The organism is Tautonia marina, assembly GCF_009177065.1.
In the GTDB taxonomy this organism is placed as follows: Bacteria; Planctomycetota; Planctomycetia; order Isosphaerales; family Isosphaeraceae; genus Tautonia; species Tautonia marina.
The window spans coordinates 1-57,671 of the sequence record NZ_WEZF01000023.1 but is presented as its reverse complement, the minus strand read 5'-3'; the positions used below and the strand labels follow the sequence as shown (position 1 = coordinate 57,671).

Sequence of the window (57,671 nt, the reverse complement as noted above, 5' to 3'; positions counted from 1 at the left end):
TCGGAATCACATAGTCGTGGCAGAGCGCGGCCTCGAAGTCGTAGACGTTGTCGAAGTCGCTGCGCTGGTCTTCGTCTGAGCGTTCGAGGTCGCCCGAAGCGATCAGGATGTAGACGATCTCGCCGAGGTCCGAGGTTGATCGGAGGCCCCAGCTCGACAGGATCGTCAGGGCAAGGCGACCGTAGAGGTCGAGCGCCAGGTCGCGGGCGGCCTCACTCAGCTCTCGGCCCGAGACGTGCCGCGACTCACTTTTCCCCCGAGGCTTCCGGCCGCGGCTACGGGCTCGGCGAGCCTTGCGCTTGCGGACCTTGGCCAGGTCGAGGGCGGCGAAGACGAACTCGTAGGCGTCGATGCTGTAGCGAGGGTCACGGGCGACCGCGCCAGCCAGCACTTCGCGAAGACTCATGATCGCCCCCTTGGGTTGTGATCCGATCACGCTGGTGTCCGTTCCCCGAGGGACCGAGACGCGGTAGTCTAGCAGATTGTTCGAAATTCGTGCAGGCGAGGGGACCGGCTCGTGTGCGGTCTGCTCGTGGTTTATTGCGTTGGCCCAGGTCAAGACCATGCCCGATCGTCCTCGGAAGCGAGATCGAGCGGAGAAGCCGGGCGAGTCGAAGGTCTGTCCCGTCTGCCAGCGGCCCTTCTCGAATCGTCGCAAGTGGCGCGATTGCTGGGAACAGGTGGTGTATTGCAGCGAGCGTTGCCGACGATCGGGTCGGGCGGAGCAGGGGAGCCGGGTTCAGGATTCGTCTCCTTGACGGATGATCAAAACCGAGTTTTTTGATCCGAATCCCATGCAATTGCAAAGGGCGATCCGGGCGCCGTTGGCGGGGCGCGACTGGTGGGGGATGTAGTCGAGATCGCACTCGGGGTCGGCCTCCTCGCAGTTGATCGTCGGTGGAAGGAATCCGGCATCGAGGCCGAGCAAGGTGGCGACCAGACCGGCGGCTCCGCAGGCTCCTTGTGGGTGGCCGATCATACTCTTGGTGCTGGACATCGGGATCGCCGAGGCATGCGAGCCGAGCGCCCGCTTCAGAGCGGCGGTTTCGACCCGGTCGTTCAGGGGGGTGGCGGTGCCGTGGAGGTTGGCATAGTCGATGTCGGCCGGCGAGAGCTCAGCGTCTTGCAAGGCGAGCTGGACGGCCCGGACGGGCTCATCGAGGTCGCTCGACATCGAGACGCGGTGCCAGGCGTCGCAGGTGCTCGCGTAGCCGAGCAGTTCGCCGTAGATCCGGGCGCCCCGGGCCAGGGCGTGTTCACGCTCCTCCAGCACGAGCATCCACGAACCTTCGCCCAGCACGAAGCCGTCGCGGTCGCGGCTGAAGGGGCGGGAGGCACGCTCGGGCTGGTCGTTCCAGTTGCGCGAGATGATCCCCATGACATCGAAGCCGAGCATGATGGCCGGCGCGATCGGGGCATCGGCGCCTCCGGTGAGCATGAGTGGGGTTTCGCCGTACTGGATGCGACGGAAGGCGTAGCCGATGGCGTCGGTGCTGGAGGTGCAGCCGGTCGAGATGACGTGAGACGGCCCCCGGACGCCGAGCTGGATGGACAGCTCCGACGAGATGTTGCCGGGCGTTCCCGCCGGAACGGCCAGGGCGGTGGCCTTTTCGAGCTGCCCGTTGTAGTAGTAGCCGTACAGCTCTTCGACGAAGGCGATTCCACCGCCGCCGGTGCCGAGCAAGACTCCAATTTGGCGACGGGTCTCGAGTTCGAGGTCGCTCGGGGGGAATCCGGCATCGGTCATGGCCTCTCGGGCGGCGAGGATCCCGAGGGGGACGGCTCGACTGACGACCTTGAGTTGTTTCGGGTCCATGGCGTCGCGGAGGTCGATGCCTCGGATCGCGCCGGCAATCCGGCTGCCAAGACCGGAGGTGTCGAACTCCTGGACGGTCGTCACTCCGCTGCGGCCCGCTCGCAGGGCGCTTCGGAAGGCGTCGATTCCGACGCCGTTGGGGCTGAGGGCACCCAATCCTGTGACGACCACTCGCCGAATCGGCACGTTGCGCATCGCTGCTCGCTTGATGACGGACCTGGGCGATTGGGACGGGAGGCCGAACGTGTTCAGCCTGCTCACCAGCCAGATTCGACTTCCGTCTCCTGGCCTCGTCTTCCATAATGACGGCCAGACGCCATCGACGGGAAGCGACGACCGCCCGAAGGGGAGTCGCCAGCCAAAGAGGAACGAGGCTCCGATGATCAGCGAGGAATTGCTGTCTCTGCTTGTTTGCCCGATGGGCAAAGCTCCGTTGCGGCTGGAAGATCAGACGCTGGTCTGCTCCCGGTGCGGAGTTCGGTTCGCCGTCAAAGATGATATTCCGAACATGCTGATCGAGGAGGCCGAATTACCCGAAGGGTGTCATTCGCTCTCGGATCTTGCCTGCGTGAAGGCGGGCGATGCCAAGGTCGATCCGTCCTAACCCACGCTGCCATTTCAGGACGCGAGGGCGGGAGACTCGTCCTTCGTTCCCTCCCGCGGGTCGAACCCGCCCGCCGACGCCCGTTGTGGGTCGATTGGCGACCGATGCCGCTACGACCCTCGCGGCTCAAGGAAGAACGGGAGGGTCGGTCACATCGGTCATGCGCTGTTCGACCCATTGCAGGAGCTCGGTGGCATGGTTGGTCACGTCAACATGATGCCCCTCGCCAAATTCGAGGCGGACGAGCGGTTGGGGGTCGTCGGGATCGGGGGTCAGGTTCCGGATCATTGCCACGCGATCAAAATTCACATAGATCGAACCGATTCGGACCAGATTCATGAGAATCCTCCCAGTGGTGAGCCACGGCCCGGGGACGTCGCAGACGGATCGAAGAAGGCCTGATCCGTCGTGAGGTCACGGTCGGGGTCGGCTCGAAGGCGGGTTGAAGATCGGGTTACTCGGTTGTGATTGAAGAGGCGAATGAGGAGGGAACCAGGACGGAAAAGCTCCCTTTGAGTTCGCAGATGGCTTCTCCGCTGCCCGAAGAGAGGCGCGACTCGCCGCGATGAATGGAAGACAGGCGAGTGACACACCCTTCCCCAACGTTTGCCCCGTTCAATCGGGCGATGACTTCCCGGGTGAGGCGGTCGGCTTCGAGCAATCGGGCTCGGGGATGATTGGCTCGGACCCGAATTGTGACCCGGTAATGGACGAGACGAACCGCTCGCGAGGGATCGTCGGTCATCGATTCCGTCCATGAACCGGGCGAGACGATGGCAAGGGGGTTGGCGTGTGGCTCTCCGAGGGAGCGGTCGACGTCGTCGAGCAGAACGGTGCCGAAGAGACGAGTTGCCGCCAGACACGAAACGATCGTGTCGTAAGCATTACAGTCGGATACGCTCATGAGTCAACCTGTGAACTGCGACGCTCCCGAGGCGGCGAGCCTCGGGTACGTCAGAAAACGATGGTTCGGAACAGGGAGGGGGGGCAACGCGGAACGGAGTCATGGCCACGGCTCGGGTCATCGTGTCAGGCGAGTACCCAGTCGAGGGATCCGGTCGGGATGGATAAGGTTTTCACTGATGAATAACCGAGTCATCAATCGTTCGAAGCTGGCTTCGAAAAGCCTGGCCCGGATTGCGAAGGCCGTGTCGCCGTCTCGCATGATGGCCGCATAGCGACGGGCCAGGACCAATCGGACGACGGCATCGCGCAGAGAGATCCCGTCGAGACCAGGCAGGGAGGGAGTGGTGGTCCGGATGCCAAGCAACCCGTCGACCTCTCGGCTGGCCTGACTGATCTGCGGGTCGAGTGTCATGATTACGAACGAAACGTCGGCCAATCCCTCAGGGGGGGCGACGGGTTCACCTAACCCTGGAGCCATGCCGAGACGGCGAAGTTTCACAAAGTGTTCCCCCACCTCGGCCACCCCAAAAAGGGCTCCAGGGTGAGGGAATCGGTCGACGGGGGCGAGTAACCGAACCACATGACCCGGGTGGAGTCCCGAGTCGGTAAAGGTGACGGAACTGCAGTGGAGGGTCCAGCGATCCGAGGGATCGAAGCTGCCATCGACGCCAGACGCGATGCGCTGATCGTCAGGGAACAGAGGACCCACGTCGGAGGGGGAAAGCAAGGCGACTTCTTCGTCGCTTGCATAGTTGGTGTACGTGGTGTTCATGGTGCCTCGTGGGGGGTCGAATCGGGTGACGGTTTTCGGCGTCGAGATCGTTTCCCGGACGATTGCCTGGACGGATCCTGCGGGGTTGCGATGATGCTGTCGGCGCCACAGGCGGTTGCCACGGCACGAAGCATGGCGTCCGCGGCGTCGAACGAGATTTTGAGCTGGTGGCGGAACTCGGCCGCCTGCTGGAGGATGGCCGTGGCTCGGTCGCGGTCGGCCTCGACCGCCTGGGAGCAAAGAACCGCAAGAGCGGCCAGTGCTTCGACCCGTCCGGCAGGACCAGCGAGGTCGGGGCGGCCGGCGTGTTCGGCGGCGGCGGCGAGGAATTCCGGGTAGCCACGGAAATGGAATCGGGGTGGAGTCATGACTGCGTCCTTTGCGTGATCGCACGTCGCGATGCGAGCGAATGCTGGGGACCCGGAAATCGGGTCCCCAGCGAAAGCGTTTACCTGGCGGATTGGCGTGGCGTTAGCTTGCCGAGAAGGCGGTGATGCCTTCGAGCCAGGCGTGATGAGCCTCGTTCTCGACCTCGATGGCCCCTTCGGCGATCCAGTCGCCTTCGAGGGCGTCGCCCCGGCTCCCGCGAGGATTCCAGTACTCGTTGCGCTTCATGCGGAGCCGGACCTCGGAGCTGGTCAGGGCGATGGCCGTGAAGGGGCGGAGCAAGGGGGCTTCGATGAGCGAGATGCCGCCGAGGAAGGGAGCCTCGAAGACGTCGATCGGCAACCCGAAGACGTTGACACCGGCGTCGATTCGCTGGGCCGCGTGCCCCCAGATGGCCAGGCCGGTCATGAAGTTGGTCGAGACCATCAGAACGTCGGGCGAGCCGCCGTTGGCCCGGCAGCGTTCCAGCGTGTCTCGGACCAGGTCGCTCGGCTTGTAGCCGCTGCCGCTGGTCGGCGCGGTGATCCGGTTGGTCGTGAGCAAGGCTCGCAGGCCGCGCTGCTTCGGCCGACCGGAGACGGTGGGAGACTCGCCGAGGCCGTAGTAGCAGGAGACTTCCATGTCATCGAGCAGGTTCTGCAGGGCGTCCATTCGGTGCTGGTCGAACGGGGTCTGGATGCCGGGCGAGGTCTGATAGCCGAGGCTCGACTGGAGCGAGCCACCGACCTGAACCGGGTGCTGCCAGGTCTGGCAGTACTGGGCGATGCCGGTCGGCTGCAAGGCAACGGCGCTCTGGTTGATCTCGGAGCCGGATCGGCTGTTGCCGATGAGTCGGACCTCGTCGTCGATGGCCGCAGTGGCCGCGGTCGTTCCCTCCACGGCGCGGCGGACCTTGACGATGACGGTCGAGCCTTCCGGGAATTCGAGGACCTCGACGCGTTCGCCCGACGGCAGTTCCAGCACGTCGCCGATCATGAACGAGCTGGCATCATCGAACGCGATCTGTTCGTCGCCAACCGCCACGGCGGCGGTCAGGGTTGCGAGCCGTTTCCGGAACGCCCGGTTGACCATCGAGAACGTGGTGGAACCGACCGGCAGACGTGGCAAGCGGGTGACCAGGGGGCATCGGTTGACGAACCAGTTGGTGGCGACGACGTGAACGTCGTTGCGGATCTGGGCCTGGTGGTCGGACGCGCGCTGAATGCCTTGCAGGAACGTGGTGGACATTGGTCTGTCTTTCTCAAGTGAAGTTCAAGGAAACCATGGAATCGAAGGAACAAACGGTCGGTGGGATCATCCTTCAGAAGCGACGGCGGCCAAGCCCGATGGGGGCATCGGGGTCCTGGCGATTGCCCTGGAGTGCCTCTCGCCATCGCATCAAGACCGCTTCCCCCAGGTTCTTCGGTGGGGGGGCGGCCGGCGCGGTCGCGGTGGATCGGGAATCGCCGGGTGGCGTGGTCCCTCCCCGAGAACTCGGCCGGGAGAAGTGGGCATACTCGGAACTGGCCAGCCAGGCGTTGACGGCGTCGGAGACGGAACGCCCGTCTCGGGTTGCGACACGAATCTGGCCGGCGTCGTCGATGACCTCCAGCTCATCTCGCCAAAGCTTGATGAGCTGAGAGGCGGCCCCCTGAACCAGGGGACGGCTGGCCAGGACGGTGGCCAGTTCTTTTTCCTTGGTGGCGGTCTTGAAGGCTCGTTCCCAGTCCTCGGCCTTCTTCGACCAACGGGCGATCTCCTCCTCTCGCAGGCGATCATTGGCGAGGGATCGCTCGGCGGCTCGATCATTCGCCTCGGAGATCTTCTTCGCACTTGCGGCGGCCGCCCGAAGGGCTTCCAGATCCGACGCAGAGATGCTGACCATCTCGTCGGCGACCGGCGTCCCTTCGTCAGTGGTGTCTGGATTCAACAGGATGCGATACATCGTCATGATCCATACTCGGAGGTCGAGAAATCAGGGGCGGCGGTCGAAGAGTCCAAACGCCATGGGGATGACCACGGTGGTCAGGGCCGACAGCAGGAACAGACTGACGACCATGGCGGCGAGCAATTGCGGAATCATTTCGTGAGCCATGACAGTCCCCTCGTTTTGAGGTTCCGGAATGGCTCCGGCTCTGGCCCGAGTCGGGTCATCCGGACGTGTTTTGATGGTTGATTTCACGGTGAAGAACAGATTCGAGCGTGATGTCACCGTCCGGGCCGGTGACTCAAGGGTGATCAGAGAACATTGATGTCCTGGAAAACGTCGCGAGGGTCGATCTGGTCGGAAGGGAGGCCCGTATCTTGCCTCTGAGCTTTGCAGGCAAGGTAGTTGGCAATCTCCTGTTCGCACTCGGCATATTGAGGGTCGCTCAGACCCGGGAGGCAGAGGCGAAGCAGGCGGGCCAGCATCAGGCCTTCGCAGGTGGGCAGGGTACCAGCCCGGGTGGCAAGGGCCTGGAAGTCGGCCGTAGCCCGTGCCACCGCATCGGCGGTGTAGAGGTCGAACTCGGCGGGATACACGATTTCAATCGCGGCCACCGTCGAGACAGGGGGGGGACCATCGCTCAGGACCGTCAGCGCGAACTCGGCCACCACGCGTTCGGCCTGAGCGAGGACCCGGGCAATCTTGGCCAGGCGGTTGTTGCCGTCGGCCTGATCGAGCATCTTGGCCAGCCCCGACTGGGCACCGGCCTCTCGAACGGGAGTACGGATTAATGAGGCATCCCGATCGACGTCGTCGCGCAGGTCGGCCTTGTTCCGTCGGATCGACTCGGCGCTATCCTTTGGAAATTCAACGATGTCGAATCCTTCGTAAGTCGTCTGACCGCCCTGGGAGTTTTTCTTCTTCGGCAGGAGCCAGCCCGGCCCAATCGGCACCGAACCGTCCGGCTGGACGTAGTCTTCGGGCCCCTGGAGCAAGGGGTGAGCCTGGGTCGTGTCGGAGAGGATCAGCTCGGAGTCGCGGTTGTAATATTCGCGCTGACGTTCGGCGATCCCTTCATATCGAGACTGTCCGATGTTGCGGCAGCGGGGTTTGCGTCGATCAAAGAGCCGGATGATGGGCACCTGACCGAATGGGTGGGGCGTTTTGGCAAGAACCTCTCCATCCTCGGCATAGAGTGTGGAACCTTCACTCGTCCAGTGACGATAGCAGGTGTTGATCGTTTCGCCGGAGTCGTGACGTTCGAGGACGAGGCATTCGAGGTAGCGTTTCCCCTGGTCATCGAGCCGCCACCAGAGCATGTTCTCCGGCAAGATGCAGGAGGCAACGCAGGTGTCGAGCCCGAGTCGAACGACATCGGCTCCGGTTTCGATCGACTCGCCGGCAGGGGCGGGGGGATGATCGAAGCAGATGTCGAGCTGCCCCAGGGTCAGCAAGAGCGGCGCGACGGTTTCGGCCATCCACTGATCAATGGTGGTGCCGCATCCATCCACATCTTGCCACCAGTCCATCAAGGCGTCTGGTCCGGATCGCTTGACCTCCCGGGCAAACAGGCGGGCCAGATGGGTTTCAATGGCCTCGGCCAGGAAGGTCGGGACGGGAGTCCGGGCGCGCCGGAGTTCGTAATCGTCATCGGTGGCCAGGGTGGCGGGATCGGTTCCGAATCCGGAGAGCGGCGTGAACGGGTCGGTTCCCGGGAGGGGAGCGAAGCTATCGGCCTCTCTCGGATCGGGGTATTCACGTTTGTGACGAATCAGGTTGCGGACGGGCAACCCGCGTCGGTCGTAGCCATAGACGGCGTGGCGGTAACGCTCACCCCCTTCGAGTGAGTCGAGCAGCCAGCGCCAGCGCTGGTGGTGCTCTTGCCATTCCACGTGTCTGCGGCTGATCAGTTCGAGTGATTCACGATGGTGCATCATGGGAGTCTTTGGGCTAGCGAACGCGATGGTGGTGAGTCCTCTGGGGTTCCGGCTCCGTCCGATCGGCATCGCCTCGCATCAGAACACATTGCGGGCGGGAACGCGGTTCATCGTCGGTGGTGGGCAGCGGCCCTGCGGGTATCGAATTCGGAGCCCTCCTCGCAAGGCGTCGAGAAGGTCCTCGTGAGGATGCTGGGGGTCTTCGGGCTGATCGGTCCATTGGCCGGCCCGCTTGGCTCGACGATAGTGCTGGAAGGCTCGAATGGTGTCCTCGCAACGCGGGTGAACGAGCAACCGGGTTCCGCCGTCGGCCGGTCTCAGGAAAGATTCGACCAGGGCCAGACCGTCGGTGACGGACGCGCCGCTTGGCCAGAACTGAAGGTTTTTTAACCCCCCTCGTTCGTATTCACCCAGGACCGTGGGCCCGACGGCGGTTCTGGAATTGCCTGCCGGATCCGTGGAGGCGATGGCGATTCGGCCGTTGCAATGCTGTCGGGCGACTTCGAGGATGGCCCTCGCGTCGTGCTCGGCAGGGGTGTTGTCTTGAAGGTATTCGGCGAAGACGTGCACCTCGTCGACCATGCCGGTGGGAGTCGGTTTCGGCACGACCTGGAAGAAGACTGCGCCGGTGTAGACACCCGAATCGACGGCCAGATGCACCGGCCAGTTCGGGTCGTATTCCGCTGACGTGCAGACGTTGACCACGGGGTCGAACTCGGCGAACCAGAGGCCATCGGCCTTGGGGCCGCGGCAAAGGTAGTCGGCTTCGAAGGTCCGTCGGCTGACCACGCGAGCCTTCTGGATCAGGGAGTCGATTCCGTAGTGCCCGGTCGCTCGCTTGGCTTTCGGTCGGTTGAGCGGGTCGTCGTCGCGGTCTTCGTGGCACCAGGAGACGAGCGGACATTCGTGGCATTTTTCCAGGTTGGGGCCGCTTCGTTCCTCGGGGCAGCGTTGCAAGACCTCGAAGATGCAGAAGGAATACAACGGGAATTCGCCGGCTCGGGCTCGCTCGATGAGTTTCGACATCGGGCCATCGACACGGTGCCAGGTCGAGGTCATCAGAACCGAGGCAGAGGTTGATCCTCGATTCATGCACATGCCTAGCGCGGCGTCTCGGCAATCAGGGTCGATCTCATCGACCTCGTCGAGCTTCAGGCTCGGCACATGAGGCCCTCTGACGCTGGTGGGTGAAGCGGCCAGCACGCGAACCTCAGAGCCGTTTGCATAAATCGCCTTGGATTCAGTGAGTTTCTCCAGAGCCGGGTCGTCTTGGGCCAGGTGGGCGAGCGCTTCGTGGGCCTGTTGCGACTGAGCGAGACTGCCGCCCAGGAGTCGCGTTCCATGCTCGGGATCGAACCGGCTCGTCAGGTGGGTTTCAAGGGCTGACAGGTACGACTTCCCTCCTCCTCTGGGACCCAGAACCAACGCGACCGGAGGGCGATTGAGGAAGACGTCGGCGAAAAAACGCCAGGGTGACTGATGCCCGCGACAAACCGCTCGGTGCGGAATCCAGAGGCCGGCATAGGTTCGGACCCATCGCCGCAAGCTCCGCTCAGAGTCGGGGCGCGACTCAAGTCCGATCTCGAGCGATTCGGGTTTTTCTCGTGTTCGTTTCGGCATGGTCGGACCTTTGCCGAATGGGCACCGTCCCTTTCGACGGGAGGCGACCGATAGGGCATCGTGGACGTGGCCCAGACCCGAGCCGGGCCGGAGCGGTTGATCTTGGTGTCTTACACGCGGAATTCCAGAACCGTTGGCTGTCTTGAGCTGCACCTGAGCGAGCGATGACCGAAGGCCGAACTTCAAGAGGGTGTGATCGTGGTGTTGCGTCTGGTCCGATGTCGAACCAGGTCAACTCCGTCGCAACCCGTTGGCATCTCATCTGCACGTCAATTGAGGAATCCCCATCGTCAGCGACGCGACAATCCTCGGTTGTGCCTTGACGTGAAACGCTCCCGCACGTTCGGATTCTTCGGGGTACCGCTCGGCAATCATCGTCGAACGGGATCAAGCAGTCGTTGCAAGAGTCGGTTGAGAGCCTTGGAGGGACTCATTGATACCAGCCCCGGCCCTCGTGAGTGGTGCAACCGTCGTGGCGTTCTATTCTTCATCATCGTGAGAAAGGGCAGGCTTAATTGCGTTTTTCTGAAAATCTTTCTCAAGTTTTTCCGTCGCGACGAGTCAGCCGGTCATGGTGGACGGCTTGACGCCTCCGTGAGGGGGCTCTAGAACAGGTCGTGAGACTCTCCTCGAAGGTCAGCCATCCGGAGTTCGCAATGACGTCATCGCCCCACACCTCGCTTCCGGCAGCTGGCGGCTCGACGGACAATCTCCCTGCATCAGATGTCCTGATCCAAAACTTCACCTCAGTCCGACACACCTCGATTGCCCTCTGTGAGCCGCTGAATCCCGAGGATTTCGTCGTGCAGTCGATGCCGGACGCCAGCCCTGTCAAATGGCACCTGGCGCACACGACCTGGTTCTTCGAGGAATTCATTCTGGCTGCGTTTGCACCAGGCTATCGCGTTCATCATCCTCAATTTTCATATCTGTTTAATTCTTATTATAACGCGGTCGGTCAACGGCTTTCCCGTGCGCAACGAGGACTCATCACACGCCCCTCGGTCCAGGAGGTTTTCGAGTATCGCGCCGCGGTCGACCGAAGCATGACGGAATTCCTGGACGGCGCTGACCTGGACCTGCTTCATCGTATTCGCCCCTTGCTGACCCTTGGCCTGAACCACGAACAACAACATCAAGAGCTCTTGCTGACCGATCTGAAGCACGCTCTGTGGCATAATCCGCTTCGCCCGGTCTACAAACACCGAGATCCGGCTTCGATGGAAAACGCCCCCGCACTGCGGTGGTTGGCCTATCCCGAAGGCGTTCGATGGGTGGGTTATGAGGGAGACGGATTCGCCTACGACAATGAAGGTCCCCGGCATCGGGAATTCGTCAACGGCTTCCGTATCGCATCACGACCGGTCACAAATGGTGAGTACCTGGCATTCATGGCAGATGGCGGCTACTCCCGGCCTGATGCCTGGCTCTCAGATGGCTGGGCCACCGTCCAGCAGCAAGGATGGGTTGCACCTCTGTACTGGGAGCGTGAGGGGGACGAGTGGTGGACCTTCACACTTGCGGGAATGCTGCCAGTCAATCCCGCTGAACCGGTCTGCCACGTCAGCTATTACGAGGCCGATGCGTTTGCCCGATGGGCAGGCGCTCGATTGCCCACCGAGGCTGAGTGGGAGACAGCGGCTGATGTCGCCATCTCCGGGAATTTCCTGGACTCGCGCCGCTATCATCCCGCTCCCACCATCTCCGGTACGGACACCGAACCGGACCAGTTTTTCGGGGATGTCTGGGAATGGACGGCAAGCGCTTATCTTCCCTACCCCGGGTTCCGTCCCGCCTCGGGAGCTGTTGGAGAATATAATGGAAAATTCATGTGTAATCAGCAGGTGCTTCGGGGAGGATCCTGTGTTTCTCCCCGAGATCACCTTCGCCCGACCTATCGCAATTTCTTCTACACAGATGCTCGCTGGCAGTTTTCCGGAATCCGGCTTGCTCAGCTGATCTAAAAACAAATATTTATGTGTTGATATTTATTGGTGCGTGTGTGTTATTGTGAGAATGAGGGACGGTCAATGTCGTCCCTCATCGGTGTGCTTTGCGTGGGCACGTCAAGACACATGCCATCGCTGGACGCGATAATATCCATCCGGATCAGTCCATGACGTTTCCTCGACAAATCGAGATCGCTTGGCAAGTTGATCGAGAAGAGTCGGTGTGTACTTGTGAGAATTCTCGATATGAATCGATTCTCCTGATCTGAATGGCACGACAAGATCAAGCTTTGGAATGGTAACGATCTGATCGGCCTCGCTGATCAGACGCATCTCAACGCGATGATGCTCGGCAGAGAACCGAGCTTCATAGCGAAAGCAGTCGAGATCGAAGTTGCCGCCGAGTTCTCGGTTGATCCGCGTGAGAATGTTCTTCCCAAATCGGGCCGTCACACCTGCGGAATCGTCGTAAGCCGCTTCGAGAACCTTCGCATCCTTGACCAGATCCGTGCCGAACAGAAATCGGTCATCGGTCGAGAGGGTTGTCTGAATCCGTCGCAGAAGTTCGACGGCATCCTCATCGTCAAAGTTGCCGAGACTTGAGCCAAGGAAAACGAGAAGCTTGGGGCCTTTGATGCGATCGGCCACAACACGCAGAGCAGAGTCGTAATCCGACACGATACCGGTGACGTGCAATGCTGAGGAATAATCGTCGATCAGAGTCCGGGCCGATTCTTCGAGAATGGTTTCCGAAATGTCGATCGGAACGTAATGAAGGGAGCCGTAGCGTTCGAGAGCGGCCTCGATCAATCGGCGCGTTTTCGTGGAACTTCCGCTCCCCAGTTCGATCATGGTGGGCGGTTCGTCCCAGCCATCGACCATGTTCTCGGCGTGGTCTCGAAGAATCGCGTCCTCGGTGCGGGTCAGGTAATATTCCGGTTGATCGCAGATCTGTTCGAACAACTCCGAGCCGATCGCGTCGTAAATAAATCGGCAGAGTAAGTACTTGGGTTGATGGGTGAGGCCGCGTTTGACCGTCTCATTCAGTGTTTCGGATTCAAACACCTCGGACGGTTTGACGCGGATTAATTCCAGACGGTGTTGCTTCGGATGTGAAGTCTGAATCGACAAAATGAACCTCGAAGAACGTTGCAATCGTTCGTCAGCAAAGTCGTTGATGGAGCGGCCGTTGTCCCAACATGTCATTGGGTCACGAATGCTTCAGGCGGCTGATGACGATGAGTAGAACAACATCCCACCGGCATGATAGTGCTCCCGACGAACGTCGGAACCACGACCCGGCTGAGACCTTGAAATCACTCGTCTCCAGGAAGTCCGCTCCATCGCACACCACGTTAGAACCTAAGCAATCAATGTCCCAGGGGCAAGTGCTCGGCTCAAGAATCAGACAATTGCTTGATCTATATTTGTGTGGGAGAGGTGAAGAAATCAAGGGAATGTGCATTTTCAAAATGTCATGATGAGATATCTGGATCCAGGCGTCGGATGCGTTTGCTGATGTGGAAGTTGACCGAATCGTAGGGGCGAACCAGATGCCCGGTGTCGAAGAGGGGACGTTGGCTTTCCAGGTCCTCGGATCCGAGGGCTTCGGAGAAAATGGCCTGAAGGTAAGCAACCCCCTTCGGCGAGGGCTGAAATCGCTTCTCGTCGTAGAAGCATCCGGAGAGGGGCCGAGCGTGGATGATCCCCCAGCGATCTCGGAGGCGGTTCGCGTCGATTCCTTCATGAACGAACCCGCCATTGCGATATTGCAGGGTCGCAATGTGGTTGTGTCGGCCCTCGACCAGCAAATCCACTGCCTCTCCGCCGAGTTGCGACGCCTGGAAGCGGTCGAACAGGATGGGGCGGCCGCCGCGCTGGGTATGGCCGATTTTCCGGCAGAAGATCGCTGCGTCGGCACTTTCGTTGCGGCGCTTGCGGGTGAAGAAGGCGTCTCCCAGGTGATCGACCAGGATCTGCTTGACGGCCTCGGCTGCCCCTGAATATTGCAGATTGCCTGCCGGGTCTTTGACCTGTCGGACGGCGCCGAAGTTGTTTCCCTGTGCGTCTTTGATCCCTTCGGAAACGCAAATCAAGGCGTGTTTCTGACGATCGAGAATCTCGGTGACGCGAGCCACCACGGCCTCGGGGTCCACCGCGACCTCGGGGACCAGGATCATGTCGGGCTGGCCGAAGGCCGTCCCCAGAGCGATCATGCCACAATCGCGACCCATGACTTCGATGATGGCAATGCGCCGGTGGCTTTCAGCGGTGGTCCGGATTCGGAGCACATTCTGAACCGAGACAAAGACAGAGGTGGCGTAGCCGGGAGTGGCGAAGTTGACCATCTCCTCCAGATCGAAGGCACGCCCCGGCCGCTTCGAGTAGCGGAACCCGACGGCGGTGTCGGGGTCGGGTTCCCGAACGAATTCGTAAGGCTCGTCCGGGTAATTCAGGCCGAGATCGTTGTCGATGGTCTTGGGTGCCAGGACCACGGGAAGGTAGTCGCAGAGGGCCTGCATGCCGTTGAGGGTTCCATCGCCGCCAATGCAGACGAGACCTTCGATTCCGAGCCGATGGAGGCGATTGACGACGCGTTCGATCATCTCCCGATCGTTGGCTGAGACGTAGTCGCGCGACGCCCCAAGGATCGTACCTCCCCGCGCCGGGTCAAGCTCCGGAATGGTCTGGAACAGGGGGTTCAGGTGAACGTGAGGCACTTCCGGGTTGAGAAGGCCCCCATAGCCCTTGATCAGGCCGACGATTTCAATGCGGAGTTGATTGGCCCGGGTCACGGCGCCCGCAATTGTCGCATTGAGGGCGGGGGTGTCCCCTCCGGCGGTCAAGATTCCGATCCGTTTCATGATTCCTGCTCCGGTCGGCGTGGCAGTTGGTGAAAGCTGACCCGCTGGCGGGAGAAGGTTCCGCGGGCCGACGTGATCGGCGAGCGAGAGGAGGGGCCTCGATCGAGGCAAGGAGCGGGCGACGGCTCGACGCCGTCAGACCAGATGGACGGGGGGGGGAGGCTCATCAATGTCGAGCTGGACCGAGTCTCCGACCGACATCTGACGGCGTTTGCGAAATTCGACCTCGCCGTTGACACGAACCAGGCCCTCGGCGATCAGGGCCTTGGCCTGACCGCCGTTGTCGACCCAACCGACACGCTTGAGGACCTGAGTCAGATTGATCGGTCGATCACCGACGGGAAGTTCGTTCATGGCCGAGGCCCGATTCTCCATTCCAGCCGCCTTGCAAATGGTCGGCAAAGGCTTTCCCGGCTTCCGCCCCGGCCCGATCGAACATGCTCCGTAGCAAGTCCGGATCACTCTTGGCATCGAGGGACAGTGCGCCGAAGCCGGGCTGATCCTGCGAGGTGTCGGTTGCGATCTCCCAGTCCGGCGTCACGTCCTGCGGCGTTCCGCGGTCGAGGGCGTCCCAGTACGGTTGAAGCATTGTCCGGAGTTCGTCAGGAAGGGCGGGTTGGGCGAGCTTCAAGGTGTGATCGACCGCCTGCCCGGCGCGACTGGTCAAGATCGGGGTCCGACTCTGGGGAGCAAGGCTCACGATGAACACGGTCACCACGATTCCCAGGACCGCCCCCTCGATCCCTCCGAGAAGCATTCCCAGATGCCGGTCGTAGGCTTCGAACTTCCATCGCCTCAGGGTCGCCCGGATCGACCAGGCGACCCCGAACACTCCGGCCGAAACCGCCACGTAAAGCACGAGCATCGCCAGAGCCCGGGCCACAATCGGTTGGCCCGGAAACTGAGGAGCGAGTTGCGACGACACGGGAACAGCGACCGCATAGCCCAGCCCGAGCGAAAGGATACTCGCCAGTTGCCAGGTAATCCCTCGCCAGGCTCCCCAGATCATTCCGGCGATGATCACTCCCACCATGGCAAAATCATAAGGTGTCATCCGGACCCTCCGTGCTCCGGTTTCCGATCGAACGTCCATCGCCCTCAGGCTTCATCCTATCCGGGCGCTGTCCAGGGAGGAAGGCAAGCTTGCGATTGCGGAGGACGAGGACACCTCATCCCAACCCGGGAGCGACCCTTGGATCGCTCCATGCTTCGCCCAGGTTGAGTCGTCGAAGAAAATCGTCGATGGAGAGCGAAACGGGGCGCATCAGGCCGGGCAGGACCGCATTGAGCCGGGGAGTCAACAACCCTCCTTGCAAGGGGCGCGGGGCGCCTTGACCCAGCTCCGCCGTGGGCTTTGAGGCGATCGGGGACGGGTCGAGTCCAAAGCCCTCGGCGATCGCTTTCGCGAAGTCGGGACGGCTCAAGACCTCGGGGCCGGCCACATGAAAGAGGCCGGAGTGACCGTCCTCGATCAGTCGAATGACGGCCAGGGCAACGTCGGGTCCGTAGCTCGGGCTTGAGCGTTGATCGGAAGGGACCATGACCGGCTCTCCGGCGATCAGGCGCCGGATGACCTGATAGGCGAAATTCTTCCCCTGACGTTCCGGACCGTAGACCCAGCTTGTGCGAGCGATGAGCGCGCGATCTCCCAGTTCCCGGGCGATCGCGCGTTCGGCGTCGAGCTTGGCAAGGCCGTAGACGTTGGGAGGATCGGGGGGAGATTCCTCAGAATCCGGCCCGTTGGTCCCGCGGAAGACATAATCCGTGGAAAAGTAGACGAACCGACCCCCCAGATCAGCCGTCACCCGAGCCAGATTGAGCGGCTCGTCCAGGTTCGACGCTCGGGCCGTGGCCGGGTCGTGTTCGCAACCGTCCACCCAGGTAAACCCGGCCGGGTAGAAGACAACCTGCGGACGCTCTTGGCGCACCCAGGCCACGGCCGCCTCTCGGTCCGAGGCCTTCAGCGGGTAGAGGCCCGGGTAAGCGACCGTGGCAAAAGTGCCCACCGCGTCGTGGCCGCGATCGGCCAGGTGCCGGAGCAGCCAGCCGCCGATCTGACCCGAGCCGCCAATGACAATCGCCTTCATTACGATCGGAACCCTTTGCGGCGCAGGAAGCTATAACGCTGGAGCGAGTCCTCGATGATGGGTGAGGTCGTTGCCGCCGGCTGGAATTCATCGACCTCGACGGCCTTGCCCTCCAGGTACTTGTAGTCCTGGAAGAACCGGCGGAGCATTTGAAGCCGATGAGGAGGCAGTTCGTCGGCCTCTCGGAAGCTGTTGAACTCGGGGTCACCAACCGCCACGGCAAGAATCTTGTGATCTTTCTTGCCCGAGTCGATCATCGTCATCAAGCCGATGGCCCGGGCGGTGACCAGGGTCATCGGGGCCAGAGACTCCTGGCAAAGCACGAGGACGTCGAGCGGGTCGTCATCTTCGGCATAGGTCTGGGGAATGAAGCCATAGTTGGCGGGATAATAGACGGCCGAGTAGAGGACTCGGTCCATGCGGAGCAAGCCCGTGCGCTTGTCCAGCTCGTATTTGATGTTCGCCCCCGTCGGAATCTCGACGATGGCGTTAAAGACCATGGGCAGATCTTCGCCTGGGGTCACGTCGTGCCAGGGGTGGAGCATCGGCGAGAAGGGCCTCCGGAGATCGAACCGAAATGGTCGGGCTCCTTCGGCCCGACCGGATCGAGCCCATCATACCAGGAAGCTCCGCGCAAAGGAGCCATCCGAAGGCCGATGTCTGCCAATCTCCTCCCCTGATGTTCGAAACCGACGGCGAACCGTTCGGTTCGGTCAACGGTTATGAGCGGTGTCCGCCAGGTCGTCCGCCAGACGTTCAAGGACTTCCCGGGTCAATTGAAACGGGCTTGCCTGCCGTTTCCGGGTCTGGGCATCGAACGAAAGGCGATCGAGCCGAAGGGTCCCGGTCTTGTTCAGCCGGACCTCGTAGTAGGAGCGCAACTGGCCCCTGGGGGTTGGGGTCTGGCTACGCAACTCGACCTCGCCTCCCTGAGCGTCCACCTCGATGACGACCAGCGGTTCCATCAGGTAGGTGACCTTCTTGGCGAGCCGATCTCCCCAGTCCCTCAGATCGTCAATGGTCCATTCTGGTCGACCGGGGTCGATCAGCGCGAAGTCGAGGTGTTCGAGGTTCACGCCGACCGGGGTATTGGAAACGACGTGCAGCGTCAGCGCGTCCGGCCCGTCCTGGGCCGAGACGATGCCGGGCTGGTCGGGCCGGGCATCAAGCTCGGCGGCGATCGCGGTGCTCAGGCTCATGGGACTGGCCTCCCAGGGGTCGGATCGTGTGATCCGTCCCGTCGAATGAGAGAAGGGTGGGACGCCCCTCGACGCAGGTCTCCAACTGGACCGGGCGCGTCCAGAGGCGATGCAAGTGCCGAAGCGTGTCCTGGGCGTGGTCAAGCTTCAGGTCGACGCCGAAATACTCTTGTTCCAGGTACAGTTCACCTCGGTTCCGGTAGTTGCCGTCCTTGATGCGGATGATGGGCCGACCGAAATTGGTCAGGCCAAAGAGGAGACGCTCCTTAATCTTCTTGAATTCGCGGCTCTCGATCTCGTAAAGCTCGGCCTGATCGTTGTGCCGGAAGCTGAACATTTGATGCCTTCGGCAAAAGTCGGGCGTGAGGAAGGTGTCGATGAAGGTCACGTCGCTATGAATGCGCCGCACTTCAAAAATCTTCTGACGGCCGAGGCCGGCGCCGGTATCCCAGGTGCGTCGCGTTTCGTAATCGTCGCACGACTCGTACTCGGGCCCGAACTGACCTTTATCCCAGCGTTCTTCGATGTCGCGTAACAGCTCAATGCCCAGCTTGTACGGGTTGAGGCGGCCGGGCTGGGTGGCCATGGTGCCGGAGTGGTGGTCGGCATAATCAACCAGCTCCGAGCCGTCGAGCAGGCGGGTCGTCATCATGGTCGAGTGCCAGTAAGAGGCCCAGCCCTCGTTCATGATCTTCGTCTGACCCTGGGGAGCGAAGTAGTAGGCTTCCTCCCGGATGATCGCCAGCACGTCTTGCTGCCAGGCATTCAAAGGGGCATGCTCAAGGAGAAAGAGCAGGATGTCTCGTTCCGGTTGCTCCGGGAATCGTCGGGCCTTGGCATGTTCCGCCTCGCGCTGACGGGCGGCTTCCTTGAGGGCCTCCGGGGGGTTGACGAAACTGTCCATGTAATCCTTGCTGCGGAACTTATCCGAGGGCGGCGTCTGATCGGCCTCGTTCGAGAAGTCGTAACGATTCGGTGCGTCGCGCCGCTTGATGAATGGCGAGTGAATGTCGATCAGGCTGTCCAGGCAAAGGCAACTGTCGATGAAGTTTTCGACTGTCTCCTCGCCGAATCGTTCCATGAACGATCGGATGCGATTGCCGTGGTTGGCCATCTCGTCCATCATCTTGCGATTCGTCGGCGCGAAGCAGATGTTGTTTTTGAAAAAGTCGTTATGTCCGTAGACGTGTGCCATCACGAGTTTTTGATCAACCGGCATATTGCATCGCAGCAGATAGGCGTAGCAAGGGTCATTGTTGATGACCATTTCGTATATCTTCTGCAAGCCGTAGCGGTATCCTTTGGAGAGTTGTTCATATTCCATGCCGAACCGCCAGTGCGGGTATCGGGTTGGGAATCCTCCCAGGGCGGCGATTTCGGAAAGCTCGTCGTAGTCCAGTACCTCGAAGATGGTGTCGTAGAAATCGAGGCCAAAGGAGCGGGCGTGTTCCTCGATCTCTACCTGTAAGGCCCGGAGGTCCGCCGGCAAGTCGTGCTGAGTACTGACGAAAGACATGATGAGTCGCGCTCCGCGAGACGTTCCGGTCGAAAGCAGCGTCGGGTGGCTCGGCCGATCGGAAGATGATCTGATTCACACGCGTCCGGGGACTGCAACAGGGTGAGCCGGGTCGGCAAACGGGGCATGTCTACGATCGAAGGCCGAGAGACTGGTCAGGCCGGCGTTCAGCGGCCTCGGCCGAGAAACTCCTTGATCGAGTCGTAGATTCCTTCCTTGTCGCGAATCTCCGAGAGGGCCAGGTTCGGCTCGTTCTCGAAGGCGTCCTCCAGTTCTCGAATGAACTCGCCCGAACCATAGGGGCTCTCAACCTGGCCATAGCCGAAGAGGTTGCACTTGGGAAGCAGACCTTTGCGCAAGAGTTCCACGCAATGACGATTGTCTTCTCCCCAGTTGTCGCCGTCGGAGAAATGCAGGACGTAAATATTCCAGTCGGCCGGCGGGTGGTCGGCCTCGATGATCTTGTGGGCCAGGCGGTAGGCCGAGCTGATTCGCGTGCCGCCGGACTCTCTCGTGTGGTAGAAGGTGTGCTCGTCGACCTCCTTGGCTCCCGCGTCGTGAATGATGTAGCGGGTGGTCACGCCGTCGTACTGGCTTCGGAGCCAGGTGTCGATCCAGAAGGCCTCGATCCGGACAATCTCCTTCTGGTCGTCCGTCATGCTGCCGGAGACGTCCATCAGGTAGAGGACGACGGCGTTGGTTTGCGGCAGGTAGATCGGGTTCCAGGAGCGATAGAGCTTGTCCTCTCGGACCGGAATGACGATCGGATCGTCTGGGTTGTAGGTGTTCGAGGCGATTTGTCGCTTCAGGGCCTTCTTGTAGGTGCGCTTGAAGTGCCGAAGGCTCTCGGGACCAGCCTGTCGGATGCCGGTGTAGCGATCCTTCTCCTCGATGATATTGGCTTGTCCTTTGGGCTGGATGCGGGGAAGCTCCAGTTCCTCGCCGAGGATCTCGGCCAGTTCGTCCATGGTCAGTTCGACTTCGAGGATGTGCTGGCCAGGGCTGTCGCCCGCCTGGCCGGCCCCTTCCTCGCCGTCTCCGGATCGACCGATCGGCTGACCGACGTCGCCGGGACCCTGGCCGACCCCGCCAGACCCCTTCGGGCCGTAGCGGAATTCGGGCAGGTCAATCGACGGCATCGGGATCGAGACCAGCTCGCCGCCGGTCTTGCCGATCATCTCGCCGTGCGTGATGTACTTCTTCAGGTCCGCCTTGATCTTGCCGCGGACAATCTGTCGGAAGCGGTTCTGGTCCCGCTCGATTTTCCGTACCAAGGCCCACGCCCCTCGCCACTGTTGAGATCGGGTGGGTTGCCCGCCGGCGCGACGAACCCGTCGGCGCGGCAGGAGCCGCCCCATGCCGGGACAACCCGCCCTGCCTGCACGATGCGAAAGAACCGGGGAGCTGACATCCACCGCCGATCGGTCGAGATGGCCCACGGTCTTGGCCTGCACCGGGGGCCATCTCGGGGAAGGTCTGGCCGGCTTAGCCGCCGCCGCGCTTCACGTCTCCTCGGGCGAAGATGCTGGCCACGTAGTTCAAGACGTCGGTGGCTGAATCTTCGTCGTAGCCGTAGTCTCGGATCAGGCGACCCTTGACGATGTCGATCTTCTCCTGCGTGTCCTTGTCCACCACGCTGGAGACAAGACTCGTCAGCTTGATCGTATCCTTCTGGTCCTGGAACAGTTTCAGTTCCAGGGCCTTTTGAAGTCGTTCGTTCGTCTTGTAGTCGAACGTCTTGCCATCGAGTGCCAGGGCACCGATGTAATTCATGATCTCCCGCCGGAAGTCGTCCTTGCGGCTCTCGGGAATATCGATTTTCTCCTCGATCGACCGCATCAGGCGCTCGTCGGGTTCCTCCGGCTGGCCGGTGTACTTGTTCTTGACCTTCTCCCGCTGGGTGTAGGCTTTTACGTTGTCGATGTAGTTGCCGCAGAGCCTCGTCAGGGCCTCCTCGTCGGCGGCGATGGCACGCTGGACCTCGTTCTTGACGACATCCTCATATTCTTCCTTCACGACCGCCAGCAGATGCTTGTAATGTTTGCGGACTTCCTCGTTGTTGATCAACGAGTGGTGCCTCAGACCCGACTCAAGCTCGTTCAGCACCATGAACGGGTTGACGGAACGCTCCTCGGCGTGGGCGACCAGGGCGTTGGAGATCTTGTCCTGAACGTATCGAGGACTGATGCCGAGCATCCCTTCGCGTTCGGCCTCTTCCTTCAGTTCCTTGATGTTGTCTTCGGTGAAGCCCGGCAGGGTCTTGCCGTTGTAGAGCTTCAGCTTTTGCATCAAGGTCAGGCCGGCGTTCTTCGGTTCCTCCAAGCGAGTGAGGATGGCCCACATGGCCGCCACTTCCAGCGTGTGAGGCGCGATGCGCTTGCCGGTGACGCGGCGGCTGTTGTAATCCTTTTCGTAAATCTTGATCTCGTCGGACAGCTTCGTGACGTACGGCACGTCGATCTTGACGGTTCGGTCGCGCAGGGCTTCCATGAACTCGTTTGACTGAAGCTTCCGATATTCGGGCTCGTTCGTATGCCCGACGATCACCTCGTCGATGTCTGTCTGCGCGAACTTCTTCGGCTTGATCTTGTGTTCCTGACTCGCGCCAAGCAGATCGTAGAGGAACGCCACATCGAGTTTTAAGACCTCGATGAACTCGATGATTCCCCGGTTGGCGATGTTGAACTCGCCATCAAAGTTGAAGGCTCTTGGGTCCGAATCCGAACCATATTCGGCGATCTTGCGGTAGTTGATATCGCCGGTCAGTTCGGTGGCGTCCTGGTTCTTCTCGTCCTTCGGCTGGAAGGTGCCGATGCCCACACGGTCCTGCTCCGAGAGCAGGACTCGACGCACGCGAATATCCTCCAGGACCCGGGTCCAATCGCCTCCATATCGCTCCAGACGTTCCTTGAACATCTGCCGGCAATACGGATCCAGCTCACCGACGATCCGAACCTGGAAGTCGTCCGGGCCGCGGCCGGCGTTCAATTCCGCCAGGAGATCGGCCCGATACTCGGGAGGAATCAGGTGCAAGGGTTCCTCGTGCATCGGACAGGGAACCCAGTGAAGCTCGCCTTCGGGGCCATCCTCTTTCCAGTCGAACGTATAGAGCGCTCCGTCGTCGGTTTGAGAGTAGAACTCCAGCCCTTTCTTGAGCAACCGGGCAATGGTGCTCTTGGAACTGCCGACCGGTCCGTGGAGCAAGAGCACGCGACGTTCGGTTCCATAACCCAGGGCGGCACTCTTAAGCACGTTGACCAGATTCATCAACGGTTTTTCGAGTCCGAAAATGGCGTCGTGTCCGTCTTCGATCGGGTCATCGAAGAACCTGTAACGGACAAACTTCTCCTTGTGGATGATGATCTCTTCGGTGCCGAAACTCAAAATCATATCATAGACCCGCTGGTACGCGTTGCGCGTGACCTTGGGGTCCTGGGCGACGATCTCAAGATATTCCGAAAACGTCCCTGTCCAGTGCTTCTTCTGGTATTCCGCCAGGTTCTGGCGGCGAGCGATCTTGGCAATCAAGTCCGATCCGGCCGTCATGCGGTGTCCCTCCTGACTGCTCGGTGCCTCCGGACGCGACGGGCGACGCGTTGGACGACGCATTTGGGGCGCACGAACGCGTCGGGGAGGCAGCGCGAGCCTTCTCCCACGAGCCAACCGGCGCCTGCGCAGGGGGCGATGAACCTCGAACTGAGGCGATTCCGAATTGTCAAATGTGTCGTGGGGGATGGGCCCGGCCCGGGCGACAATCGACGAATGATGAAACGCAAAAGCTGGTCACGTTGGCGGGCAAAACAGCCGGAGCAGCGGGAACAAGACAGGCTGCTCGGTTGTCAGGCCCGGGCCTGATCGACTCCTCTAATCCTCACACCCGGTGGCGTTCATGTCAAGCGCAACACGTCGACCGTGATGATCACGAGACCATCGGCAGCGCTTCGGAAACCTCCCCGGAGGACGTCGATTTCGACACCACCACCGAGCGATTTCCAAGCTCGACCAGGGCCGCGAGCAGGCCCAGGCCAACCACCAGCGTGACGTAGTGCGCGTAGCTGTCGGCCGCTGGCAACACCCAGGGTTGGGGGGGCAAGGACAGGACCAGCACGTAGGCCAGACCCACTGGAAAAGCCGCCGCAAGCCCTCCCAGAAAGAGCGTTGCGACCAGGTGTCCTCCCTCCGCTCGGAGCAGGCGGCCGTACCCTCTCAGCGCGCCTCGCCACCCGCCTCGACACCAGGGAGCCGCGCCGACCAGACCCACCAGGGCGACGGCTGCCCCCTGCATCGTCAACAGGCCCCAGCCTCCCAGAACCGGGGCAAGTACCGATCGAGCAATGCCATCGGGGACATACGGAAGCGACAGATATCCCATCGTGGCCAGATAGCGAGCCGGCATCACGACCAGACATCCCAGGATCGCCGCCGGGAGCAGGGCGAAGATGGCCGCGACCTCGATCGGCTCGACATCGCTCGAACGCTCGGCTCGGCGCAGCTCAACCAGGACCCAGGATGCGAGGAGACCGTCGGAGATCAGCATGACGACCGGAACCACCAGGGGCTCGATGTACAACCCGCCGACGATCGGCAGATCGTCGCCAGACGCCACCATCGCAACCAGCCGGTAGAGCCCATACACCGAGGCCGCAATCCAAGAGACGGTCACCCACCCCGGTTTGACCTCGACGTGCTCGTCCGTCTCGTTGGTTCGCCAACGATCGCCCGAGAACCGGAACGCCACAAAGATGGCGATTCCGAGCAACACCAGGAGATCCGCCAGGCTGAACAGGTCGCGCAGTGGGGTCAGTCCTGCCAGAATCCCCTGTTCCACAGCCGCCTCGGGGACGGATCGGGTCCGAGTGAGCAACGAAAGATCTGCCAGGCCCGACGGCCTCCTGTAGCGCAGCAACAGCGCCGAGGTCCACGAGATTACCGACGCTCCCAGCAAGATCATCACCAACCGGGCCGACGCCCGCAGCCGTTCCACCGCCGCGCCGAGCAACCGAATATGCCCCGGCAGATCGAGCAATTGTCCCAGGGCTCGAACCGGTCCCTGAAGGACCAATGCCACCAGTAAGAGCACCAGCAGCCCGAGCATCCAGGCCCAGAATCCCTCGGATCCGGGAACCGCCCAGGCCGAGGAGAGGGTCTGGCCCCAGAACCAGCGACGAAGCGCCAGCAAGGGCATCTCGAACTCGTCGGGGACGGTCTGTGCCCAGAAGATCGGAAAGCGCAGCAGCAACGGATTCAAGGCGTCGTCTCCCGAGCGCAGCGGTGTTCGGGGGGGCGGCGGCGATCCGTCTCGATCGGAGACGCATCGTCAGGTCGACGACAATTGTAACGGCCCTGAGCGTTCCGGGCATGGGGCAGCCCGGCCAGATTCGCAAGCGGCGGATCTCCGGGACGAATCAGGGCTCCTCAGGGGAAATCGTCTCCCGAGGCTCGTCTCAGACCGTCGTCTCCCGACCGTAATGATCGGGGAGCAAGGGGAGAGCCTCCCGCCACTCCTGCCTCAGAGACGTAGAGCCGGAGGTATCGGTAGTAAACCTCCAGGGTCATCGCGGCCAGGGCGGTCGCATACACCCGGCCGCCGTGCGTGCCGTAGCGTGTCGGGTCGGGGTCCCAGCTTCCGGCCTTGTGCCCCTCGCGATGCTGAAGGCTCACCAGGGTGTCTCGGACGAGCGGATTCCAGCGATCCCAGGCCGGGCCGCCGCTCTGATACATCGCCAGAGTCGCATAATACCAGTAATAACTGTTGAACGCGTCTGCTGAGGGGGGATGCTGGAGCAGGTACGAGGCCGCTTCTGTACTGGCCGCTCCAGGGCCGCCGAAGCCGAGAAACTGACGGCAAACCCAGGCTTCGGCCGACATGACCGGATCGGACGGTCGAGACGGCTGATACCGGGCAAGCCCCTCCGCGTCGCCGTCCGCGACCCGCTGCAACCAGTTCCGTGCCGATTGCACTGCATTCGAAGGAACCTCGATCCCCACTTCCGACGCCGACTTGAGCACCATCACCACCCAGCCGAGTACGCTCGTATCGCCGACCGGAGGATGGGGTTCGTAATTCCAACCTCGACCCCCTTCGGCCGGAGTCCGTCGGATCTCGCCACGAGGGGAGTAGCGCCAGCCCATCAGGCCCGGGTACTGGCTCTCCACCAGAAAGGCGACAGCCCGCTCGACCGGCGCTTCGAGCTTCGGGTCGCCGCTCAGGGCGTAGGCTTCCGAGAGGGCCAGGCTCGCCATCGTATGGCAGTACATTCCCACGGCCCGACTGGGGCCTCTCAGGTCGCCGTCCGCCTTTTGAATGGTCAGCAAAAAGTCGATCCCCCGGCCGACGACCGGGGCATATTTGCCATCGAGATGCGTGTAACCGGAGCCCAAAAACGCCAGCAAGGCCAGGCCGGTGACGGCCGTATCCGCCTCCCAGTAGAAGCATTCGCCGTGGCAGATGTCTCCGGGGGGGCAGTGGCTCGTGAAACTGGTGTCTCCTGAGGCGGGGGAACCGTCTCGATACCGCGCCGTCCCGGCATTCCAGCGGCCGTCGGCATCCTGATGCCGGGCGAGCCAGTCGAGGGCCAGTTCCACCGCTTCCTCACTGGCGGCGCTCGCCCCGGCTCGACGAGCGAGTTCGGGGCGGTTCGGGTCGAGTCGGGGACGATAGACCTCGGGCACGTCGTCCAGGGTTCGCCGTTCGACGGCTCCTTGCATGCCGGGCAACTCCGGCAACGTTCTGGGAATCAGGCGATCCAGATCCAGGGCCGCGACAGGCGCTGATCGGTCGGCGATCCGGGCCGGGGAGCGATCGGGAGCGGGACGGGCCGCGACCCGAAGATCCGCCTCGGGCACATCGAGCGGTGACTCCTCGGCCTGACGGGCCACCGGGCGGCGATCCGGTCCCACGACCGCCTCCGGGTCAGCCTCCGAGGGGGGCTCCGCCTCGGGAACGAATCCCTCGACGCTTCCGGGCCTTGCCTCGGCGACTGGGAGCGGAAACGGCTCGGACTCCTGACGATTCCGGTCGGGAAGGGGAACCGGTTCGGCCCCGGCCCGTGAGTCCAGAGAAGGCAAATCGGAGGAGTCTCGTGGCTCCGGCACAGGGCGGAATCCTCCTCGACCGGGAGCTTCGGGAAGTTCGGGGCTCGGAATCGAGGTTCGAGCATCCGGCCGAGGGCGGGGACGAGCGTCGGCCACGTCCGTCGTTTCCGGAGCCGTCTCGGCGGCAGCCCGAGGAGCCATTGGAGCCGGTTCGGTCTGATTGTCGAGGCGATCAGGAACCGATCCGAGGATCGGGTCGGGCTGATCGAGGTCGGGCAACGGGGGAGCAATCTCGGATCGAGGTGACGGGCGGAGTCCGACCCGATCGTCACGAAGGCCTGGGCGAGTCGCCAGCCGATCGAGATCGGGCAGGGGGACCGCGGCGGGTCGATCGGCAGGACGATTGTTGCCGATCACCGCGGCCACGTCGGCCTGGTCGATCGCCGATGGCTCGATCATCGGAGGGGAATCCGGTGCCGGCTCGAAGCCCCGATCCCGCGCCGCCAGATTGCTGGGGAGGCTCGGCTCGGGAGCGAGCTGGACGTCGGAAATCTCGGGAGCCGCGGGCCGATCGAGGGCCGGCGGCTGGGGCCAATCGTCCGGCGTCACGTCGGGGCGGGTCGCCCCTCGGACTTCCGGATCGATCGTGTCGAGCAAGGCGAGCGACGCCAGGTCTCGGTCGGCCGCAAGTCCACCTCCCTGGCCGTTCGGCCCGGTAGCGGAGGTGTCGAGGTCTTTCGCTCCTCCACCAGCTGAAAGGGGGGGCATGGTAACCCGGATTTCTCGGATGCCCGGCCCGTCGATCACCTGACCATCCGGCATGCCGGGTGTGATCAGCTTCGAGAGTTCCTCGCCACTGTAGAAGACCACGCCCATGTGAGCGAGGATCGACAGCACGAGGCACTTTCTCAGCACCCGTCGAGATCCCCAGCCGGTCCAGACGATCAGGGCCAGGAGCAGGCCAATCACGCCCAGGGTCGTCCAGGCGCCGACGTCGGCCTGAAGCAATCGGAGGAACGGTTCCAGATTCAGGCCGGTCATTTCTCCTCCGGTCGTCCATTCAAGAAGTCCCCCGACCCTCCGGGTCAAAGGACGCCGGCGGGAGAGTGAACCGGGTTGGATCACTCCCCGCCAGGGGGTGCGTCAGAAGTTTCGCAAGGAGTCAGGAATCTCGACCCGGATCGGCTGCGAGCCCCGGGACTGGCCTCCGATCCCGAAGTGGGGACCGGCCGAAGCATTACGAGGGGACGACGTTGCTTGAGCCGCTGTTGTACCCTTTTCGGCCCGGCTCGCCTGAGCGGCCGCGAGCACGGCGATGGCGTCCACCGTCTCGGCTCCAAGCCGATCGAGGGCGTTTTCGAGCGATTCGACCCGGCCCATCAAGCCGTCGTAGGCGACCAGTGCCAGGATGGCCAGCGCAACGCCCGCCGTCAACGGGGCCAGCGATCCCGCCAGCGCAGGACCCCACGCGGCCGAGGTTGCCGCCCCGTCCAGGCTTGCCAGAGCCCGACCCGCGGCCAGGAGCGTGCCCAGCAATCCCACCAGCGGAGCCAGCGCCGCGATCCGACGCAAGGTCCCGACGTTCCGCCTCAGTCGATCGACCTCAACCTGTCGGGCCAGGCTCACGGCCCGTTCCAGGTCCGCTGCGGGGCGTCCCCAGCGGCGGATGGCCGCGAGGGCAATCCGGGACGCCGGGCTCGGGTTCATCTCGCAAAGGTCGGTCCCTTTCCCCTTGTCGAGTTGCCCGTCTTCCAGGCGGTCGCGGAACCGATCGACAAAGCGAGTCGGCAATACGCGAGCTGTTCGCAATCGAAGCGATCGCTCTCCCAGAACGCTGAGACCAAGCAATCCGCACGCCGCCAGCCCTCCCCAGGTCATCCGGTCGGCGGGGGGGGTGTTCTGATACCACGACCGGGCCTGTCGGGCGAACCACTGAAGTTGCTCCGACGCGACCGTCGAGGCTTGCTCCAGGTTCGACGGTCGATCGGCACCTCCCAGCAGCACCACCAAGCCCATCGCCAGCGCCGGGCCGACCAGCCTTCGACGCGACACCAGGCGGCTTTCGATCGCAATCCGACGCATGGCGAACGTCCTTTTTCTATGCGCGGGGCGTCGCGAGTCACGAAAATCAGCCACGCCGACCCGATCCCGAACCCGCACCGACCGCCTCTCCTGAGACCCGCCGCCGCGCCACGGACAGCCGGCGATTCGCCTCGGCGGAGGCCGGTTCGTCCGGAAATCGCGAGCGGAGCCTCTCATAAATGTCGGCGGCGTCGGCCCAGCGATCGAGTTGTTCGTAAACTTTCCCTGCTTCGAGCAAGGCCAGGGCCTGCCATTTCGGCGCATCATTGTACGACGGCAGAATATCAACCTTGAGGAATTCGCGGAGGGCTTCCTCGTATTGCTTTTGGTGGAAGAAGGTTTCTCCCCTCATGAACTGAGCCATCGCAGCCAGTTCTCCCCCCCTGCGAGCGTCGATGACAGCCTGATAGGCCGTTCGGGCCTCCTCAAACTGCGGGGGAGCTTGACTTTGCAAGGCTCGGCCTCGGGCATAGTCGAGGTCGGCCATCTGGGGCAGGTCGGGGACCTCGGCCTTGAGGGCGTCGGCCAGGGCCAAGACGTCCGACCAGCGTTCCTGCTGCACCAGGGCCTGAATGAGTCGCAACCGGGCAGTCGGTAGCCACGATTCCGCCTCCCGATCCTCCGGAGTGGCGTCGATCAAGGCTCGGAATCCGGCTTCGGCCGCCTCGGGATTACCCTTGCGGAAGGCGACCTCGGCCGACCAGAACCCCGCTTCTCGGACGTAGCTGCCATCCGGGAAATCGCTGACGAGCCGGTCGAAGGCCCTGCTCGCCTCGTCCCACTCCTGCCGCTCGGCCCGAGCCCGACCTGTCCGATACAGGGCGGCCTGAAGAATCCGAGGCTCCGTCTCCGCGCCCTCGTCCGTCAATAGTTCGAGCCGGGTGATGACCTCCTCGAACCGGCCTGCCTGGAAGGCCGATTCCGCCAGGTTCAAGCGGGCATCGTCGGCCTGGGGAGATTCCGGGTACTCCTCAAGCAAACGGAGAAAGACCTGATCGGCCTCCTCGATTCGATCACTGTCCAGGTAGGCCCATGCCAGTTCCGCGAGCAGAAGATCCACCGCTTCCACCGGTTCGGGACGCTCGGAGGCAAGCAAGGTCTCGAAGATGGGCACGGCCTCATCCGGCTGGCCGGTCTCGACCAGTAATCGAGCCCGGGCCAGGTCGGCCTTCGGGGCCTCGATCGAATCGGGATGATGGGTGGCCACCCAGGCGAACGCCGCAATTGCCTCGTCGGTCCGATCAAGTTCCTGCAGCGCTCGCCCTTGCACATACGACGCTTCCGCCGCCAGCGGGTCGCCTGGTGCCTCTGCAACGACCTTGGCAAACGACTCGACGGCCAGTTCCGGACGCTCCGAACCCATCAAGGCCCATCCGAGACCAGACCAGGCCCTTACTCGCTGATCCGGATCACCGTTCTCTGCTTCGGTCAGGGCGCGGAAATGACGCTTGGCCCGGTCCCATTGCTCGGCGGCCAGCGTCTTCTCCGCCAGCCGGAGGCGGGTTGGCCCGAGGACCGGACTCTCCGGAAATCGGTCGGCCAACTGGGCGATCGTCTCGTCCGCTCGATCCTCCTGGCCCGTTTCAGCCAGACCCAGGGCAATCCGAGCCAGGGCGTGATCGGCCGCGTCGCCATCAGGCCGAGCCTCGACGAACCGGGTCAGGGCCGCGATGGCCTCGTCGAACCGACCAGCGTCGAAGTGACCTTGCCCAACCAGATACAGCGCATCCACCGCGTAAGGGGCGTCGGGAAGGTTGGCCAGCTCGTCAAGTTGCCGGATCGCCTCCTCCTCCCGACCGGCCGCCTTGTATGCCAGCCCGAGGTAATAGCGAGCGGCCTGGGTCGTTTCCGGGGCCGCCTCGGGACGTGCCAGGAGTTCGTCGAGTAACCGAATCGCCTCCTCAGGCTGCTGCGCGTCGAGCGAGGCTCGGGCTTCGATCAAGAGCGCAGGGGAGTGCAGTGGGCTGTCACTCGACCCCTGCCGGATCTGGCGAGCCAACTCGATTGCCCGGTCTTGCTGGGAGAGCTTCAAGGCCAGGGAGGCGGCCTGGAGCAAGGCATCATCGACCCAACGGTCGTCGGGATAGGTTGCCACCAGCCGCTCGAACCGTGCCAGAGCTTCGGCCAGTTCGCCGGATCGCTCCGAGGCCTCGGCCGATCGAAAGAGCAGGGCGGGGGCGGTCGAGGTGTCCGGGAAGCGTTCCAGGGCCTCGTCAAAGACGGTCATCGCCTCGTCCAGGCGGCCCTGCTTCATCGCGCCAAGACCGATCGTGTACGAGGCCCTCGCGGCCAGTTCGGGAGACGGATCGTTTCGAAGCGGCTCAAGCACCTCGACCATCTCGTCGAACCGTTCGAGCGCCAGCAGCGCCTCAGCCTTTCCCAGACGGCTCCGACTGACAAAAGCGCTTTGCGGGATGGCTTGCTCAAGGGCTGAAAAGGCTTCGAGGGCCTGCTCAAAGGCCCCGGCCTCCAGTTCGAGCCGTCCGACCTGATAGAACGCCTCGTCCCGCTGGGGGGCCTCGGGACGGTCGAGCAGCTCTCGGAACCGAATCAAGGCGAGCTTCGGGTCTCCCTGACGGACCAGCACACGCCCCAGATACAGCCGGGCTCGGTCCGACAGCCGACCCTCTGGGAAGCGGCTCAGGGCGTGTTCGTAGGCTGCTCTCGCCCCCGGAAGATCCCCTCGCTGGAACCGAACATCGCCAAGGTAGGGCCAGGCAAGCTCCTGGTAGCGGTGGTTCTCGGAGCCCTGGGTGTACGATTCCAGAGCCTGAAGCGCAGCGGGCAGATCACCAAGGACGTAGGCGAGTTCACCGACCCGGAACAACGCCGTCGGCACGCTCGGGTGGTCCGGGGGCGCGACCTCCAGAAACTGCTCGAACGCGGCGCGGGCCTCGGCGTATTCCTGGAGAAAGTGGTGAGCGTTGGCCAGACCGTAAAGGGCCTCGGCCCGATACGTTGGGGACGGATTGGTGGCGAGAAATCCTTGATATTCCTGGACCGCCAGATCAAACCGACGGGCTCGGAACAGGCCGTTGGCGAAGTTTAGCGCCTCGGGCACCGCCTCGGCCTCGGTCCGATCGCCTGATGTCTGGCCAAGGGCTTCGGCCGACGGTTCCATCAAGACCGATCCGGCCAGCAGCACGACCACGAAGGCGGAGCCCGCCACCGACGGTCGCTGCCGGTCGGAGGATCGGAGTTCAACGCGCACCAGATCACCTCCCTGATCGTCGGCGGTGAAGCCAGGACGGCATCACCGATCCGCCCCTCTCCGCCTCAATTTCTGGCGAGACCAGGACGTTCGTCCCGGAACCTCTCCAGCATTCGACCGATTATCGCGACCCATTGCCGCTTGGCAAGCCGAGCCGCGGCCGGATTGCCTGGATTGACCGGCTCAGAGGGCGACGAAGTTTTCCAAAGCGGGCCGGAACTTCATAAGATATTCACCGTCTTTCGTTAAGATCGTCTGTTAGCCTGAACTCATCGGTGTGGGTTTCCGATGCGTTCCGGCCCTCTGTTCGCTGAGAATCGACAGTCTGGAAGATCCCTGTCTTGTCCCGAGTGAGTCCTCCATGGCGACGATCGCCTCTCCCTCTCTCCCCTTGCAAGCGTCGGCGATCTTCAAGGGCCGTCTCGCCTGCTTGCGTCGAAGCTTCCCCGCGCGCTTGGCTCTGGTGGTTGTGACGGTGTCCCTGGGACTTGCAGCCGGATGCGAGGGAGAACGCCCGGTCGTCGTCGACGGTTCGAGCACGGTCTTTCCGATCAGCGTGGCCGCCCAGGTGGCGTATACTCGGGCCGTCGAGGGAGTTCCGAAAATCACGGTTGATTATCACGGGACTGGGGGCGGTTTCGGACGCTACATCGAGGGTGAGGTTGACATTGTTAATGCCTCCCGCCCCGCCAAGGCCATCGAGGAAGAACGGGCCTGGGCCAGAGGATACACCTGGTCCCGCTATCTGGTGGGTCACGACGGGATCACCGTCGCGGTCAACCCCGAGAATACCTTCGTCGATTCCCTGTCCATTACTCAGCTTCAAGCCTTGTTCGAGCGCGACAGCACCATCACCACCTGGCGAGATCTGAACCCCGAGTGGCCCGATCAGCCGATCTCCTTCTACACTCCTGATCCCGATTCGGGCACGTACGACACCTTCGTGCATGAAGCCCTCGACCTGTCCGAACAACGTGAAGACATCCAGCCGAGCGCCGATGACAACGTCCTGGTCAATGGGATCGCCGGTGATTTGAATTCGCTCGGTTACTTCGGATTTGCCTATTACATGGCCAATCAGGACCGCCTCCGGGCCGTGCCCATTCGCAGGTCTGACGACGCCGAACCGGTCCCTCCCTCGATTGAAACGATCTACGATGGCTCGTATGTGCCGCTTTCCCGCCCCCTGTTCATCTATGTCAAGGACGAGGCGATGAAACGCCCCGTCACCGCCGAGTTTGTCACCTTTTACCTCGATCATGTCGCTGAACTTGCCGAACAAGCGGGTTACGTTTCTCCGAATCTCCAGGAACGATCCGAGAACCTGGCCACCCTCGGTCGGGTGAAGGCCACGATCACCGTGGCCGAGACGACCTCCTCCGTGGCGGATTGACCCAACTCACTCCCCATCCTCCGCGTGAGATCCTTTTTTCCCTGTAGGCTGGCCGTGACCCAATTGCCACAGACCACTCCAATGGCTCCCGACGTGCCCCCCAGACGCTTCTGGATGGGGCAGTCCTGGTTCCAGAGAGGCCAGGAATTCGTCATCCCCCCCTTGATCTTCCTCTGTGCCCTCATCACCGTTTTGACGACCATCGGCATCGTCGCGGTCCTCGGTGTCGAGTCGTTCCGGTTCTTTCAGAGTTCCGGTGTCAGCGTCCTCGACTTCCTGACCGGAACCACTCTCAATCCCAAGGCCGACCCGCCGAAGTTCGGCGTCCTCCCCTTGATCTGGGGAACATTTGTCATCGCCTTCGGCTCCTCGCTGGTGGCCTTGCCGATCGGCCTGCTCAGCGCGATCTATCTGAGCGAATACGCTCCCGCTCGGCTCCGGGCCGTGCTCAAGCCAACCCTCGAACTCCTGGCCGGGGTGCCGTCGATCGTTTATGGTTACCTCGCCTTGCTGCTGGTGACTCCGGTGCTCAAAGCCGTTTTGGAGCCGATGGTTCGGGTCGAGTTCTACAACGCCCTCAGCGCAAGCATCGTCGTGGGGGTGATGATCATTCCGATGGTCTCGTCCCTCTCTGAAGACGTCCTGTCGGCTGTCCCTCGGGGGTTGCGCGAGGCGGCTTACGGTCTTGGAGCCACCAAGTTCGAGGTCTCGACGCGGGTCGTCTTGCCGGCCGGACTTTCGGGGGTTCTCGCCTCGTTCATTCTGGCGATTAGCCGGGCCGTCGGTGAGACGATGGCCGTCTTGCTGGCCGCGGGCGTGAAACCTCAGATCGTCCTCAACCCCTTGCGATCGGTCGAGACGATGACCGCCTACATCGTCAACACGATGAAGGGTGAAGCCGCGGTCGGAACCCCTGAACATCTTTCACTTTATGCCGTGGGATTGGCGCTGTTCGTGGTCACACTGGTGATGAACATCATCTCGGGGATCATCTTGCGGCACTTCCGGGAGGAGTACCAGTGAGCCGGCCGAGCGATCGGATGTACCGGCCCCGCCAGGTCCGCCGCCGCGTGTTTGGCGTGTTGTTCGCTGGGCTTTGCCTGGTGGCCACGCTCAGCGGGGTGGTGATTCTGGCCGTCCTGCTCGGCTCGGTGCTGGCCAAAGCGCTGTCCTATCCGCCAAACCCCCCTTGGTACGAAGTCGGGCAGCACGTTCGCGAGTTCTCGCGCTTCATGACCCGGATCGCCACCTCGACGAACTCTCCCGAGCCGAGCGAGGCCGGCTTCAAGGCCGGGATCGTCGGCAGTCTCTGGCTCCTTGTCCTGGTGGCCCTGATCGCGATTCCTACCGGAGTCGGTGCCGGGCTTTACCTGGAGGAATACGCCCCTCCCGGCCGAATTCGGCGGATCATCCAGACGAACATCGCCAACCTGGCCGGAGTGCCCTCGATTGTCTATGGCATCCTCGGCCTGGTCGTCTTCAGCCGGGCGTTCGGGTTCGATCCGCTTGCGCTGGGCAAGATGCTCTGGTCCGGAGCCTTAACGCTCAGCCTCCTCGTCTTGCCGATCGTGGTCATTGCCACGCAGGAGTCGCTCCGGGCCGTGCCGCCGTCGCTTCGCCAGGCGGCCCTGGCGCTTGGGGCAACGCGATGGCAGGTGATCCGCGATCACGTCTTGCCCTCGGCCTTGCCGGGCATTCTCACCGGCACGATTCTTTCCCTCTCCCGAGCCATCGGCGAGACGGCCCCGCTCTTGATGGTCGGTGCCGCCAATTCGATCCTCTACACCCCGTCGAGTCCGTCGGACTACTACACGGCCTTGCCGGTCGAGATTTACAATTTCGCCACGCTCCCCCGCGAGGAGTTCCGGACGGTCGCCGCCGGTGGCATTTTGATCTTGCTCGCCCTCTTGCTCTCGATGAACGCGGTGGCCATCTTCCTGCGAACGCCGACCGGCCGTCGGCTCGCGGGACGGGGGATTTCGCAAATCAGCCGGATGGGCTGGGCCGTGAGCCAGACCGTGTTCCCCTCGCATCGAACCCGCGCCCTTGCGAACGGTGACTCCCAGGTCGGCGTCCCCGGACCTCCTTCGAATCCCTCGATCACCAACCCCGGGGATCCGCATTCGAAATGAGCATTGATCAACAGTCGCAACCCCCCTCGGTCGACCTTCCCGCGCCCGAGACGTCGGCCGTGGTTCTTGAAGCACGCGATCTGACCGTCTGGTACGGCTCGACCGAGGCCCTCCACCAGATCAATATCGCCATTCCTCGCAACCGGATCACCGCCCTGATCGGTCCGTCCGGCTGTGGCAAGAGCACCTTGCTCCGTTGCTTCAACCGGATGAACGACCTGATTCCGACCTTCCGCATGGAAGGCCACCTGGAATTCGACGGCGAGGAGATCACCGGCGATCAGGTTGATCCGGTCGCCCTGCGCCGCCGGGTGGGAATGGTCTTCCAGAAGCCCAACCCGTTCCCGAAGACCGTCTATCAGAACGTCGCCTGGGGAGCCCGCATCAACGGCTACGCCGGAGACATGGACGAACTCGTCGAGCGGTCCCTCCGGCGAGCCGCCCTCTGGGACGAGGTTAAGGACAAGCTCCATCGCTCCGGTCTCGATCTTTCCGGAGGCCAGCAGCAGCGCCTCTGCATCGCCCGGACCCTGGCGGTCGAGCCCGAGGTGATCCTCATGGACGAACCCTGCTCAGCGCTCGACCCCATCTCGACGGCCCGCGTCGAAGACCTGATGGAAGACCTCAAGGACGACTACACCATCGTCATCGTCACCCACAACATGCAGCAGGCTCGCCGCACGAGCGACATGACCGCCTGCCTGATGCTCGACGAGGACCGCGGCAACTCTCACCGCCCCGGCGTTCTTGCCGAGTTCAGCCCGACCGATCTCCTGTTCACCACCCCCAAGGATCGCCGGACCGAAGCGTACATCACCGGCCGCATCGGCTGAGTCGGCAGCCGGTCCCGGTCCCTTCTCACGGCCTCAGTTCGGTGAAACTTTTCTGCCCCGAGAATTGCCCCGCATATCCTTTGACCGGGGCCTCTCGGACCTCCTCCAGGATGAGCTGGCAGATTGACATTCCCACGTCCAGCGCAACGGTCAGATTGCCGAGGTTGAAGATCTCAAGCTGGATGGGCAAGCCGCGGTCGTTCGGGTCGTCCGGGTTGTCGCCGAACCCGGCGTGAATCGTCGGAGCGGTCACGTGAACCCCGACGCCAAGCCTTGCCAGGCTGCTCTTGCCCTCGACCCGGGCCGCCAGCCGAGAGCCTTTGGGCAGGTGAATGGCCTGCTGAGTGTATCCGAGGACAAATTGTCCCGGTTGCAGCTCGTACCCTTCGCCTGTGATCGGCACGCGCTCTGCCCGATCCGGGTCTTCGAGCAACCGACGGATGTTGAACCCCGGCATTCCCGGTCGCACGGCCGGGCCTCCCGGCTTCCAGCGGACGAGGGTGGCATCGAGTGTCAGATCGACCGCCGTCGAGGTCCAGAGATGCTCGGCAGGAACCGGGTCGATGGTCAGGAACCCATGCCGGATCGCCGCCTCGATCTCCCGGTCCGAAAGGATCATGGGATGGGCCTGTCCACATGCCTCAGGTGTTCGAAGGCGATCCAGGCCCGATTGGCCCCCGAATACGCCTCGCACGGAAATTCGACCAGCACCCGGCGCCGGTCTCGGTCGATCTGCACGAACCCGACCGGAAGAAACGGAACCCCCTCATGCCGGTTGATCAAGGTCGGGGTGACGTCAAGATACTGGGTCCGCCCCTCCTCGTCGGTCACGCAGGCCGTCAGGTGGTCGTCCCGCAGGCCGGGAGAAAGCTCGCAACGAACTTCCTCGAAGTAGGTGATCTCGGTCATCGTCGCATCTCGTGCAGGTCGAGGGCCGATCGGAACATCCGGACGCTACAAGACTCCCTCTTCCCTTTCGGTTCGGCCGGGGCGACGGTTCCGGTTCATCGGACTCTCCGATGATTGCTCGATCGAGGTCCGAAGGCAACCTTCGGGAGGATCTCGCGGCTCGGTCCGCTTCCGTCCTCACCAGATTCGCGGTTAACATGGACTCATGGTCAAGACGCTCAGCGAGGCCCTCGACGCCTCCATCGACGAAATGGGAGAGTTCCTCCGGTCCGTCCGGCGGCATTTTCATGCGCACCCCGAACTCAGCCGCGAAGAGTTTCAGACCACCCTGGAACTCGCTCGCCATCTGACCGACGCCGGAATTCCACTCGAAATCGCTCCGACAGGCCGGGGCATCATCGCCGGTCCGAACGTCGGGATCGACGGCCAGCCCCGCATCGCCTTTCGGGCTGATATGGACGCCCTTCCCTTGCAGGAAGGAAAGCTCGCCGTCCCCTACCGCTCGACCCGAGACGGCGTCATGCACGCCTGTGGGCATGATGCGCATTCAGCCATGGCGCTTGGCGCCGCCCTGGCCTTGCATCGGTGCCGGGAGTACCTGCCCCGGCCGATTGCCTGGCGAGCCATCTTCCAGCCCGCTGAGGAAACCGCCGAAGGGGCCGTTGAGATGATCCGGGCCGGCGCGATGGAAGGGGTCGGCGCCATCATCGCCCTGCACGTCGATCCCGAGCTGGAAGTCGGCCGCGTGGCCCAACGGGCCGGAGTCCTGACGGCCGATTGCCGAGATGTTCGGATCATCATCCGAGGACGAGGCGGCCACGCCGCTCGGCCTCACCTGTCCATCGATCCGATTGCCGCGGCGGCCCAGTTCGTGACCGGTGTCTATCAGGGTGTACCCCGAGCCGTCGATGTCCGAGAGCCGGTCGTCGTCAGCTTCGGCTCCATCCACGGCGGCGAAGCGAACAATGTGATTCCTGATCACGTCGAGCTCGAAGGCACCATTCGATCGCTCAGTCAGTCGGCCCGAGAACGTGCCTGCTCCGCGATTCAGAGTATCGCCCGGGCCGTGGGCGTCGCCACCGGCGCCGAAGTGCTGGTCGAATTCCTCCAGGGTATTGATCCGGTCATTAACGATCCTTCGATCATTGCCGTTATGGCCCATGCCTCGGCCGAAATCCTCGGAGCGGATCGAGTCGGATCGATCCCGCATCCCAGCCTTGGCGGCGAGGATTTCGCCGCCTACCTGGCACTTGCCCCCGGCGCGCTGCTTCGCCTGGGCGTGGCAGGGGCTTCGGGATGGCCCTCGTTGCACTCTCCCCGCTTCGACATCGACGAGCGGGCTCTGGTTCTGGGGGCCAAGATCCTGGCCCGTTCCGTAGTTCTGCTCTGGGAAAAGGGGTGAGGTCATGGCCGAGCGTCTGGAATTCGTTCGCAACAACTGGCCAAGCCTCGGCGTCGAGATCGAGCTTCAACTCGTCGATGCGCAAACGCTCGCCCTGCGCAATGCCATCGGCGACATTCTCCCTGAGGTTCCCTCGGCTCTGACCGAGCGGGTCAAGCCAGAGATCATGCAATGTTATCTGGAGATCAATACCGAGATCTGCCAGACCGCCGCCGACGTCAGCCGCGACCTTTCGGAAAAGCTCAGCGTTGTCGAGCAAATCGTCGAGCGTCACGGCCTTCGCCTGTTCTGGGCCGCCACGCATCCCTTCTCGCACTGGCACGAACAGCAAATCTCTCCCGACGACCGTTACCACGGACTCGTCGACTTGCTTCAGGAAACGGCCCGGCGCCTTGTCACCTTCGGCCTTCACGTTCACGTCGGGGTCGATTCCGGCGACAAGGCCATCATGATCTGCGACCGGATGCTCCGACACTTGCCGACCTTACTTGCCCTCTCGGCCAATAGCCCCTTCTGGTCCGGACGCAATACCGGCCTGCACTCGCAGCGCAGCAAGGTCATGGACGACCTTCCCACCGCCGGACTTCCTCCCGTGATGCGGAACTGGAGCGAGTATGTCTGGCTCCTGAACCACCTGATCGACACCGGCTTCATTCGCAGCCTTCGGGAAGTCTGGTGGGACATCCGCCCGCACCACAACTTCGGCACCGTCGAGGTGCGCGTCTGCGACATGCCGCCCGACCTGCCGACCGTCGTGGGCCTGGCAGCCTTGATTCAATGTCTCGTCCGCGATCTCTCCCGGCAAATCGACGAGGGAACCTATCTGCCCGACGGCCACCCGTTTATGAACCGCCAGAACAAGTGGCGCGCCTGCCGCTATGGCATGGCCGCCGAGCTGGTCGATCCCTTTACCGCCGAGGCCCGCCCCGTGCGCCGGATCGTCGCCGATCTGGTCGAAACGCTCATCAGGCGAGGGGTGCCCGAGGAACTCGGCTGCCTCCGAGAACTCGAGACGGTCCTCGACATGGCCGAGCAACCGACCGGCTCCGAACGCCAGGTCGCCATCTTCGAACAGACCGGCGACCTCCATCAAGTCGTCCGCCAGATGCTCGATCGTCGCCCGTTCGAGCCGCTCACGACTTCATGAGTTCTTCTTGCCTTTTTCATAAAATGTCTGGTCGTCTCTGGGTACGATACGTTTGGATTGACCGGAGCCGACGGGGACGATTCGGCCCCGATCAACGGGACGGAGCCCCCTCGTTCCCGGAGTACCGGAACGAGCGATGGCCGTCCGATCGATCCGAAGCCGCTCAATTCCTCCGGTCCGCAACCTCCGGGCGACGGATTCCCTCATGGCCAACACGCAAATTCTGATCGTCGAAGACGAACATCACCTGGCCGACACGCTGGCGATGAACCTTCGCCGCGAAGGCTTTGATGTCCTGATCGCTTACGATGGCCAGGACGGGCTCCGCCAGGCCCAGCTTCGCTTGCCCGACCTGATCGTGCTCGACCTCATGCTCCCGGTCAAACCCGGCCTGGAGGTCTGCCGAGAACTCCGAGCCGGGTCCCAGACCCGAGACATCCCCATTCTCATGCTCACGGCCAAGGCCGAGGAGAGCGACGAGCTGATCGGCCTGGCCGTTGGTGCCGACGACTACGTCACCAAGCCCTACAGCCTCAAGGTCCTGATCCAGCGCATCAAGAACGTCCTCCGCCGACGGGCCAGCCACGCGGAGACCGCCTCGGCCGTTGTCTTCGAGGTCCAGGGGGTGACGATCGACAAGCATCGTCACCGCGCCTTGTTTCAAGGCGCGGAGCTTCCCCTGACCCCCACCGAGTTCCGGCTTCTTGAGGTCTTGCTACGTCAGGCCGGTCGGGCCTTCACCCGTCACGAATTGATGGACGCCGCGATTGGCGAGGATGCCATGGTCTTGGAGCGGACCATCGATGTCCATATCAAGAGCCTTCGGAAGAAGCTCGGTGCCGGCTCCGAATTGATCGAAACGGTCCGGGGTGTCGGTTACCGTTTCCGAGAGGCGGATCTTGTGGCGCAAGACTGAGTGCTGACCGGTCCCGGTTCGGCCCTGAGCCGATGTCCCAGGGGGGCTTCGATCGTCTGCCAGCATTCCGTCGCTGCCGCTGTCGCCGGGATGGCCGTCGGTTCTTCAACCGAGACCATCTCGCCGCTGAGGCGAGCCAGGGCCGCCTCGGCTTCATCACGCTGCCGCAACTCGGCCCGCACGACGGGGACGTGTCTCGGTGCGTCGATCCCGAGACGGACCTGACCGCCTTCGAGCCGGACCACCGTGACACAGATGTCGCGGCCAATGTAGAGTTTTTCCATGCGTTTGCGCGTCAGAACGAGCATCGTTGGCATGCTCCTGGGAGCCTCGAACCGGCCGCCCTGCCACCCTCGCGGCAAGGGCTGATCGTGGTTCGTGCTCGCTGGGTCGAGGTGGGTCTTCAGGAACCTTAGGTCACACTTGGTCGACCCAATCGCGCTGTTCGACCACTTCTGCAACTCTTGCCGAGCATCTCTGGGCGGCGAGCCTCAAACTCTCGTATAATGCCCACTGGTGCGATCCTGCCGGATCGCTGCAACTGGGTCGACTCGCGTGTGGGCCGGTCGTGGCTCGCCGGGCCGATCCAGGCGGTCTAAAGGCGTTTGCGTCGAAGACCCGGTGACGCAAGGTCGGGCCAACGATGGCTCGTCGATCGATCGATTCAAGGTGAGGAAACGATGCCGCAGCACTCCGCCGTGATCATCATCGGTTCGGGCTCCGCCGGCCTGACCGCCGCGCTCTACTCGGCCCGCGCCAACCTCTCCCCGATCGTCTTCGAAGGCCGAGAGCCCGGCGGCCAGCTCACCCTGACGACCGACGTCGAGAACTTTCCCGGCTTCCCCGAGGCCATCAATGGCCCCGACCTGATGAACAAGATGCGCGAGCAGGCCCAGCGATTCGGGGCCGACACCCGCTGGGAAACCGTCGTCGGTGTCGATCTCTCGCAACGCCCCTTCCGCGTCAAGACGACCGACGACCCCAGCGGCGACCCCGAAAGCGGCACCATCACCGAGTACACCGCCGATGCCCTGATCGTTGCCACCGGCGCTTCGGCCCGATGGCTCGGCAACGAAGGCCCCTTCAAGGGGGCCGGCGTGAGCACCTGTGCCACCTGCGACGGCCACTTCTATAAGGGGAAGGAAATCGCCGTGGTCGGCGGCGGCGACTCGGCGGTTGAGGAAGCCACCTTCCTCACCCGGTTTGCTTCCAAGGTCACCTTGATCCACCGCCGCGAGGAGCTGCGCGCCTCGAAGATCATGCAGGACAAGCTCTTCGCCAACGAGAAGATCGCTTTCGCCTGGAACTCCGTCGTCGACGAGGTTTACGGCGACACCGACCCCCGGCCGATCCTCAAAGGGGTCAAGCTCCGATCGACCGAGGACAACGAGACTCTCACCGATCTGAACCTCTCCGGTCTTTTCCTGGCAATCGGCCACATCCCGAACACCGGTATCTTCAAGGGGAAGCTTGCGATGACCCCCGAGGGCTACCTCCTGACCCGCGCCGCCCTTGCCTGGGACGGGATCGAAGCCCCGGCCGATCTGCGCGATCGAATGCCCAACTACAGTTCCGCAACTGATGTCGAGGGCGTGTTTGCCTGCGGCGACGTGGTGGATACCCACTATCGCCAGGCCATCACCGCCGCCGGCTCCGGATGTGCCGCGGCCATCGACGCGGAGAAATGGCTCGAAGCCACTGGTGCCGGTCATTAATCCGTGGTGCTGATTCTGATTCGGAGACCCGGTGGCGGTCGACCTGGAACGCCGCCCGGTCTACAATTGTGAGATCGAGGACCGGCTGGCAATCGATTTGCACGCCAGCCACTCGCCCGAAGTGCCCCCGTCGGGCTGCCCAATTTAAGGACGGAACAACGAGCCGATGGAGAATCCGCGAGCCCCCAAAGACGGCGACCCCGATCGCAAGCCCGCCGATCGCCGCAAACCCGGCAGTCAACAAAGCGGCGGCAGCGGTGGCGGATCGACCGGCACGCCGACCCCCCCGTGGTCGCTCCTGTTCCTGATCGCGGCGATGGTCCTCGTCTTCCTGATGTGGAACCCGTTCAAGTCCGAGATCCGTGTCAGCTACTACCCCTGGTTCCTCGATCAGGTCAACACCGACAACATCGAGTCGATCACCTTTCAGGGACGCGACGTTCGCGGCAAGCTTCGTACCCCCGACCAGGAGTACAAGGCCTCCGACAGCGCCAAGGCCACAACCGTTTCCCAGTTCACCACCACCATCCCGACCGAAGACGCACTCGATCGGGTGATGGCCTTGCTCCAGGGAGAAACCGTCCCAGCCACCGGTGAGGCTCGCTCAAGTCCTCCCCCTCGGATCGAGGTGCTTGAGCCCCAGGCGCCGACCACCTTGCTCTGGCTCAGCTTCCTCCTGCCCATGCTCCTGATCGGTGGTCTGATCTTCTTCATGATGCGCCGGGCCCGCGATCAGTTCGACGGCGGCATTCTCGGCAACTTCACCAAGAGCCAGGCCAAGCGGCACGATAAGTCCAAGCAGCGCACCACCTTCGATGAGGTCGCCGGCCTGGAGAACGCCAAGGCCGAGCTGCAAGAAATCGTCGAGTTCCTCAAGACTCCCGACAAGTTTCAGCGCCTCGGCGGTCGGATTCCCAAGGGAGTTCTCCTGATCGGCCCTCCCGGCTCGGGTAAGACCCTGCTCGCCCGAGCCGTCGCCGGCGAGGCCGGTGCGCCGTTCTTCTCGATTTCCGGCTCGGAATTCATCCAGATGTTCGTCGGCGTCGGTGCCAGCCGCGTCCGGGACATGTTCAAGACGGCCAAGGAAAACTCCCCCTGCATCCTCTTTATTGACGAGATCGACGCCGTCGGTCGCGTCCGAGGGGCCGGCCTCGGCGGCGGACACGACGAACGCGAGCAGACGCTCAACCAGATCCTCACCGAGATGGACGGCTTCACCCCGAGCGAAACCGTCATCGTGCTGGCCGCCACCAATCGCCCCGACGTGCTCGACCCGGCCCTCCTGCGCCCCGGCCGCTTCGATCGTCACGTCACCGTCGACCGGCCGACCCGTAAGGGCCGCTTCGAAATCCTCAAGGTCCACACCCGCAACGTTCCCCTGGCCGATGAGGTCGATCTCGACTCCATCGCCCGCGGTTCTGTCGGCATGTCGGGCGCCGACCTGGCCAACCTTGTCAACGAGGCGGCGCTCATCGCCACCCGGGAAAACAAAGACAAGGTCGATATGCAGGACTTCGAGGCCGCCCGCGACAAGGTCATGATGGGGGCCAAGCGCGAGGAATTCATCACCCAGAAAGACAAGCGAGCCACCGCCTACCACGAGGCCGGTCACGCCCTGGTCGCCTGGATGACCCCCAAGACCGACCCCGTCCACAAGGTCACGATCATTCCCCGCGGTCGATCGCTCGGCGTCACCCAGTTTATCCCTGAGGAAGACCGCCTCGGCTACTCCGAGAGCCAGATCAAGGCCCGGCTCGATGTCCTTCTCGGCGGTCGAGCCGCCGAGAAGCTCATCTACGATGATCTCTCCACCGGCGCGGCCGAAGACCTGAAGCAAGCCACCCGACTGGCCCGCATGATGGTCACCCAGTGGGGCATGAGCCCCCGGGTCGGCCCCGTCTACGTCCAAGGGGCCGAGGAGCACCCCTTCCTCGGTCGCGAGATGACCGAGGCCCGTGACCACTCCGAACACACCCAGCAGGTCATCGATGAGGAAGTCGCCCGGATTCTCCGAGAGGCCGACACCCGAGCCTTCCGTCTTCTCGAAGAGAATCGCGAGCAGCTCGAACGCATGACCGATGCCCTCATCGAACGCGAGGTCATCACCGATGTCGAGATCCAGGAGATGATCGGCAAGCGGGCCCTTGATCCCTCCGACCCTCATCCCGACGAGGTTGTCGTCTCGACGGACGCTCAGCCCGGCAACCTTCCTTCTCAGACCGTTGATCAGAATGGAGCGGCAGGCTAATCGAACCACGATTGGCCCCGTTGATCGATCTCTGGGGCCGGGCCAGACGCTTCCCGACTCCGACCCCGCGCGGTAGCCTTGGGAGCATTGGCCTGCTCCTCCCCCGACCCTCCCGCACCGTGCGAGGTCCGAGTTTACGATGTCCGCTACCGCTCCGAAGGGCACCCCGGTGGTTTGCGCCGGGGTGATCGTTGCCGATCACCTCACCCCGCCGATCGACCGCTTCCCCCAGCCGGGAGAACTCGTCAAGGTTGACGAGCTTGTGCTGAATATTGGCGGCCTGGCCGCGAACGTGGCCGTGGTCCTGTCGAAGCTGGGCGTGGGGGCCCGTATTTGCTGCCGGGTCGGCGGCGACGCCTTCGGCCGGTTCGTCGCGGAATCCCTCGAAGCGGCCGGTGTCGAGACGTCGAGCCTCATCGTCGATCCCGACCGCGATACGAGCCAGACTCTCATCGTCAACGTCAAGGGGGAGGACCGCCGGTTCATCCACAGCTTCGGGGCCAATGCCGCCCTTTCGGCCGCCGACCTCGACGCGGCGATCACCCCCGAGGCTCGTGTGCTCTATGTCGGCGGCTACCTGATCCTTCCCGGCCTCGACCCCGACGCCCTCGCCGATCGCTTTGCCCGAGCCCGATCCCAGGGGATCACCACCGTTCTCGACGTCGCCTGCCCCGGCCCGGCCGACTACCTCTCGAAGCTCAAGCCGGTCCTCCCCCACACCGACGTCTTCCTGCCGAACACCGACGAGGCGGCCTTGATCCTCGGCGGAGAAACCGACGCCATCCGCCAGGCCGAGGCCTTCCGAGCCCTCGGGGCCGCTCGAGTCGTCATCACCCGAGGCGAACACGGCTCGATCTCCCTTTCCGAATCCCACCGTCTGAAGCTCGGCGTTTACCCGGTCGATTACGTCGACGGCACCGGCAGCGGCGACGCCTTCGATGCCGGCTACATCGCCGCGCTCATCTCCGGCCTCGACGAGCCCGGTTGCCTGAAGCTCGCCAGCGCCCTCGGTGCCAGTTGCGTTCGGGCCGTCGGCACGACCGCGGGCATCTTCACCCGCACCGAGGCCGACCGCTTCATCGCCGAGCACGATTTGCCCGTCGAGACGATCTGACGCGATCGAACCCAACGTGCCTGCCATCGGCTCCGATTCAAATATCCAGAATCAGCTCGGCGATCCAGGCGTCTCCCTCGTGCCTGAGCGATGCCCCGTGCTGGGTCACGGCCTTCACCTCGTGATCCAGCATGTGCCGGTCACGGTCGATCGCTTCTCCGGCGATCGAGGCGTCAAGCTTCCGACCGTCCTCCGAGAGGGTCAGGTCAAACCGTGTGTAAAGCCGATGCGTCGTCTCACACCGAAAGATCAACTCGTTGAGCCAGTCGATCAGCAGGTCGCCCGGTGTCTCGGCCTGAAGGGAAACGGTCTCGGTTTCGATGGCCTTGACATCGTTCCGGTTCACGACGATGTAGTCGAACAACCCCTCCGCCGCGGTGCGAAACAGGTCGGTCAGATCACCCGCCCGGACCCGGAACCCCACGTCGGCGGTGTGCTCGAAATGCTCGACGGTGCCCATCTCTCGGCCCTCACGTGCCTGCCGCCTCGAAGACCGACCCACACCCGAATTGAAAACCAGGGAGGAAGGGAGACTCGATTGTCCCTGACGGCCCGAACCGTTGTTCGACCCAGCGGCCCCGATTGCGTCGGAGAACGAGGATTGACCGTTTTCCCGGATCAACGATCCAGTACTCCTTGACTCCGAACGCCAGATATTCCTCCCGCTTTTCCTGGTAGTCCCGAGCTTCCGAGCCGGGCGAGACGACCTCGACAACCACCTCAGGGATCCAAAGTCCCCAGACCGCATTGCCTTCCACCGGCGCGGGAGTCATGGAGACCGCCAGATCCGGGTGTCGCTCCGACTGCTGGGCTTCGAGCAGGATCTTGCATTCGCCTCCCCCGGCGATCGTATCGAGGACTCCCGGGTGAGCAAGATCGTAGGCCGCGAATTGCCGGCGGATCGCGGTCAGGACGCGGAGATGTTTCGGCCTCGGAACGTCCGTCACGACGATTTCCCCCCGCCCCAGCTCATAATGATAGCCCTCCATCACCTCGGCAGGCTCGAACTCATCGAGCGTCATGCGCTGGCCGTGATCGGCCGGACCAATCCGAACCGTTGTCTTTGGCATGTCCGTCCTCCGGAGAATCGTCCCGATGCTTTCCGAGTACCGGTCGACCGACTAGATTAACTCCCAAGCCCGACACGGGTCACGTCGGCCCGAGTCGTCGGGCGAATCCCAACCACGGAAGGAATCCCGATGATCGAAGCAGGCCAGCCCGCCCCCGACTTCACCCTCACCGACCAGCACGGCAAGAAGGTTTCGCTCAAAAAGCTCAAGGGGAAGGTCGTCGTCCTCTATTTCTACCCGAAAGACGACACTCCCGGATGCACCAAGGAAGCCTGCGCCTTCCGCGATGCCCGAGCCGATTACGAGGCCGCCGGGGCGGTCGTGCTGGGCGTCAGTCCCGACTCGGCCGAGTCGCACCTCAAATTTGCCGAGAAGTACGAGCTGCCATTCACCCTTCTGGCCGACCCCGAGAAGGAGGTCATCCAGGCGTACGGCGTCTGGAAAGAGAAGAACATGTACGGCAAGAAGTCGATGGGAGTCGAGCGCACGACGGTCGTCATCGACGGCAAGGGCATCATCCGCAAGATCTTCCCGAAGGTCCGGGTTGACGGGCACAGCGAGAAGGTCCTGGAGCTCCTGCAGACGCTCTGAGGCCGGCACCGGGCCATATCCGGCAACAGCAGGAAGGGTCCGAGGACCCGCCCGCTTGCCCGAGACGCTGGTCGAGGAGGCCACCGAAGTCCTGCCGGCGGCCTCGCGTCGCCCTCTGGGGCCTCGGCAGCGGGCGTCATGCTCCCGCTGCCTCTCGGAATCGTGTCATCCAGGGACCTGATCAGGCCGGGCGACCAGTCCCGGCCTCTTGGTGTGAGCCACGATCCGGTTACTCTTCGCCCACCACGGGATTGCGGAGTACGCCGACCCCTTCCAACTCGACCTCGACCACGTCTCCCGGCTTGATCTCCGAGGTTTCCCCTGGCGTTCCGGTGAAGATCAGGTCGCCCGGTTGCAAGGTGACGTACTGGCTGATGTAGCTGACCATGGTGGCGACATCGTGGATCAGGTGGTCGGTTCGCTCTTGCTGCATCACCTCGCCATTCAGTCGCAGCGTCATGAGCAGGTCGTCCGGGTTCAGCCCCGTGGCGATGAAAGGCCCGACCGGCCCGAAGGTGTCGGCCCCCTTGGCTCGCCACCACTGCACGTCCTTGTTCTCGGGATCGTTCTGCCAGTAACGCTCGCTCACGTCGTTGCCGCAGGTCACACCGAAGACGTACTCGTGCGCCTTCTCCTTCGATACCTTGCGGGTCGTCTTCCCGATGACGATAACCAGCTCGGCCTCGAAGTGGACCGGGCCGGGGGAATCCTTGGGAATGACAATGTTCCCGCCGTCGGCCACGAGGCTCGACGGGCTCTTGTAGAACGGCTGCGGGATGCGGAAGAGCGGCGGGATTTCCTCGTCTCCCAGGTGGCTCCGGTAGTTGCCGGCCAGGGCGAGCACCTGCGTCGGCTCGGTCGGGATCAAGACCGTCACATCTTCGAGTGCATAGGTGCGGTCGGTCTTGGAGAAAGAACCGAACAGGTCACCGTCCAGCGCTCGAACGCGGTCCCCCTCCAGAATGCCATAGCTCGTGGTTTCCCCCACCTGAAACCGCAGGTAGCGCTCACCTTGCTGTGCCGGCTCGGCGGCAATGGTCGCGGTCGAGGACAGAAATAGCCCCAGGATGCCGAGCATCGGTGCCCAACTCGAACGTCTCATCATCAAGGCCCTTTTTGGGAGACGAGTCACGAATTCTCACTGCCGAGTCACGCCAACGGCGGCAGTGTTCGAGGACCCAGTCTGGGCCAGGGGCAGCCAAAGAGCAACAGAACACCCCGTCGGCCCTTGCCTCCGGGCGGCTCGATCTCCTGGGAGCGTGGGATACCACCCCCCTCAGGTCGAATCACCCTGGGCTGGGGTCTCAGAACTCATCGGCCGAGATGACTTCCTTGCCATCCCGGGTGCAGAGCGCCTGGAACGTCTGTTGCCGAATCGTTTCCTTGATGAACCGAACCGAGCCATCGGCAAAGAGGAAATTGGCCCCTCCGGGGTGTCGGCTCCCGAAGTCCTCGACATGACGATTCGAGTGATTCGGCGTGCGGGGCGGGTCGATAATCCCGGCCGTGCCGAGGACCATCGCCCACGCTTCCTCGGGCTCGGGAGAAAACGTGTCTCCACCGCTTCCGACGATCATCGAGGTCTTGTACAGCCAGCCTCCCCGCTGGCGGGCGGCCCAGGTGGCATAGCTCAGTTCCTGGCTCCGCTCGCCGACGGCGATCGTCTGGCTCGTCCCGTCTCGGATGTCTCGGAAGCGGATGCCGCTGTTGCGGTAGAAGACTCCCGTCCCCTCGCCGGGCGCATCGCCGATCCGGCCGATTCCATAAACGCCGATGTAGTTCGCTCCCGGCAGCGAGGCAATCGTTGTCGTGTTCCCCTCGTCGCGGACCGGCACAAGGGTCGGCATGTCGTCGGAGGGGCAGAGGAACGTCGAGATCGGCACCGAGGCGGCCGTCTGATTGACCGGATCAGACGGGAGCAGGCTCATGTTCATCGCGTTGTAGAGATTCTCTTGCTCAAGCCGCTGGAGGATCCCCGCACCCCAGGCCCAGCCGGGGCCGAGGTCCTCGCTGGTCGCCGGATCGACCCTGCTGGAATAGCCGGCCGGGAACTTCCCGCCGTTGTGGATCGCCAGGCCGATCTGCTTGAGATTGTTCGCGCACCGCATCCGATTCGCCGCCTCCCGGGCGGCCTGCACGGCGGGCAGCAACAGGGCGATCAAGACGCCGATGATCGCGATGACCACCAGCAGCTCGATCAGGGTGAAGCCCGGCCGTCGCCGGCATGGGGTGCGAGGGAGCAAGGGCACGAGAATCACGCTAACCTCCCGAAGGGATCCCCTCGCCGGCCCATTCGAAAACAGCGAGGGGCTTCGGGCGAGCCCGGCCTTGTTCGATCTGTCTGTCCGTCAGCCGACGAATCGGACGTACTCGTCTTCCTCGTCGAGCGCAACGGGCAGGTCCAGTTCGTCGCGACGACCGGCCAGGTGGCGTTCGAGCTTTCGGAGCGCCTTGTACTTCTCGTCGCTGACGCGGGCCGGATTCAGGGCGAGCGTCTCGGCGATCTCGGGAACGGTCCAGCCGCGGGTCCACAACTCGACGATCCGATCCTGTCGAGGAGACAGCACGGCTCGGCGGGCGGCTTCAAGAATCTCCCCCAGCTCCAGGCGATTGCGGTCGTCGTCGGAGGCGAAGGCCGAGGCGGTCTCATCGAGCGGTTGATACTTCTTCGAGCGTTGCACGCGCTTGCGGACCATGTCGATGGCCCGAACCAGCTCGCGACGCTCGGGGGTGTCGTCGGCCAGCACGAGGTTCAGGTCAAGCTGCCCATCGCGGGCCTTGCCCAGCAACCGGACGCAGACCTCCTGGGTGCAGTCGTCCCAGAGGCTCGGGTCGAGGTGCGCGTTCTTCCAGCAAACGGTGCAATACCGCTGGATGTCGCGGACCAGGTCCGATTCCCGGGCGTTCGCCGTGAAGGCGGCCAGGCCGATTACCAGCGCCGTGACGGCCGGGGCCGACTGGCGGATGCTTCGGCTGGGGGGCACCGACGAAGACTTCGACACGGGAGGGCTGTGGGGTGATTCACTCATCAATCGCTGAACTCCTCCTCGATCCGATCTAGGAGCCGCGTCGTGCGGCCGTCGCGGTCCTGTGCCGTCCTCGGATCCATCGGACGGCCTGACCGCTCAATCTGGCTTGATTTGTCCAGGGTTTTGTTCGGAACTCAAGGGCTTACTGCCCGAATGCCTTCAATCTTCCGAAGGAGATTGACGATCGAGTCGGGGGCGTCGGGGGGTCACGATCGTCCAGCCTTGCTGCAGGGCGAGCTTCTTGAGCTTGCGCCCGGGATGCACGACCACGGCGCGTCCGACGCGCTGCAGCAAGGCCCGGTCGCTCCAATTATCCGCGTAAGCGGCCGCCAAGTCCATGTCGATCCCCCGTTCTTCGGCCCAACGCTCGGCCCAGTGCAGCTTTCCTTCGCCGTAGCAGGGGGGGCCGGGGCCGAGGCCCGCGATCCTCCCGTGCTCGACTCGGAACGGCGTGGTCAAGAGGTCGGTGCATCCTAGATAGATGCTCAGCGGCGCGATCACCGGGGCCGGAGACGACGAGACGAGGATCAGCGGCGTGCCGGAAGCGCGAAGCTCGTTCAAATGTTCGACCACGCCTTCGTACAGCCTGGGCTTCACATGATCCTTGAAGTTCTCATAGGCCGCGCGTTCCAGTTCGACCAGCGGAATGTCCCGGATCATCCGTAAGCCGTAGTCGAGCAACCGGCCGTAGTCGAGCCGACCGAACTTGTGCCGGAACCCGTGCAAGGCGGCTCGAAATAGGAGCGACTGGTCGATCATCCCCCGGCGTCGAAGGAGCTTGCCGTAGAGATAGCTCGTGGTTTCGGCCAGCAGGGTGCCATCGACATCAAGGAAGGCCACCGAGGGGGGATCGTCAAAGCTCGGCCAGTTCACGATGCCCCTCCCCCGCCGCCCGCAAGGCTGCCGATCGCCTCGGCCAGGCTCCGGGCGCGGTCGGCCTCGGCGGCCTCAGCGATCACCCGAATGATCGGCTCGGTGTTGCTCGCCCGGATGTGGACCCAGGCGTCCGGCCAGTCGAGCCGCAGGCCGTCGCGACGGTCGGACGATGCCTCGGGGTGGGCACCGGCGATGCGGTCGAGCATCGTGGCGATCGGCTCTGATCCCGTCGCGAACTTCGTTTTGAGCATGGCAAACCGGGGAAGGTCATCCACGAGGCTCGACAGGGGTTTGCCGCTCGTCGCCATCAGGTCGAGGACCAACGCCATGCCGACCAGGCTATCCCGAACCCAGCCGATCCGAGGGTCGATGACTCCGCCATTCCCTTCGCCGCCGATCACGGCGTTCGACGCCTGCATCCCCTCGACCACATTGATCTCACCCACGGGGGTGCGGATCACCTCGCAGCCGAAGCCTTTGGCGACCTCCTCGGCGGTTCGGGAGGTCGAAAGGTTCATCACGACCGGGCCGGTCTGCTGGCCGAGTCGGTGCTGGACGCAGAGGGCGAGCGTCAGTTCCTCGCCGATGTAGCGGCCCGTCTCGTCGATGATCGCCAGCCGATCGGCGTCGGGGTCGAGCGCGAAGCCAATGTCGGCTCCAATGGCCGGAATGATGGCCGTCAGCTCACGAAGGTTCTCCTCGGTCGGCTCAGGAATGTGGTCGTAGAGGCCATCCGGTTCGCCTCCCAGGAGGCGCAGATCGCATCTTAGTTGCCGGAGCAGCCAGTCGGCCAGCCGCCCGCCCGCCCCGTGGCCGGCATCGACGACGACCCGGAACCGTTCCCCGCGGATCGCTCGGAGATCGACCAGGCCCAGAACCTTCGCGGCGTGAGCGACCTTGATCGACTCGTCCCGAACGATCGTCCCGAGACGGTCGAAGGGAACCCAGCGAAACGCCCGCCGTTCGAAACGGTCGAGCATGGCCCGCCCCTCGTCCCGACCGAGAACCGAGCCGCTCGCCTGGAAGAACTTCAAGCCGTTGTACTCACTCGGGTTATGGGAGGCGGAGATCTGAATGCCGCCGTCGGCCCCTTGCTCCCGGACCAGGAAACCAACGGTCGGTGTCGGTGTCGGGCCGAGCGACTGAGCATGGCAGCCCGAGGCCGAGAGACCAGACAGGACGGCGCCGAGCATCATCTCGGCCGAGCGTCGGCCGTCGTGGCCGACGAGGATCGTGGGAGCCTCCTTCCCCGACCGAGCGACGACCTCCGCCGCATAAGCCGCCGCGAAGGCCGTTACATCGACCGGATCGAGCCCATCGCCGATGATCCCTCGAAGTCCCGAGATGCTCGCAATCCGAGTCCCCATGCCGTGCTGCCTTTCGATGAGAAGCGGGCCGAGCCGACCCGGTCGGACCCACTCGTCAAACTCTAAGAAACAGAGAGCCCACCGGGCAAGCCGATCATGGGTTTGGGCACTCGACCGGGCAAGTCCCTGGCTGGTCCACCGTGAGGTTTCGGGTGCCGACGCCAGAAACCTTGCGTACGTCCGAAGGCCCCAGGAATTGTTCCGAAGGGCTTCGGAATGCTCAAGAGGCTCCAACCTCCTGGAAGGCCAGGGGTTTGGAGCGATCGCCTGAGGAGGGGAGACTGGCGGCCGGGTGGCTCGGCACAACTCCTGCCGTATGCTTGCGGAGCCGAAGGGAACGGATCTCTCGGGTGGGTCGCGACGGAGCGATCGAACCGGAACCGTCGATTGAGGTGAGTCCCTTTGAACGAGGCCCGAGCCATGCCCCTGAGAAGCCGAGCCGGCACGCTGCTTCTGCTGATCGGTGGACTGGCCCTGGTGGGTTGGATGGGCTACGCCCTGACCTACCGAGGTGACACGTCCGGCTCCGATCGCCGGGTCGGCGGCGTGGCCGACGTGGCGGTCTTCCTGCCCGAGCGGGCCGACTGGGCCGAATTCCGCGCAGGGGTCTTCGTCTGCCAGCGCCGGGGATTGCTGGGCGAGGTGGTCGAGGACCTGAACACGATCACCTTCCGGACCCCCGAGCACGGCCGAGAGGTCCGGCTTTCCTGGTTCGAAGGGGGGGGCGTGGTCACGACTCGGGATCGGGTCAACCGCCTGATTGATCGGCCCATCGCGCCGATGGCCTTCATCGGTTCCAGCAACACGGTCCTGACGGCTGGCCTGGCCGAGGCGCTGCACGATGCGGTGGATCACCGTCGAGGAGCGGGTCAGCGGCCGGACCCGGTCTTGCTGGTCCCCTGGGCGACGACGGTTCGGGTCGATCGGCCGGGGGCGGCGTCCTTGCCGTTGCTCGACCTCTATCCGGGGCGCACCTTCCGCTTCTGCCCGAACAACCGGCAGGAGGCGGAGCTGGTCTCCCGGGTCGTCTCCGATCAGGAGGGGGAGCCGGTCGGCGCGGTCTTGATGGTCGATGGCAACGACCCGTACTCCCGGGATCTGGCCGAGGGGTTCGAGCGGGCGATTGACCTGGTCGCTCCGGAGGCGAAGGTGCTGATCCGACGGCTCGACCTGTCCTCTCCCGGTCTGGTCGGCTCGGACGACCGACCGGGGCCGGCCGAGCTGGAGGAGGCCGACCTGATCTGGCGGTTCGTGGCCGAGGCGCCGGGAGAGGGACCGGTCTGGGCCGTCTTGCCGTTGCAAGGGAGCCCGACCCGCCGGATGATCCGGGCCCTGGTCGATCGTTCCGGACCGATCGGCCCTGGGGTGCTGGGGCGGTTGCACGTCCTGTGTGGCGACGGTATCGGCCGGACGACTCTGGATACGCTGGCCGGGCGCTGCACGCTGCCGGTCTGGTGCGTCTCGTCGGGCACGCTGCCGGAGGATGAGGGGCAGCCGGCCGACCTGGGGGCCTCGCAGATCCCGGCCGAAATCATCGCCGCCCTGGCCCGAGTGCTCGATCAGCCCGGCCCGCCGCCGGACCTGGCCTCGGCACTGGTCGAGCTGGACGTGTCGGCCGAGGACCCGGCAGCCTTCGGCCGATCGCTGGCCTTTGAGCCTTCGGGAGAGCGCCGGGCGGCCGACCTCGGTCATGTCCTGGCAATCGTTCCGGGCCGATCCGAGGTGCTTGCCTTCGGCCCTCCTCGTGTGCAGGACCTGGGCGGCGAGCCCCGATCCCGTCGATCGCTGGCCGGTGCCCGACCGGCCGACGACGCTCGGACAATCCGATAGAACGCCGATCGGCTCGGAATCGTCGGTGGGGCGAAGCCTCCGGACGGGGAGCGCTGTTGCGACCGGATTCTGCGATTGAGGGTGGGAAGCATGCCCCGCGACGGGGGCCGACCCAGTAGACTGGTGAGGGTTCATTGGTGTTGCGGTTCTGCTCGGGGTCTGCCTGGGTTCGGTCGAGGTGATCGTGATCTTGCGGAACTCGATGACGGCTGCGTTGTGTGGACCTTTGCCCGATGTCCCTAGCCCGACGCCTGGCGGACGCGACCCGAAAACCGGTGGAGACGCTCGGAGCGCCGGGGATGATCGTGGGGGTCGTCTCGGTCGCGGCCCTCGGGTTCAGCCTGATCGTCCTGGCCCGCGAGTACGACCTGCTGCGGAGGACCGGCCGGGAGGTCTCGGAGCGGGCGATCGAGTCGTGGGCCCGGGCGACTCCGGTCGATGAGGTTGGCCGGACCCTGCCCGACTATGCCGACGCCTGGCGATCGGAGCCGGACGACCCGACCTTGCTCAGTCGGGTCCGCGAGGCCCTGGCCGCGCTTGGCGGGTCGACGGAGCTGCGCGACCCTCGGTTTGCCGTCGTGTCGGTGGAGCGTTTGGAGCTGTCGCTCGAGAACGGCCCTGTCGTCGCTTCGTGGGTCAGCGAAACCCCCTCGATGCCGGGGATCGAGGCCGAGGAGCGTCGGTTGATCCTGCTCGACGGGACCCCGGAGGCAGGCTCGGCGGTGGTCCTGATCGTCGGCTACCGGGCGGGGGCGTTGGTCGAGGAGGCGCTGTCGGAACTGGAAACGTCGTATCGGAGGCTCCTGCTGGCGGTGCTGGGGTTGTCCGGGTACTCCTTGCTTTGCCTGCTGGCAATGGTGCTTCAGGTCCGGATTCTCAGCGACCGGGCGGCCCGCGAGTCGGCCCAGCGAGCGACGCTGGATCTGGCCGACCGGACCTGTCACGAACTGGGGAACGTCGTCTTCGTGCTGGCCAACGAGCGCCGGAATCTGGCGGATCACCTGGACCAGTTCGACCGCCTGCTCGACCGCCTGCCCGACGCCCTGGCCGACGCCGTGACCGATGCCGGCATCGAGTCGTCGAAGGTCAACCGGGTCCGTCGCGCCTTCGAGCGTCGCCTGGCCGATGAGGGGCTCGACCCCGAGGTGGACCTGCGAACCGGCTCGGCCATTGCTCGCGACGTGGCCCGGCAGATCAGCGTTTGCTCGCAGTACATCGCCCTGACGGTTCGAGAGCTGGACGGCTACTTGAAGCAGTCATCCCTTCCGGTCGAGCCGGTGCCGATGCTCGTCGGTGAGGCGATCGACGAGGCTCTGACCCTGCTCGGCCCCCGGATCGAATCGGCCTCGGCCACGGTCGATCGCCCTTCTGCCGAGGGGCTAGATTTGAGGGTCCGGGCCGATCGCCGATTGCTCGTCCACGCCCTGGTCAACCTCTTGAAGAACGCGCTGGAAGCCACCTCGACGACCCCGACCGGCGACCCTCCCCGGATCACCCTGTCGAGCGATCGGGATGGCTCCCTCGTCCGGATCGGCGTCCTTGACAACGGCCCCGGTGTCCCCGATTCGGTCGCCCCCCGCCTCTTCCAACCCGGCATCTCGACCAAAGGGGCTGGCCGCGGCCGAGGCCTGGCGATCGCCTCCGACTCGATCCGAGCCCAGGGGGGCACCCTCCGCCTCGCTCCGTCCAACGGTTCCGGGGCCTGTTTCCTGATCGAGCTTCCCGCCGCGAACGACGAGTCGGTGTGAACGGGGCTGGGAACGGGATCGGTGCGCTTCGGTGCGCCGAGCGACTTTGTGTCCTGGAAAGGACTTACGTCGCAAAAATGGGTTCGCTCCGTCACGGTGCGCTGGTCCGACGTGTTGGGCGGGTGCCAGGGGCGAAACCGAACGAGGGGGTGGCAGGTGCGCCAGGCGTTGCGCTGCCTGGTGCGCTTTGGAGGAATCGCGCAAGTTACTGTCAAATTTCAGGTTATCAAAGAACGGGGTGTTCGTTTCGGGAAAAGGTCGGTTGTGCGGAGGACTGGGCAACGGACGAGTGGTTGATGTTGGGGGGGCACGACCGGTTGGCCGGCTCGGCGGTGGGGTCTGGGTCGGAACGCGAAAGGTCACTCCCTTGATATGATCGGGAAAATGAGGGGGAATAAGCTTGATTTGTGGGAAAATCTGAGGAGACGACAAAGGGGATGAACGAGCCAACGAAAAGCGAGGCTCGGTGGGGGGCTGAATGAGTCGGTTCCCTTGGCGGGAATTCCGAGCTGAGGTGCTTTGAGATCACCGGTTCACCAAGCCTCGTTGTGCTCTGCAAAGGTAAGGCGGGATGGCGGATCACTCGAAGATCGAATGGACGGATGCGACGTGGAACCCGGTGAGGGGGTGCACGAAGATCAGCCCGGGGTGCGCACATTGCTATGCGGAGACGTTTGCGGAGCGGTTTCGGGGGGTGCAGGGGCATCCGTATGAGCAGGGGTTTGATTTGAAGCTCATTCCGGGGAAGTTGCTGGAACCGCTGAGGTGGTCGAAGCCGAAGATGGTGTTTGTGAACTCGATGAGCGACCTGTTTCACAAGGAGGTGCCCGAGGATTACGTGATGGCGGTCGCGGAGGTGATGAGGAAGGCGAAGTGGCATACGTTTCAGGTGTTGACGAAACGGTCGGAACGATTGAGGGAGATGTTGGGGACGAGCTTGAAGGACCTCGCGGCCGAGTCGCACATCTGGTGGGGGGTGAGTGTCGAGAACAGGAAGCACGGCTTGCCGAGGATTGAGCATTTGAGGGAGGCGCCGGCCGCGGTCAGGTTCTTATCGGTGGAACCGTTGCTGGAAGACCTGGGAGAGGTGGACCTGTCGGGGATCGCGTGGGTGATCGTCGGCGGAGAGAGTGGGCATGGAGCCCGGCCGATGCAGGCGGATTGGGTGCGGAGCCTGCGCGATCAGTGTGAGGCGGCGGGGGTGCCGTTCTTCTTCAAGCAGTGGGGCGGCGTAAGGAAGAAGGCGGCGGGGCGGGAACTTGATGGGCGGAGCCACGACGATCGGCCCGAGCCGAGCAGGGTGGCGATGGCAACGCTCGAGGAACGGACGGCCTTGATCCGTGCCTGGGAATTGCAGGCGTCAGCGACCTGAACCCGTGTGACAGGTCGTTTCCTTCTTCCGCCTTCTTCCTTCGCTCCTGATTGCAGGCGTCAGGACCGGGTGGCCCGGGTTCCGCGCA

The 57,671-nt window shown here is 63.5% G+C and carries 50 protein-coding genes (1 of these 50 running past the window's edge); 17 read left to right on the top strand and 33 right to left on the bottom strand.

Translation table 11 applies throughout. The features are described from left to right. Positions 1-565: the 5' portion of a Minf_1886 family protein gene (locus tag GA615_RS22810; protein WP_235905629.1), read on the bottom strand. Its footprint begins 26 nt before the window's first position; 565 of the gene's 591 nt are visible here — the first part of the coding sequence; its start codon is at positions 563-565; its stop codon lies off the left edge, out of view. On the opposite strand from GA615_RS22810, the gene GA615_RS28495 reads away from it, so the two are divergent. Continuing rightward, entirely contained in the window at positions 564-758 is a 195-nt protein-coding gene (locus tag GA615_RS28495; protein ID WP_152053638.1) for a DUF2256 domain-containing protein, read from the top strand. The genes GA615_RS22810 and GA615_RS28495 overlap by 2 nt on opposite strands. Here the strand turns inward: GA615_RS28495 and GA615_RS22800 are convergent. After that, positions 740-2,011 (bottom strand): beta-ketoacyl-[acyl-carrier-protein] synthase family protein, encoded by a 1,272-nt coding sequence (locus tag GA615_RS22800; protein ID WP_152053637.1) that lies wholly within the window; start codon positions 2,009-2,011, stop codon positions 740-742. The genes GA615_RS28495 and GA615_RS22800 overlap by 19 nt on opposite strands. Positions 2,012-2,060: 49 nt before the next feature. Here GA615_RS22800 and GA615_RS28285 point away from each other — a divergent pair, with 49 nt between their 5' ends. After that, positions 2,061-2,420 (top strand): Trm112 family protein, encoded by a 360-nt coding sequence (locus tag GA615_RS28285; RefSeq protein ID WP_235905628.1) that lies wholly within the window; start codon positions 2,061-2,063, stop codon positions 2,418-2,420. Positions 2,421-2,546: 126 nt separating this feature from the next. On the opposite strand, the gene GA615_RS22790 is transcribed toward GA615_RS28285, so the two are convergent. From GA615_RS22790 to GA615_RS22755, 7 genes are all read right to left on the bottom strand, one after another. Then, positions 2,547-2,759: a hypothetical protein gene (locus tag GA615_RS22790; protein WP_152053636.1), complete on the bottom strand. Its 213-nt coding sequence runs from the start codon at positions 2,757-2,759 to the stop codon at positions 2,547-2,549. Between the two features lie 682 nt (positions 2,760-3,441). Beyond that, positions 3,442-4,098 carry a hypothetical protein gene (locus GA615_RS22780; protein WP_152053634.1) on the bottom strand — a complete coding sequence of 219 codons (657 nt, stop codon included), beginning with the start codon at positions 4,096-4,098 and terminating at the stop codon, positions 3,442-3,444. Next, entirely contained in the window at positions 4,095-4,466 is a 372-nt protein-coding gene (locus GA615_RS22775) for a hypothetical protein (protein WP_152053633.1), read from the bottom strand. Before GA615_RS22775 ends, GA615_RS22780 begins: the two co-directional genes overlap by 4 nt. A 103-nt stretch (positions 4,467-4,569) precedes the next feature. After that, positions 4,570-5,712, bottom strand: coding sequence for an SU10 major capsid protein (locus GA615_RS22770; RefSeq protein ID WP_152053632.1), 1,143 nt, complete (start codon positions 5,710-5,712; stop codon positions 4,570-4,572). A gap of 73 nt (positions 5,713-5,785) precedes the next feature. After that, complete coding sequence (locus tag GA615_RS22765) at positions 5,786-6,415, bottom strand: hypothetical protein (protein ID WP_152053631.1); 630 nt, start codon at positions 6,413-6,415, stop codon at positions 5,786-5,788. A gap of 287 nt (positions 6,416-6,702) precedes the next feature. Next, the gene (locus GA615_RS22760; protein ID WP_152053630.1) at positions 6,703-8,328 is read right to left on the bottom strand and encodes a hypothetical protein; all 1,626 of its coding nucleotides are present in this window, start codon (positions 8,326-8,328) and stop codon (positions 6,703-6,705) included. Positions 8,329-8,406: 78 nt separating this feature from the next. Next, positions 8,407-9,948 (bottom strand): hypothetical protein, encoded by a 1,542-nt coding sequence (locus GA615_RS22755; protein ID WP_152053629.1) that lies wholly within the window; start codon positions 9,946-9,948, stop codon positions 8,407-8,409. Between the two features lie 656 nt (positions 9,949-10,604). Here GA615_RS22755 and egtB point away from each other — a divergent pair. Continuing rightward, entirely contained in the window at positions 10,605-11,912 is a 1,308-nt protein-coding gene (egtB, locus tag GA615_RS22750; RefSeq protein ID WP_152053628.1) for an ergothioneine biosynthesis protein EgtB, read from the top strand. A gap of 102 nt (positions 11,913-12,014) precedes the next feature. On the opposite strand, the gene egtD is transcribed toward egtB, so the two are convergent. The 14 genes from egtD to GA615_RS22680 form a co-directional block, all read right to left on the bottom strand. Next, complete coding sequence (egtD, locus tag GA615_RS22745; RefSeq protein ID WP_161602494.1) at positions 12,015-13,028, bottom strand: L-histidine N(alpha)-methyltransferase; 1,014 nt, start codon at positions 13,026-13,028, stop codon at positions 12,015-12,017. 344 nt (positions 13,029-13,372) lie between these two features. Beyond that, positions 13,373-14,761 (bottom strand): 6-phosphofructokinase, encoded by a 1,389-nt coding sequence (locus GA615_RS22740; protein WP_152053626.1) that lies wholly within the window; start codon positions 14,759-14,761, stop codon positions 13,373-13,375. 135 nt (positions 14,762-14,896) lie between these two features. Beyond that, complete coding sequence (locus GA615_RS22735) at positions 14,897-15,115, bottom strand: RNA-binding S4 domain-containing protein (protein WP_152053625.1); 219 nt, start codon at positions 15,113-15,115, stop codon at positions 14,897-14,899. Next, positions 15,093-15,815, bottom strand: a complete 723-nt coding sequence (locus GA615_RS22730) for a CvpA family protein (protein ID WP_161602493.1) — start codon at positions 15,813-15,815, stop codon at positions 15,093-15,095. Before GA615_RS22730 ends, GA615_RS22735 begins: the two co-directional genes overlap by 23 nt. 115 nt (positions 15,816-15,930) lie before the next feature. Then, entirely contained in the window at positions 15,931-16,848 is a 918-nt protein-coding gene (locus tag GA615_RS22725; RefSeq protein WP_152053623.1) for an SDR family oxidoreductase, read from the bottom strand. Next, positions 16,848-17,393, bottom strand: a complete 546-nt coding sequence (locus tag GA615_RS22720; protein ID WP_152053622.1) for an inorganic diphosphatase — start codon at positions 17,391-17,393, stop codon at positions 16,848-16,850. The genes GA615_RS22725 and GA615_RS22720 overlap by 1 nt, the downstream gene beginning before the upstream one ends. Positions 17,394-17,561: 168 nt before the next feature. Then, positions 17,562-18,047 (bottom strand): hypothetical protein, encoded by a 486-nt coding sequence (locus tag GA615_RS22715; RefSeq protein ID WP_152053621.1) that lies wholly within the window; start codon positions 18,045-18,047, stop codon positions 17,562-17,564. Next, positions 18,013-19,563, bottom strand: a complete 1,551-nt coding sequence (locus tag GA615_RS22710; RefSeq protein ID WP_152053620.1) for a SpoVR family protein — start codon at positions 19,561-19,563, stop codon at positions 18,013-18,015. The genes GA615_RS22715 and GA615_RS22710 overlap by 35 nt, the downstream gene beginning before the upstream one ends. Positions 19,564-19,730: 167 nt before the next feature. Continuing rightward, positions 19,731-20,837: a DUF444 family protein gene (locus tag GA615_RS22705; RefSeq protein WP_152053619.1), complete on the bottom strand. Its 1,107-nt coding sequence runs from the start codon at positions 20,835-20,837 to the stop codon at positions 19,731-19,733. 211 nt (positions 20,838-21,048) lie between these two features. Continuing rightward, entirely contained in the window at positions 21,049-23,109 is a 2,061-nt protein-coding gene (locus tag GA615_RS22700; RefSeq protein WP_152053618.1) for a PrkA family serine protein kinase, read from the bottom strand. Between the two features lie 373 nt (positions 23,110-23,482). Further along, complete coding sequence (locus GA615_RS22695; protein WP_152053617.1) at positions 23,483-24,811, bottom strand: hypothetical protein; 1,329 nt, start codon at positions 24,809-24,811, stop codon at positions 23,483-23,485. 167 nt (positions 24,812-24,978) lie between these two features. After that, positions 24,979-27,639 (bottom strand): prenyltransferase/squalene oxidase repeat-containing protein, encoded by a 2,661-nt coding sequence (locus tag GA615_RS22690; RefSeq protein WP_152053616.1) that lies wholly within the window; start codon positions 27,637-27,639, stop codon positions 24,979-24,981. A gap of 102 nt (positions 27,640-27,741) precedes the next feature. Further along, positions 27,742-28,680: a MotA/TolQ/ExbB proton channel family protein gene (locus GA615_RS22685; protein WP_161602492.1), complete on the bottom strand. Its 939-nt coding sequence runs from the start codon at positions 28,678-28,680 to the stop codon at positions 27,742-27,744. Positions 28,681-28,726: 46 nt separating this feature from the next. Beyond that, positions 28,727-31,891, bottom strand: a complete 3,165-nt coding sequence (locus GA615_RS22680; protein ID WP_152053614.1) for a tetratricopeptide repeat protein — start codon at positions 31,889-31,891, stop codon at positions 28,727-28,729. 361 nt (positions 31,892-32,252) lie between these two features. Between GA615_RS22680 and GA615_RS22675 the strand changes: the two genes are divergently transcribed. The 4 genes from GA615_RS22675 to pstB all read left to right on the top strand — a co-directional run bounded on the left by GA615_RS22675 (position 32,253) and on the right by pstB (position 36,249). Next, entirely contained in the window at positions 32,253-33,284 is a 1,032-nt protein-coding gene (locus GA615_RS22675) for a PstS family phosphate ABC transporter substrate-binding protein (RefSeq protein ID WP_152053613.1), read from the top strand. 81 nt (positions 33,285-33,365) lie between these two features. Further along, on the top strand, positions 33,366-34,307 hold the full coding sequence (gene pstC / locus GA615_RS22670) for a phosphate ABC transporter permease subunit PstC (RefSeq protein WP_152053612.1): 942 nt from the start codon (positions 33,366-33,368) through the stop codon (positions 34,305-34,307). After that, positions 34,304-35,416, top strand: coding sequence for a phosphate ABC transporter permease PstA (gene pstA, locus GA615_RS22665; protein ID WP_235905627.1), 1,113 nt, complete (start codon positions 34,304-34,306; stop codon positions 35,414-35,416). Before pstC ends, pstA begins: the two co-directional genes overlap by 4 nt. Then, a complete protein-coding gene (gene pstB, locus GA615_RS22660) occupies positions 35,413-36,249 on the top strand; it encodes a phosphate ABC transporter ATP-binding protein PstB (RefSeq protein WP_152053611.1) in 837 nt (278 codons plus the stop codon). Before pstA ends, pstB begins: the two co-directional genes overlap by 4 nt. Positions 36,250-36,274: 25 nt before the next feature. On the opposite strand, the gene GA615_RS22655 is transcribed toward pstB, so the two are convergent. Next, positions 36,275-36,868, bottom strand: coding sequence for a dCTP deaminase (locus GA615_RS22655; protein ID WP_152053610.1), 594 nt, complete (start codon positions 36,866-36,868; stop codon positions 36,275-36,277). After that, a complete protein-coding gene (locus GA615_RS22650) occupies positions 36,865-37,158 on the bottom strand; it encodes a hypothetical protein (protein WP_152053609.1) in 294 nt (97 codons plus the stop codon). Before GA615_RS22650 ends, GA615_RS22655 begins: the two co-directional genes overlap by 4 nt. 205 nt (positions 37,159-37,363) lie before the next feature. On the opposite strand from GA615_RS22650, the gene GA615_RS22645 reads away from it, so the two are divergent. The 3 genes from GA615_RS22645 (at position 37,364) to GA615_RS22635 (ending at position 40,623) form a co-directional block, all read left to right on the top strand. Next, on the top strand, positions 37,364-38,560 hold the full coding sequence (locus GA615_RS22645; RefSeq protein ID WP_152053608.1) for a M20 metallopeptidase family protein: 1,197 nt from the start codon (positions 37,364-37,366) through the stop codon (positions 38,558-38,560). A 4-nt stretch (positions 38,561-38,564) separates the two neighbouring features. Further along, positions 38,565-39,707: a carboxylate-amine ligase gene (locus GA615_RS22640; protein ID WP_152053607.1), complete on the top strand. Its 1,143-nt coding sequence runs from the start codon at positions 38,565-38,567 to the stop codon at positions 39,705-39,707. 205 nt (positions 39,708-39,912) lie between these two features. After that, positions 39,913-40,623 carry a winged helix-turn-helix domain-containing protein gene (locus GA615_RS22635; protein ID WP_152053692.1) on the top strand — a complete coding sequence of 237 codons (711 nt, stop codon included), beginning with the start codon at positions 39,913-39,915 and terminating at the stop codon, positions 40,621-40,623. Here GA615_RS22635 and GA615_RS28780 read toward each other — a convergent pair. After that, positions 40,584-40,931: a carbon storage regulator gene (locus tag GA615_RS28780; protein ID WP_152053606.1), complete on the bottom strand. Its 348-nt coding sequence runs from the start codon at positions 40,929-40,931 to the stop codon at positions 40,584-40,586. The genes GA615_RS22635 and GA615_RS28780 overlap by 40 nt on opposite strands. A gap of 372 nt (positions 40,932-41,303) precedes the next feature. Between GA615_RS28780 and trxB the strand changes: the two genes are divergently transcribed. The 3 genes from trxB (at position 41,304) to GA615_RS22615 (ending at position 45,700) form a co-directional block, all read left to right on the top strand. Continuing rightward, positions 41,304-42,338, top strand: coding sequence for a thioredoxin-disulfide reductase (gene trxB / locus GA615_RS22625; protein WP_152053605.1), 1,035 nt, complete (start codon positions 41,304-41,306; stop codon positions 42,336-42,338). Between the two features lie 166 nt (positions 42,339-42,504). Next, positions 42,505-44,586, top strand: a complete 2,082-nt coding sequence (ftsH, locus tag GA615_RS22620) for an ATP-dependent zinc metalloprotease FtsH (RefSeq protein ID WP_152053604.1) — start codon at positions 42,505-42,507, stop codon at positions 44,584-44,586. A 139-nt stretch (positions 44,587-44,725) separates the two neighbouring features. Beyond that, positions 44,726-45,700 (top strand): carbohydrate kinase family protein, encoded by a 975-nt coding sequence (locus GA615_RS22615; protein ID WP_152053603.1) that lies wholly within the window; start codon positions 44,726-44,728, stop codon positions 45,698-45,700. Positions 45,701-45,737: 37 nt separating this feature from the next. Here GA615_RS22615 and GA615_RS22610 read toward each other — a convergent pair whose 3' ends face one another. Beyond that, positions 45,738-46,160, bottom strand: coding sequence for an archease (locus tag GA615_RS22610; RefSeq protein WP_152053602.1), 423 nt, complete (start codon positions 46,158-46,160; stop codon positions 45,738-45,740). 10 nt (positions 46,161-46,170) lie between these two features. Further along, a complete protein-coding gene (locus GA615_RS22605) occupies positions 46,171-46,770 on the bottom strand; it encodes a Uma2 family endonuclease (RefSeq protein ID WP_152053601.1) in 600 nt (199 codons plus the stop codon). Positions 46,771-46,899: 129 nt separating this feature from the next. On the opposite strand from GA615_RS22605, the gene bcp reads away from it, so the two are divergent. After that, positions 46,900-47,361: a thioredoxin-dependent thiol peroxidase gene (bcp, locus tag GA615_RS22600; RefSeq protein WP_152053600.1), complete on the top strand. Its 462-nt coding sequence runs from the start codon at positions 46,900-46,902 to the stop codon at positions 47,359-47,361. A 229-nt stretch (positions 47,362-47,590) separates the two neighbouring features. On the opposite strand, the gene GA615_RS22595 is transcribed toward bcp, so the two are convergent. The 5 genes from GA615_RS22595 to glmM form a co-directional block, all read right to left on the bottom strand. Further along, a complete protein-coding gene (locus tag GA615_RS22595) occupies positions 47,591-48,439 on the bottom strand; it encodes a fumarylacetoacetate hydrolase family protein (protein WP_152053599.1) in 849 nt (282 codons plus the stop codon). 226 nt (positions 48,440-48,665) lie between these two features. After that, complete coding sequence (locus GA615_RS22590) at positions 48,666-49,619, bottom strand: DUF1559 domain-containing protein (RefSeq protein WP_235905625.1); 954 nt, start codon at positions 49,617-49,619, stop codon at positions 48,666-48,668. Positions 49,620-49,709: 90 nt separating this feature from the next. After that, positions 49,710-50,390, bottom strand: a complete 681-nt coding sequence (locus GA615_RS22585) for a sigma-70 family RNA polymerase sigma factor (RefSeq protein ID WP_235905624.1) — start codon at positions 50,388-50,390, stop codon at positions 49,710-49,712. A gap of 159 nt (positions 50,391-50,549) precedes the next feature. Further along, on the bottom strand, positions 50,550-51,263 hold the full coding sequence (locus GA615_RS22580; RefSeq protein WP_152053598.1) for an HAD family hydrolase: 714 nt from the start codon (positions 51,261-51,263) through the stop codon (positions 50,550-50,552). Then, entirely contained in the window at positions 51,260-52,633 is a 1,374-nt protein-coding gene (gene glmM / locus GA615_RS22575) for a phosphoglucosamine mutase (protein ID WP_152053597.1), read from the bottom strand. Before glmM ends, GA615_RS22580 begins: the two co-directional genes overlap by 4 nt. 420 nt (positions 52,634-53,053) lie before the next feature. Between glmM and GA615_RS22570 the strand changes: the two genes are divergently transcribed. From GA615_RS22570 to GA615_RS22560, 3 genes are all read left to right on the top strand, one after another. After that, positions 53,054-54,463, top strand: a complete 1,410-nt coding sequence (locus tag GA615_RS22570; protein WP_152053596.1) for an ABC transporter substrate-binding protein — start codon at positions 53,054-53,056, stop codon at positions 54,461-54,463. A 233-nt stretch (positions 54,464-54,696) separates the two neighbouring features. Next, positions 54,697-56,211: a sensor histidine kinase gene (locus tag GA615_RS22565; protein ID WP_152053595.1), complete on the top strand. Its 1,515-nt coding sequence runs from the start codon at positions 54,697-54,699 to the stop codon at positions 56,209-56,211. A 571-nt stretch (positions 56,212-56,782) separates the two neighbouring features. Next, complete coding sequence (locus GA615_RS22560) at positions 56,783-57,583, top strand: DUF5131 family protein (RefSeq protein WP_152053594.1); 801 nt, start codon at positions 56,783-56,785, stop codon at positions 57,581-57,583. Positions 57,584-57,671 lie beyond the last annotated feature (88 nt).

What these genes read in the sequence shown, in the direction of transcription:
- GA615_RS22715 (WP_152053621.1), bottom strand. Translation starts at nt 18,047, where the DNA reads ATGAGCCTGAGCACCGCGATCGCCGCCGAGCTTGATGCCCGGCCCGAC.
- GA615_RS22725 (WP_152053623.1), bottom strand. Translation starts at nt 16,848, where the DNA reads ATGAAGGCGATTGTCATTGGCGGCTCGGGTCAGATCGGCGGCTGGCTG.
- GA615_RS22565 (WP_152053595.1), top strand. Translation starts at nt 54,697, where the DNA reads ATGTCCCTAGCCCGACGCCTGGCGGACGCGACCCGAAAACCGGTGGAG.
- pstB (WP_152053611.1), top strand. Translation starts at nt 35,413, where the DNA reads ATGAGCATTGATCAACAGTCGCAACCCCCCTCGGTCGACCTTCCCGCG.
- GA615_RS22605 (WP_152053601.1), bottom strand. Translation starts at nt 46,770, where the DNA reads ATGCCAAAGACAACGGTTCGGATTGGTCCGGCCGATCACGGCCAGCGC.
- trxB (WP_152053605.1), top strand. Translation starts at nt 41,304, where the DNA reads ATGCCGCAGCACTCCGCCGTGATCATCATCGGTTCGGGCTCCGCCGGC.
- GA615_RS22765 (WP_152053631.1), bottom strand. Translation starts at nt 6,415, where the DNA reads ATGACGATGTATCGCATCCTGTTGAATCCAGACACCACTGACGAAGGG.
- GA615_RS22655 (WP_152053610.1), bottom strand. Translation starts at nt 36,868, where the DNA reads ATGATCCTTTCGGACCGGGAGATCGAGGCGGCGATCCGGCATGGGTTC.
- GA615_RS22700 (WP_152053618.1), bottom strand. Translation starts at nt 23,109, where the DNA reads ATGACGGCCGGATCGGACTTGATTGCCAAGATCGCTCGCCGCCAGAAC.
- GA615_RS22635 (WP_152053692.1), top strand. Translation starts at nt 39,913, where the DNA reads ATGGCCAACACGCAAATTCTGATCGTCGAAGACGAACATCACCTGGCC.
- GA615_RS22675 (WP_152053613.1), top strand. Translation starts at nt 32,253, where the DNA reads ATGGCGACGATCGCCTCTCCCTCTCTCCCCTTGCAAGCGTCGGCGATC.
- egtB (WP_152053628.1), top strand. Translation starts at nt 10,605, where the DNA reads ATGACGTCATCGCCCCACACCTCGCTTCCGGCAGCTGGCGGCTCGACG.
- GA615_RS22595 (WP_152053599.1), bottom strand. Translation starts at nt 48,439, where the DNA reads ATGCTCGGCATCCTGGGGCTATTTCTGTCCTCGACCGCGACCATTGCC.
- GA615_RS22570 (WP_152053596.1), top strand. Translation starts at nt 53,054, where the DNA reads ATGCCCCTGAGAAGCCGAGCCGGCACGCTGCTTCTGCTGATCGGTGGA.
- GA615_RS22645 (WP_152053608.1), top strand. Translation starts at nt 37,364, where the DNA reads ATGGTCAAGACGCTCAGCGAGGCCCTCGACGCCTCCATCGACGAAATG.
- GA615_RS22775 (WP_152053633.1), bottom strand. Translation starts at nt 4,466, where the DNA reads ATGACTCCACCCCGATTCCATTTCCGTGGCTACCCGGAATTCCTCGCC.
- GA615_RS22730 (WP_161602493.1), bottom strand. Translation starts at nt 15,815, where the DNA reads ATGACACCTTATGATTTTGCCATGGTGGGAGTGATCATCGCCGGAATG.
- GA615_RS22650 (WP_152053609.1), bottom strand. Translation starts at nt 37,158, where the DNA reads ATGACCGAGATCACCTACTTCGAGGAAGTTCGTTGCGAGCTTTCTCCC.
- GA615_RS22735 (WP_152053625.1), bottom strand. Translation starts at nt 15,115, where the DNA reads ATGAACGAACTTCCCGTCGGTGATCGACCGATCAATCTGACTCAGGTC.
- GA615_RS22755 (WP_152053629.1), bottom strand. Translation starts at nt 9,948, where the DNA reads ATGCCGAAACGAACACGAGAAAAACCCGAATCGCTCGAGATCGGACTT.
- glmM (WP_152053597.1), bottom strand. Translation starts at nt 52,633, where the DNA reads ATGGGGACTCGGATTGCGAGCATCTCGGGACTTCGAGGGATCATCGGC.
- GA615_RS22800 (WP_152053637.1), bottom strand. Translation starts at nt 2,011, where the DNA reads ATGCGCAACGTGCCGATTCGGCGAGTGGTCGTCACAGGATTGGGTGCC.
- GA615_RS28780 (WP_152053606.1), bottom strand. Translation starts at nt 40,931, where the DNA reads ATGCTCGTTCTGACGCGCAAACGCATGGAAAAACTCTACATTGGCCGC.
- ftsH (WP_152053604.1), top strand. Translation starts at nt 42,505, where the DNA reads ATGGAGAATCCGCGAGCCCCCAAAGACGGCGACCCCGATCGCAAGCCC.
- GA615_RS22560 (WP_152053594.1), top strand. Translation starts at nt 56,783, where the DNA reads ATGGCGGATCACTCGAAGATCGAATGGACGGATGCGACGTGGAACCCG.
- GA615_RS22610 (WP_152053602.1), bottom strand. Translation starts at nt 46,160, where the DNA reads ATGGGCACCGTCGAGCATTTCGAGCACACCGCCGACGTGGGGTTCCGG.
- GA615_RS22585 (WP_235905624.1), bottom strand. Translation starts at nt 50,390, where the DNA reads ATGAGTGAATCACCCCACAGCCCTCCCGTGTCGAAGTCTTCGTCGGTG.
- GA615_RS22690 (WP_152053616.1), bottom strand. Translation starts at nt 27,639, where the DNA reads ATGACCGGCCTGAATCTGGAACCGTTCCTCCGATTGCTTCAGGCCGAC.
- GA615_RS22720 (WP_152053622.1), bottom strand. Translation starts at nt 17,393, where the DNA reads ATGCTCCACCCCTGGCACGACGTGACCCCAGGCGAAGATCTGCCCATG.
- GA615_RS22615 (WP_152053603.1), top strand. Translation starts at nt 44,726, where the DNA reads ATGTCCGCTACCGCTCCGAAGGGCACCCCGGTGGTTTGCGCCGGGGTG.
- GA615_RS22740 (WP_152053626.1), bottom strand. Translation starts at nt 14,761, where the DNA reads ATGAAACGGATCGGAATCTTGACCGCCGGAGGGGACACCCCCGCCCTC.
- pstC (WP_152053612.1), top strand. Translation starts at nt 33,366, where the DNA reads ATGGCTCCCGACGTGCCCCCCAGACGCTTCTGGATGGGGCAGTCCTGG.
- bcp (WP_152053600.1), top strand. Translation starts at nt 46,900, where the DNA reads ATGATCGAAGCAGGCCAGCCCGCCCCCGACTTCACCCTCACCGACCAG.
- GA615_RS22640 (WP_152053607.1), top strand. Translation starts at nt 38,565, where the DNA reads ATGGCCGAGCGTCTGGAATTCGTTCGCAACAACTGGCCAAGCCTCGGC.
- GA615_RS22770 (WP_152053632.1), bottom strand. Translation starts at nt 5,712, where the DNA reads ATGTCCACCACGTTCCTGCAAGGCATTCAGCGCGCGTCCGACCACCAG.
- GA615_RS22685 (WP_161602492.1), bottom strand. Translation starts at nt 28,680, where the DNA reads ATGCGTCGGATTGCGATCGAAAGCCGCCTGGTGTCGCGTCGAAGGCTG.
- GA615_RS22760 (WP_152053630.1), bottom strand. Translation starts at nt 8,328, where the DNA reads ATGATGCACCATCGTGAATCACTCGAACTGATCAGCCGCAGACACGTG.
- GA615_RS22780 (WP_152053634.1), bottom strand. Translation starts at nt 4,098, where the DNA reads ATGAACACCACGTACACCAACTATGCAAGCGACGAAGAAGTCGCCTTG.
- GA615_RS22710 (WP_152053620.1), bottom strand. Translation starts at nt 19,563, where the DNA reads ATGTCTTTCGTCAGTACTCAGCACGACTTGCCGGCGGACCTCCGGGCC.
- GA615_RS28495 (WP_152053638.1), top strand. Translation starts at nt 564, where the DNA reads ATGCCCGATCGTCCTCGGAAGCGAGATCGAGCGGAGAAGCCGGGCGAG.
- GA615_RS22790 (WP_152053636.1), bottom strand. Translation starts at nt 2,759, where the DNA reads ATGAATCTGGTCCGAATCGGTTCGATCTATGTGAATTTTGATCGCGTG.